50 protein-coding genes and 3 tRNA genes (2 of these 53 cut by a window edge) are annotated in these 57,671 nt (G+C 63.8%); 26 read left to right on the top strand and 27 right to left on the bottom strand.

Annotation, left to right across the window (positions count from 1 at the left end):
* A protein-coding gene (gene purM, locus O4H53_RS04910; protein WP_269361765.1) for a phosphoribosylformylglycinamidine cyclo-ligase crosses the window boundary here: on the bottom strand, positions 1–639 show its 5' portion. It extends 408 nt beyond the left edge of the window; 639 of the gene's 1,047 nt are visible here — the first part of the coding sequence; it begins with the start codon at positions 637–639; its stop codon lies beyond the left edge, outside the window.
* 115 nt (positions 640–754) lie between these two features.
* Between purM and O4H53_RS04905 the strand changes: the two genes are divergently transcribed.
* From O4H53_RS04905 to O4H53_RS04895, 3 genes are all read left to right on the top strand, one after another.
* Positions 755–831 (top strand) — tRNA-Ile (locus O4H53_RS04905).
* A gap of 160 nt (positions 832–991) precedes the next feature.
* Positions 992–1,675 (top strand): acyltransferase, encoded by a 684-nt coding sequence (locus O4H53_RS04900; RefSeq protein WP_269361764.1) that lies wholly within the window; start codon positions 992–994, stop codon positions 1,673–1,675.
* Positions 1,676–1,856: 181 nt separating this feature from the next.
* The gene (locus O4H53_RS04895; protein ID WP_269361763.1) at positions 1,857–2,249 is read left to right on the top strand and encodes a hypothetical protein; all 393 of its coding nucleotides are present in this window, start codon (positions 1,857–1,859) and stop codon (positions 2,247–2,249) included.
* A 22-nt stretch (positions 2,250–2,271) separates the two neighbouring features.
* Here the strand turns inward: O4H53_RS04895 and O4H53_RS04890 are convergent, their stop codons facing one another.
* From O4H53_RS04890 to O4H53_RS04875, 4 genes are all read right to left on the bottom strand, one after another.
* A complete protein-coding gene (locus O4H53_RS04890) occupies positions 2,272–2,727 on the bottom strand; it encodes a DUF4442 domain-containing protein (RefSeq protein WP_269361762.1) in 456 nt (151 codons plus the stop codon).
* A gap of 256 nt (positions 2,728–2,983) precedes the next feature.
* Positions 2,984–4,201, bottom strand: coding sequence for a hypothetical protein (locus O4H53_RS04885; protein WP_269361760.1), 1,218 nt, complete (start codon positions 4,199–4,201; stop codon positions 2,984–2,986).
* A 107-nt stretch (positions 4,202–4,308) separates the two neighbouring features.
* Positions 4,309–5,520, bottom strand: coding sequence for a hypothetical protein (locus tag O4H53_RS04880; RefSeq protein WP_269361758.1), 1,212 nt, complete (start codon positions 5,518–5,520; stop codon positions 4,309–4,311).
* A 163-nt stretch (positions 5,521–5,683) separates the two neighbouring features.
* Positions 5,684–6,580, bottom strand: a complete 897-nt coding sequence (locus O4H53_RS04875) for a hypothetical protein (protein ID WP_269361756.1) — start codon at positions 6,578–6,580, stop codon at positions 5,684–5,686.
* A gap of 7 nt (positions 6,581–6,587) precedes the next feature.
* Here O4H53_RS04875 and O4H53_RS04870 point away from each other — a divergent pair, with 7 nt between their 5' ends.
* Positions 6,588–6,920, top strand: coding sequence for a hypothetical protein (locus O4H53_RS04870; protein ID WP_269361754.1), 333 nt, complete (start codon positions 6,588–6,590; stop codon positions 6,918–6,920).
* A gap of 926 nt (positions 6,921–7,846) precedes the next feature.
* Here the strand turns inward: O4H53_RS04870 and O4H53_RS04865 are convergent.
* The 4 genes from O4H53_RS04865 to O4H53_RS04850 form a co-directional block, all read right to left on the bottom strand.
* Positions 7,847–9,100, bottom strand: coding sequence for a hypothetical protein (locus O4H53_RS04865; protein WP_269361752.1), 1,254 nt, complete (start codon positions 9,098–9,100; stop codon positions 7,847–7,849).
* Positions 9,101–9,466: 366 nt separating this feature from the next.
* The gene (locus O4H53_RS04860) at positions 9,467–10,678 is read right to left on the bottom strand and encodes a hypothetical protein (RefSeq protein WP_269361750.1); all 1,212 of its coding nucleotides are present in this window, start codon (positions 10,676–10,678) and stop codon (positions 9,467–9,469) included.
* A gap of 238 nt (positions 10,679–10,916) precedes the next feature.
* Positions 10,917–12,173, bottom strand: a complete 1,257-nt coding sequence (locus tag O4H53_RS04855) for a hypothetical protein (protein ID WP_269361749.1) — start codon at positions 12,171–12,173, stop codon at positions 10,917–10,919.
* Between the two features lie 216 nt (positions 12,174–12,389).
* Entirely contained in the window at positions 12,390–13,715 is a 1,326-nt protein-coding gene (locus tag O4H53_RS04850) for an ATP-binding protein (RefSeq protein ID WP_269361748.1), read from the bottom strand.
* Between the two features lie 57 nt (positions 13,716–13,772).
* Between O4H53_RS04850 and O4H53_RS04845 the strand changes: the two genes are divergently transcribed.
* Positions 13,773–14,684, top strand: coding sequence for an MBL fold metallo-hydrolase (locus O4H53_RS04845; RefSeq protein WP_269361747.1), 912 nt, complete (start codon positions 13,773–13,775; stop codon positions 14,682–14,684).
* Between the two features lie 80 nt (positions 14,685–14,764).
* Positions 14,765–14,839 (top strand) — tRNA-Asn (locus O4H53_RS04840).
* Positions 14,840–14,929: 90 nt separating this feature from the next.
* Here O4H53_RS04840 and O4H53_RS04835 read toward each other — a convergent pair.
* The 4 genes from O4H53_RS04835 to O4H53_RS04820 all read right to left on the bottom strand — a co-directional run bounded on the left by O4H53_RS04835 (position 14,930) and on the right by O4H53_RS04820 (position 17,662).
* Positions 14,930–15,514: an HNH endonuclease gene (locus O4H53_RS04835; RefSeq protein WP_067293170.1), complete on the bottom strand. Its 585-nt coding sequence runs from the start codon at positions 15,512–15,514 to the stop codon at positions 14,930–14,932.
* A gap of 125 nt (positions 15,515–15,639) precedes the next feature.
* Positions 15,640–16,305, bottom strand: coding sequence for an alpha/beta hydrolase (locus tag O4H53_RS04830; RefSeq protein ID WP_114275460.1), 666 nt, complete (start codon positions 16,303–16,305; stop codon positions 15,640–15,642).
* Positions 16,302–16,937 carry a DNA-3-methyladenine glycosylase family protein gene (locus tag O4H53_RS04825; RefSeq protein WP_269361745.1) on the bottom strand — a complete coding sequence of 212 codons (636 nt, stop codon included), beginning with the start codon at positions 16,935–16,937 and terminating at the stop codon, positions 16,302–16,304. The genes O4H53_RS04830 and O4H53_RS04825 overlap by 4 nt, the downstream gene beginning before the upstream one ends.
* Positions 16,934–17,662, bottom strand: a complete 729-nt coding sequence (locus O4H53_RS04820) for a precorrin-6A/cobalt-precorrin-6A reductase (RefSeq protein ID WP_269361743.1) — start codon at positions 17,660–17,662, stop codon at positions 16,934–16,936. Before O4H53_RS04820 ends, O4H53_RS04825 begins: the two co-directional genes overlap by 4 nt.
* Positions 17,663–18,162: 500 nt before the next feature.
* Here O4H53_RS04820 and O4H53_RS04815 point away from each other — a divergent pair, with 500 nt between their 5' ends.
* Positions 18,163–19,434 (top strand): MFS transporter, encoded by a 1,272-nt coding sequence (locus tag O4H53_RS04815; protein WP_269361741.1) that lies wholly within the window; start codon positions 18,163–18,165, stop codon positions 19,432–19,434.
* 25 nt (positions 19,435–19,459) lie between these two features.
* Here the strand turns inward: O4H53_RS04815 and O4H53_RS04810 are convergent, their stop codons facing one another.
* The 5 genes from O4H53_RS04810 to cysS all read right to left on the bottom strand — a co-directional run bounded on the left by O4H53_RS04810 (position 19,460) and on the right by cysS (position 25,066).
* Complete coding sequence (locus tag O4H53_RS04810) at positions 19,460–20,224, bottom strand: squalene/phytoene synthase family protein (RefSeq protein ID WP_269361739.1); 765 nt, start codon at positions 20,222–20,224, stop codon at positions 19,460–19,462.
* Positions 20,224–20,970 carry a class I SAM-dependent methyltransferase gene (locus O4H53_RS04805; RefSeq protein ID WP_269361737.1) on the bottom strand — a complete coding sequence of 249 codons (747 nt, stop codon included), beginning with the start codon at positions 20,968–20,970 and terminating at the stop codon, positions 20,224–20,226. Before O4H53_RS04805 ends, O4H53_RS04810 begins: the two co-directional genes overlap by 1 nt.
* On the bottom strand, positions 20,960–21,940 hold the full coding sequence (locus tag O4H53_RS04800; RefSeq protein ID WP_269361735.1) for an alpha/beta hydrolase: 981 nt from the start codon (positions 21,938–21,940) through the stop codon (positions 20,960–20,962). The genes O4H53_RS04805 and O4H53_RS04800 overlap by 11 nt, the downstream gene beginning before the upstream one ends.
* Before the next feature lie 5 nt (positions 21,941–21,945).
* Positions 21,946–23,559: a citramalate synthase gene (cimA, locus tag O4H53_RS04795; protein ID WP_269361733.1), complete on the bottom strand. Its 1,614-nt coding sequence runs from the start codon at positions 23,557–23,559 to the stop codon at positions 21,946–21,948.
* A gap of 121 nt (positions 23,560–23,680) precedes the next feature.
* The gene (gene cysS / locus O4H53_RS04790) at positions 23,681–25,066 is read right to left on the bottom strand and encodes a cysteine--tRNA ligase (protein ID WP_269361732.1); all 1,386 of its coding nucleotides are present in this window, start codon (positions 25,064–25,066) and stop codon (positions 23,681–23,683) included.
* 223 nt (positions 25,067–25,289) lie between these two features.
* Here cysS and O4H53_RS04785 point away from each other — a divergent pair, with 223 nt between their 5' ends.
* Positions 25,290–26,468 (top strand): pyridoxal phosphate-dependent aminotransferase, encoded by a 1,179-nt coding sequence (locus tag O4H53_RS04785; protein ID WP_269361730.1) that lies wholly within the window; start codon positions 25,290–25,292, stop codon positions 26,466–26,468.
* Between the two features lie 221 nt (positions 26,469–26,689).
* Here O4H53_RS04785 and O4H53_RS04780 read toward each other — a convergent pair whose 3' ends face one another.
* Positions 26,690–27,289, bottom strand: coding sequence for an outer membrane protein (locus O4H53_RS04780; protein ID WP_269361728.1), 600 nt, complete (start codon positions 27,287–27,289; stop codon positions 26,690–26,692).
* Between the two features lie 427 nt (positions 27,290–27,716).
* Between O4H53_RS04780 and O4H53_RS04775 the strand changes: the two genes are divergently transcribed.
* Positions 27,717–29,255 (top strand): trimethylamine methyltransferase family protein, encoded by a 1,539-nt coding sequence (locus tag O4H53_RS04775; protein WP_269361727.1) that lies wholly within the window; start codon positions 27,717–27,719, stop codon positions 29,253–29,255.
* A gap of 327 nt (positions 29,256–29,582) precedes the next feature.
* On the opposite strand, the gene O4H53_RS04770 is transcribed toward O4H53_RS04775, so the two are convergent.
* Positions 29,583–29,840: a hypothetical protein gene (locus O4H53_RS04770; protein WP_067287678.1), complete on the bottom strand. Its 258-nt coding sequence runs from the start codon at positions 29,838–29,840 to the stop codon at positions 29,583–29,585.
* Between the two features lie 340 nt (positions 29,841–30,180).
* On the opposite strand from O4H53_RS04770, the gene O4H53_RS04765 reads away from it, so the two are divergent.
* Entirely contained in the window at positions 30,181–30,636 is a 456-nt protein-coding gene (locus O4H53_RS04765) for an RNA polymerase sigma factor (RefSeq protein WP_269361725.1), read from the top strand.
* A gap of 683 nt (positions 30,637–31,319) precedes the next feature.
* Here the strand turns inward: O4H53_RS04765 and O4H53_RS04760 are convergent.
* From O4H53_RS04760 to pdxH, 5 genes are all read right to left on the bottom strand, one after another.
* Positions 31,320–34,970: a vitamin B12-dependent ribonucleotide reductase gene (locus O4H53_RS04760; protein ID WP_269361724.1), complete on the bottom strand. Its 3,651-nt coding sequence runs from the start codon at positions 34,968–34,970 to the stop codon at positions 31,320–31,322.
* Between the two features lie 933 nt (positions 34,971–35,903).
* Positions 35,904–35,980 (bottom strand) — tRNA-Pro (locus O4H53_RS04755).
* Positions 35,981–36,025: 45 nt separating this feature from the next.
* Entirely contained in the window at positions 36,026–36,466 is a 441-nt protein-coding gene (locus O4H53_RS04750; protein WP_269361723.1) for a DUF192 domain-containing protein, read from the bottom strand.
* A gap of 41 nt (positions 36,467–36,507) precedes the next feature.
* On the bottom strand, positions 36,508–37,077 hold the full coding sequence (locus O4H53_RS04745) for a cold-shock protein (RefSeq protein WP_443069511.1): 570 nt from the start codon (positions 37,075–37,077) through the stop codon (positions 36,508–36,510).
* Positions 37,078–37,156: 79 nt separating this feature from the next.
* The gene (gene pdxH / locus O4H53_RS04740) at positions 37,157–37,762 is read right to left on the bottom strand and encodes a pyridoxamine 5'-phosphate oxidase (protein WP_269362077.1); all 606 of its coding nucleotides are present in this window, start codon (positions 37,760–37,762) and stop codon (positions 37,157–37,159) included.
* 209 nt (positions 37,763–37,971) lie between these two features.
* Here pdxH and fabI point away from each other — a divergent pair, with 209 nt between their 5' ends.
* The 8 genes from fabI to O4H53_RS04700 all read left to right on the top strand — a co-directional run bounded on the left by fabI (position 37,972) and on the right by O4H53_RS04700 (position 46,567).
* A complete protein-coding gene (fabI, locus tag O4H53_RS04735) occupies positions 37,972–38,778 on the top strand; it encodes an enoyl-ACP reductase FabI (RefSeq protein WP_269361722.1) in 807 nt (268 codons plus the stop codon).
* Positions 38,779–38,788: 10 nt separating this feature from the next.
* Positions 38,789–39,394 (top strand): LysE family translocator, encoded by a 606-nt coding sequence (locus O4H53_RS04730; protein ID WP_269361721.1) that lies wholly within the window; start codon positions 38,789–38,791, stop codon positions 39,392–39,394.
* Positions 39,395–39,398: 4 nt separating this feature from the next.
* Positions 39,399–39,917: a xanthine phosphoribosyltransferase gene (gpt, locus tag O4H53_RS04725; RefSeq protein ID WP_114275477.1), complete on the top strand. Its 519-nt coding sequence runs from the start codon at positions 39,399–39,401 to the stop codon at positions 39,915–39,917.
* Positions 39,918–40,313: 396 nt separating this feature from the next.
* Complete coding sequence (locus tag O4H53_RS04720) at positions 40,314–41,492, top strand: aminotransferase (RefSeq protein ID WP_269361720.1); 1,179 nt, start codon at positions 40,314–40,316, stop codon at positions 41,490–41,492.
* A 110-nt stretch (positions 41,493–41,602) separates the two neighbouring features.
* Positions 41,603–43,444 carry a peptidyl-prolyl cis-trans isomerase gene (locus O4H53_RS04715; RefSeq protein WP_269361719.1) on the top strand — a complete coding sequence of 614 codons (1,842 nt, stop codon included), beginning with the start codon at positions 41,603–41,605 and terminating at the stop codon, positions 43,442–43,444.
* 12 nt (positions 43,445–43,456) lie between these two features.
* Positions 43,457–44,968, top strand: coding sequence for an anthranilate synthase component I (gene trpE, locus O4H53_RS04710; protein WP_269361718.1), 1,512 nt, complete (start codon positions 43,457–43,459; stop codon positions 44,966–44,968).
* A gap of 2 nt (positions 44,969–44,970) precedes the next feature.
* On the top strand, positions 44,971–46,011 hold the full coding sequence (locus O4H53_RS04705) for a succinylglutamate desuccinylase/aspartoacylase family protein (protein WP_269361717.1): 1,041 nt from the start codon (positions 44,971–44,973) through the stop codon (positions 46,009–46,011).
* A 55-nt stretch (positions 46,012–46,066) separates the two neighbouring features.
* Positions 46,067–46,567 carry an aggregation factor core gene (locus O4H53_RS04700; protein WP_269361716.1) on the top strand — a complete coding sequence of 167 codons (501 nt, stop codon included), beginning with the start codon at positions 46,067–46,069 and terminating at the stop codon, positions 46,565–46,567.
* 330 nt (positions 46,568–46,897) lie between these two features.
* Here the strand turns inward: O4H53_RS04700 and O4H53_RS04695 are convergent, their stop codons facing one another.
* On the bottom strand, positions 46,898–48,559 hold the full coding sequence (locus O4H53_RS04695; protein ID WP_269361715.1) for a divergent polysaccharide deacetylase family protein: 1,662 nt from the start codon (positions 48,557–48,559) through the stop codon (positions 46,898–46,900).
* 177 nt (positions 48,560–48,736) lie between these two features.
* On the opposite strand from O4H53_RS04695, the gene O4H53_RS04690 reads away from it, so the two are divergent.
* From O4H53_RS04690 to lexA, 7 genes are all read left to right on the top strand, one after another.
* Positions 48,737–49,318, top strand: coding sequence for an anthranilate synthase component II (locus tag O4H53_RS04690; protein WP_269361714.1), 582 nt, complete (start codon positions 48,737–48,739; stop codon positions 49,316–49,318).
* The gene (gene trpD / locus O4H53_RS04685; protein WP_269361713.1) at positions 49,315–50,331 is read left to right on the top strand and encodes an anthranilate phosphoribosyltransferase; all 1,017 of its coding nucleotides are present in this window, start codon (positions 49,315–49,317) and stop codon (positions 50,329–50,331) included. Before O4H53_RS04690 ends, trpD begins: the two co-directional genes overlap by 4 nt.
* A complete protein-coding gene (locus O4H53_RS04680; protein WP_269361712.1) occupies positions 50,331–50,996 on the top strand; it encodes a uracil-DNA glycosylase in 666 nt (221 codons plus the stop codon). The genes trpD and O4H53_RS04680 overlap by 1 nt, the downstream gene beginning before the upstream one ends.
* The gene (gene trpC / locus O4H53_RS04675) at positions 50,993–51,805 is read left to right on the top strand and encodes an indole-3-glycerol phosphate synthase TrpC (RefSeq protein ID WP_269361711.1); all 813 of its coding nucleotides are present in this window, start codon (positions 50,993–50,995) and stop codon (positions 51,803–51,805) included. The genes O4H53_RS04680 and trpC overlap by 4 nt, the downstream gene beginning before the upstream one ends.
* Positions 51,805–52,278: a cyclic pyranopterin monophosphate synthase MoaC gene (gene moaC, locus O4H53_RS04670; protein WP_269361710.1), complete on the top strand. Its 474-nt coding sequence runs from the start codon at positions 51,805–51,807 to the stop codon at positions 52,276–52,278. Before trpC ends, moaC begins: the two co-directional genes overlap by 1 nt.
* Complete coding sequence (locus O4H53_RS04665) at positions 52,275–53,447, top strand: molybdopterin molybdotransferase MoeA (RefSeq protein WP_269361709.1); 1,173 nt, start codon at positions 52,275–52,277, stop codon at positions 53,445–53,447. Before moaC ends, O4H53_RS04665 begins: the two co-directional genes overlap by 4 nt.
* A gap of 81 nt (positions 53,448–53,528) precedes the next feature.
* The gene (lexA, locus tag O4H53_RS04660; RefSeq protein ID WP_269361708.1) at positions 53,529–54,224 is read left to right on the top strand and encodes a transcriptional repressor LexA; all 696 of its coding nucleotides are present in this window, start codon (positions 53,529–53,531) and stop codon (positions 54,222–54,224) included.
* Here lexA and O4H53_RS04655 read toward each other — a convergent pair.
* Positions 54,188–56,269: a ComEC/Rec2 family competence protein gene (locus O4H53_RS04655; protein ID WP_269361707.1), complete on the bottom strand. Its 2,082-nt coding sequence runs from the start codon at positions 56,267–56,269 to the stop codon at positions 54,188–54,190. The two genes, lexA and O4H53_RS04655, sit on opposite strands and share 37 nt — an antisense overlap.
* A 113-nt stretch (positions 56,270–56,382) precedes the next feature.
* On the opposite strand from O4H53_RS04655, the gene gltX reads away from it, so the two are divergent.
* Positions 56,383–57,671, top strand: the 5' portion of a protein-coding gene (gene gltX / locus O4H53_RS04650) for a glutamate--tRNA ligase (RefSeq protein WP_269361706.1). 112 nt of this gene lie beyond the right edge of the window; the window shows 1,289 of its 1,401 coding nt (coding positions 1–1,289); the start codon lies at positions 56,383–56,385; its stop codon lies beyond the right edge, outside the window.

The raw sequence follows: 57,671 nt of genomic DNA, 5'->3' as shown, positions 1-57,671 counted from the left end.
GCAGGAATCATCCCAGCCCAGCCCGCTGAGCTCGACGATTCTGCGCACCAGGGAATAGCCGTTGGAATGGACCCCGTCGCTGGGCAGGCCAAGCAGCACATCGCCCTCACGGACCGCGCGGGGCAATTCGGTGCCCCGTTCCATCGCGCCCACGGCAAAGCCCGCGAGGTCGAAATCGCCCGCATGGTACATGCCGGGCATCTCTGCCGTCTCGCCCCCGATCAGCGCAGAGCCGGAGGCGGCACAGCCCGCGGCAATGCCTTCTATGATGCGCGTGGCCTGATCGAGCTCCAGCTTGCCGGTGGCGAAATAATCCAGGAAAAACAGCGGCTCGGCCCCCTGACAGACCAGATCGTTGACGCACATGGCAACAAGGTCGATGCCGATGCTGTCCACATTGCCGGTGTCGATGGCGATGCGCAGCTTGGTGCCCACGCCGTCTGTGGCGGCGACCAGCACCGGGTCGGTGAACCCCGCCCCCTTGAGGTCAAACAGCGCGCCGAAGCCGCCCAGCCCCGACAAGACGCCGGGCCGTGCGGTGCGTTTCGCCGCCGGTTTGATCCGTTCGACCAGCGTATTGCCGGCGTCGATGTCCACGCCCGCATCGGCGTAGGTGATCCCGTTTCTTGGTGATGACATGGCATGGCCCCCGGCGCAGTGATCCCGTTCGCGCCGGGGTTAGTGCATCGCCGCCTTTTGCGCAACGGTAAGCCTTGACGAAAGCGCGCCCCGCGCATACCCAAGCGCCCATGGCGGGCCTGTAGCTCAATTGGTTAGAGCAGAGCGCTCATAACGCTTTGGTTGCGGGTTCAAGTCCTGCCGGGCCTACCATTATGCCGCCAATTGCCCTTTTTGTAGCGAATTATGTACCGCGAGAAGGATGCCGAGACAGCACCGCTGCGGTAGGCGTGGTTAGTCTTTGAAGGACTGCGTTGATCAAGCCCGCTTCTTTCTATACCCACCGTTCATATTTTAACCTTAGGGCGAGAAAATGATTGAAACGTATGATGTTCGCGACTTCCTGGGAAAGGGAAAGGACCGGTTTCACATTGAGGGCGAGGTTCGCTGCTCCAGGGCTGCAAAGAGCAAGATCAGCATCAACCCGATGGGGGCCGCGCCCTCCAAAAGAAGTTTCCAGTTGGAGATTTCCGATGTGAACTTCGCGGGCGCGATCCTGTTTGGTATTGGTCCGGGGAAGCACAGATGCACTATTGAAACCGCTGGCAATTTAAGGGCGGTGGTAAATTTTTGGCGTAACTCGAACCTGTGGATAGGTGAACGAATCACCATCAATAATGCCCGGATTTTTCTGGACAATGCGGAAATGAAAGTCGGCAAGGACAACCTTTGGTCCGATGAAATTATCGTCCAGACAAGCGACCAGCATGGCATTCATGATCTTGATAGCGGCTTTATTTTGCGCGCGGGCCGCAGGGAAATGACATTCGAGGAGCACGTGTGGATTGGCAGGCGCGCCCTGATCATGCCGGACGTTCGGATAGGACGCGGTAGCATTGTGGGTGCTGGCAGCACAGTGACGCGTGATATTGACAGCTTTTGCGTCGCCGCAGGCAGCCCCGCCCGCATCGTCAGGAGCAACTCGACGTGGAGCAGGAGCCCGCATAACTTCTCGGAGTATGAGAAGGACTGGGTGGCAGAAAACAGGCCCAGTTAGCGACCGCGACGACCTCGCGTCCTGCCCGGCTTACCACAGCTGCCTTTTTCAGCTTATCGGATCGGGCGCATCCCGCAGCGCCGCCGATAAGGCGTTTTGCCCGGAACCGCGGCGACAGGTCAAAATTGTGCCACGTTCCGCTGTTATTGCCCACCGGGTAACGATTAGCAGACGGTTTTTGATGAAATTCGGACTTGTCGCAGGTTTTTGTGGGCTTGGCATTCTGGTTGCAATGGCAATCAGCGGTCTCGGCTTGTTCGCATCCGGGTCCGGCGATTTCATTTTCCCTGCCTCGGACGGCAAAGGCGCGTTGAGCTATCGCTGCGCTGACACGGCAACCACCAGGATATCGCAGGAAAACGCCCGTGCCGCCCATGCGCTCTTTGAGCCTGCTCTGCGGGAGACCGCCCGCATCCAGGCCAAGGCCCTGGTTGTTGCCATGACGTCAAACAGCGTTTCCGCAGAAGTCATTACCGAGTTGCAGGCCCTCATCGCCGAAGCCGACGCGCGGCGGAAAAAGCTACACCGAGAGATACAACAAAAATTCGGCTGCGTTTACCGGGGCAGTACCTGAAGGTTTTCAGGCTCAGGTGCCGCTAAGCCGACCGCGCCGCGCTCACATGCCAGTTCACGGTCATCTCCGCCACGCTGTCACCGCTCTCATCGCGAATATCCACCGTCACGTCAAAGGCTGCCTTGCCCTCGGACTTGATCCGTTCCAGCAGCTCTGCACCGGGGGCAGAGGTCTTTGCATGGGCGGTCAGCGTGCCATGCGCGACTTTGACAAAGGCGATCCGTGCGGTGGCGGCGACCGGGCGCATATCCAGAATCACCGGTGCCAGCGCCCCGGCCATGGCGGCGCCCGAGGCGGCCTCGCCCAGGGTGAACATCGCCCCTGCGTGCATCGACTTGATGTGGTTCGACACCTCATTGCGCTGGTCAAGCCGCGCGCTGGCCGTGCCGTCACCGAGTTCGATCAAGGCGACACCGGTGTGGGTGGCGAAAGGCACGGCGGTATCGAGATGTGATTTGATCATGTCATAGGGGGTCATGGCGGGCTCCGTTCCGTTTGGCGTCAGACTGGCCTGCGCCGCGCGCCGGATCAACTGTTCCGCCGGGTCAGCCAGATCACCGCGCAATCGCAATACCGGCAGCCCAAGCGCTCCGCGACCCCCACGTCACGGGGCCATGGGGCTGGTCAGCGTGCCCATGCGGGTTCCAGCTGATGGCATGACAGCGGCACCCCTGCCCCGCGCAATCTGCGGCGCGGGGTGTCGTCTCGCATGCTGACCCGTTCCATAAGCGGGGTCAGTGGCCCTCCAGTGCCTCGATGCGCCGCGCCAGGGAGGCGATCAGGGCTTCCTGCGCGCGGGCTTCGCGTTGCTGGCGGGCAATCGTGCTGTCCTGCTCTGCCGCGCGTTCCTCCTGCGCGAGGGTGTAGAGCGTCAGCTCCTCCACCTTCTTCAGCAGGGTCATCTGCATGGCAGTCATATCGACGCCATTGGCCCTGATCTCGGCCTCTGACGGCACCTCCGGCAGGTGGCTGTTGGCGTCGATGAAGGCGCGGACCTCGGCCAGGGGGCGCAGGGCGTAATCCTCGGCAAAGACATAATCGGGCACGTTCATGTCGGTGTTGTTGACCACCAGGGTGCCGGTCACCACCACCTCGTCCGGGCGGCCATTGCGGCCCAGGCGCAGCAGGTTGTTGTCGGCAAGATTGTCGATCTTGAGCGGTGTGTTACCCCCCGCGATGCCGATGTTCAGCCGACCGGAATCTTCCTGATTGCGGAACTCCCAGGTGGTCGGGATCTGTCCGTCCTGGCGCAGCAGGAAGGCCGCGTCGGCCCGATCTCCCCGGGCATCGAACAGAGCAAAGGCGTCGACGCCATCCGTATTGCTGACGATGTGCAGCTTTTCCTCTGGCGTGTTGGTGCCCAGCCCGACAAAGCCCCCATCGTCGACATATAGTGACGCCGGAGGGGCGCCGGTCTCCAACCCCAGCAGCGAAGAGCCGTTGGTGATGTCGGTTATCGCGAAGATCGACGGAAAGCCCTGCATCAGCCACGACTGAGGTGCCGGGGTGGTACTCTCCAGCCGGATGACGGAGGAGCCGGCGCCGACGATATGAAGCTGGTTCTGGGGCAACGTGGTGCCGATGCCGACATCTCCGTCGTCCTGGATATAAAGCGCATTGTTCGGCGCGCCAGCTTCGATCTGGAAGGGCGTGGTGAAGGTGTCGAGGCTGCGGAAATACAGCCGTTCGGGGAAATCGCCGCCGACTTCGATGATCCAGTCGGCCGTCGGAAAGCCGTTGACCGAAGTATCCTCGAACAGCAACGAGGGCTTGGTGTCCTTCATGATCAGGCTGTGAAGGGCGTATTGCTCTGTTCCGTTGCAGGCAACACCGACGCAAAGCCGGCCGTCGATATATTGATCGCCCGTTGCCAATTCGGTCTGCGCGCCTGCAGGCAGGGCCAGCAGGCAGAGAGCCATGACAGTGGCAGGCAGTTTGGTGTTAAAAATCATTTCTGAAAACTCCGATGGGCGTCCGGGCGGGCCGGAGGAATGTGCACAACTTCCTTTTATATTGCCAAGGGCGGTGGGCGGCGCGCAGGCCGCCCCGCCGCATGGGGTCACTTTACGGCTTCGAGCCTGTCGAGCCGCTGTGTCAGTGCCGCCAGCGCATCGCGGTAAGCGGAGATTTCGGCCTCCTGCGCGGTGATGCGGTCTTCCTGCGCGAGGGTGTAAAGCGTCAGTTCCTCGATCTTCTTGAGCTGGGCGAACTGCATTTTGGTCATGTCGACACCGTCCGCCCTGATCTGTGCTTCGGAAGGGACATCCGGCAGGTGGCTGTTGGCCGCGATAAAGGCGCGGACCTCGGCCAGGGGACGCAGGGCGTAATCCTCGGCAAAGACGTAATCCGGTACGTTCATCTGGGTATTGTTCACCACCAGCTTGCCAGTCACGATCACCTCATCCGGTTTGCCGTTGCGGCCCAGTTTGAGCAGGTTGTTATTGGCGGCATTATCGATCTTGAACGGGGTGTTGCCGCCCGCGATGCCGACATTCAACCGGCCGGAATCCTCCTGGTTGCGGAATTCCCAGGTCGTGGGGGTCACCCCGTTCTGCTTGAGGCGGAAGGCCGCGTCAGAGCCGCTGCCCGTCGCTTCGAACAAGGCGAAAGCGTCGCTGTTCGCTGCGCTGCTCCGGATGTGGAGAAGCTCGTCCGGGTCGCGGGTGCCGATCCCGACGGAACCGTCGGATTCGACAAAGAGCGCGCCCTCAGGCGCGTCGGCGCGCACCTCGAAAGGAATATGGAAGGTCTCCAGGTCGACAAGGTAGAAACCAAGTTGGTTCGCGCGCAGATCCCAAGCGTGTAAGGACCCACCGGTTTGTTCGAACCGGATCCCGGGTTCGGTGGTGTCGGTGATATGGACTTCCTGCACCGGTATGGCCGTCCCCAGCCCCAGTCTGCCGCTGGATGTCACCCGGAGCGCGTTGGAAGGGGCGTCGGCATCGACGCGGAAAGGGACCGTGCCATTGGTCGCGTCCACGACGGAGAAATAATCTTCGCCACCGTTGTAGCTATCGTTGATCGAGATTCTCCAGTCGTTGTCTGGCAGACCTGCGGCGGTTGAATCGTCGTCGAAATGCATGCGCACATTGTTGCCCTTCAGCCGCAACTCGTCACCGGCGTTGAGTTCCTCGTCAGCGCAGCCGGGACCGACGCAAAGGAAGTTCCTGATCGTTGGATCGTCGGTCGAAAGCAATTCGGCATTGGCAGCCACGGGTCCCAGCAGGTTCAGCGCAGCGGAAAAGAAGATGGAGGATTTGAAGGTTTTCAAGATAATGCTCCCGGCATGAATCGGGGGCACTCAAATAAGGTGTGTGAAAGATCGCAATAAAAACATCCGCCGCCCCCGCTGACGAATGCCGGCACGTTATTGCGAAGTGCGGCACCCTGTCAAACCTGCCTTTGTCCGGCGCGTCTGACAGGGCGGGCCGGGTTCAGTGGTCGGCGATCAATGTCGCGACCATGCCTTCCAATTGCGCGATGCGGTCGCGCTGTTCGGCGTTTGCCTTGCCCAGGTCGATGACATGCAGGGTCAGTTCCTCGATCTTTTCAAGCTGGGCCAGCTGCATCTGCGTCATGTCGAGCCCGGTTTCGGCCACCACCGCGGCGGAAGGCACGCCCGGCAGGTGGCCGTTGTCGGCGATAAAGGCGTCAATCTCGGCCAGGGTGGGCAGCTCATACCCCGGCTCAAAAACGTAATCCGGCACATTCATCTCGGTGTTGTTCACCACCAGCTTGCCGGTCACCACCACCTCGTCCGGGCGGTTGTTGCGGCCCAGCTTCAGCAGGTTGTTGTTGGCGAGATTGTCAATCTTCAGTGGCGTGTTGCCGTCCACGATGCCGATATTCAGACGCCCTGAGTCCTGCTGGTTGCGGAACTCCCATGTGGTGGGGACAACACCGTTCTGGCGCAGGCGGAACGAGGAATCCGAGCCCGCCCCATTGGCATCGAAAAGCGCAAAGGCATCTGTATCGACGGCATCGGTGCGGATGTGCAGCAATTCTTCAGGCGTCGTCGTGCCAAGGCCGATCTGACCCGTTGCATCAACTGTAAAACTGCCCGTGGGCGCACCGTTGGAAATCAGGAACGGCTGCACCGTAAATGAATCGTAGCTGATCGCAAAGGAATCTGGCGTGGCGGCCATCTCCCAGCTTTGCGGCGTGACCCCCTGAACGTCGAGTTTGACAGTGACAGCATCGGTTTCGGTGATGTGCAGATCGGCCTGCGGGATCGCGGTGCCCAGCCCCAGATCGCCCGTTGCCCCCAGCCGGAAAGCATTCTCCGGCGCCCCGGCCATGACACGGAAAGGCGTGGTATTGCTATTCGACACATCCACGATGCCGAAATATTCTTCCCCGCCACTCGAGCTGTTTTCGTCATTGGCCTTGAGACGCCAGTCGTTATTGGGAAGGCTGGAAGTGCTCGATCTGTCATCAAACAGAATGCTGATCGTCGGCGCTTCGAACCTGATCTCATCCCCGGTGAAGGTTTCCGACGACGAACAATTTGAGCCTATGCAAACCATCGAAGCGATGGATGGATTTGTGAGACTGAGATATTCAGCGCTGCCCGCGGCAGGAAACAAAAAAGCGGTCGAGGCGGCGGCTGCAACAGCATGGAGAGATTTGGCGCATTTATTGGTGCGAATAGACAAGTCGAAAAACTCCTGAAAATGGGGGGAAACCCCGAAAATTGCGATGGGTCGGAGCTTAGACCGCGCAATCTTCGAAAAGCAACAAAATGGACATTTTCAAGGCAAATCACACGCTTGACGTGAATCGCTCGCCCAAATAGAGCGTCCGACCTATAGCGCTTCGTGATTTAACTAAATCACTTGTTCGCTGCCGCTCCCTTCGGCCTCAGGCGAAAAGTGATGTGGGATGTTTCAGGCCTATCCCGAAACGATGTAGGCACAAGAGCCGCCGCCAGCCTTGGGTTTTCTTCAAAGAAAACGGACCGGAGTTTTCAAAAACTCCGACGCGCAGCAAGGCCCGGTCAGGAAAACGACAGCCGAAAGCGCCGGACTTAGGCACAAGCGCCACCGCCAGCCTTACGTTTTCTTCAAAGAAAACGGCCCGGAGTTTTCAAAAACTCCGGCACGCGGCGCGCCACAGTCAGGAAAACGACAGCCGAAAGTGCCGGACTTAGGCACAAGCGCCGCCGCCAGCCTTACGTTTTCTTCAAAGAAAACGGCCCGGAGTTTTCAAAAACTCCGGCGCGCGGCGCGCCACAATCAGGAAAACGACAGCCGAACGTGCCGGACTTAGGCACAAGCGCCGCCGCCAGCCTTGCGTTTTCTTCAAAGAAAACGGCCCGGAGTTTTCAAAAACTCCGACGCGCAGCAAGGCCCGGTCAGGAAAACGACAGCCGAAAGCGCCGGGCCTATAGCGCTTCGGGATATACCTGAATCACTTATACTCTGCCTTTCCCTTCGGCCCTAGGCGAAAAGTGATATGGGAGGTTTCAAGCCTATCCCGAAACGCTGTAAAACCTGAGACACGAATACCCTGCCGCGCCTGCGGCGCTCTCGGGACAATCGTGTCACAGTTTGTTTCAAGTTAAAGATCGGACGCTTGAGCGGGCCTGTCCTGTGATTTCACTCTGCCTGCGCGATCAGCAAGGCTTCGATCTGCGCCAGCCGGGCCTCAACCGCAGAGAGACGCGATACCTCGCCTTTGAGATCACTGATCGTTTGCTCCTGATCCAGCGTATACAGCGTCAGTTCCTCCACCTTTTTCAACAGCGCCATCTGCATCGCGGTCATGTCCACCCCGTCGGCCCTGATCTCGGCCTCTGACGGCACCTCCGGCAGGTGATTGTTGGCGTCGATGAAGGCGCGGACCTCGGCCAGGGGGCGCAGGGTGTAATCCTCGGCAAAAACGTAATCCGGTACGTTCATGTCGATGTTGTTCACCACCAGGGTGCCGGTCACCACCACCTCATCCGGTTTCCCGTTGCGGCCCAGGCGCAGCAGGTTGTTGTTGGCAGCATTGTCAATCTTGAGCGGTGTGTTGCCCCCCGCGATGCCGATGTTCAGCCGGCCGGAATCCTCCTGATTGCGGAATTCCCAGGTGGTGGGGGTCACCCCGTTCTGGCGCAGCCGGAAGGCGGAATCCGAGCCTGCGCCCTGTGCGTCGAACAGGGCGAATGAATCGGTGTCTGCCGCCGTGGTCACGATGTGCAGTTTTTCCTCCGGCGCTTCGGTGCCCAGCCCGACATTGCCGAGGGGAGAGACATAAATGCTGTCCTCGGGCGCGTCGCCCCGGATACGTAACGGGCGCTGGTTGGTGTTATCAATATGCCTTCTGGCAAATTCAAAGGCGCTCGACTCGATCGTCCAGTCGCTTGGCGTGAAGCCGCCCGATCCGTTGCTGGTCAGCCGGATGGAGGGGACGTTGTCAGCCGTGCTGACATGCAGGTTTGCCTGGGGAATACGTGTGCCGATGCCAATCCCCGCCTCCGGAATGGCCGCCGTCCCGACGTTCGACACGGCCAGCGTGTTGTCGGGCGCATCCCCCCAGACCCGGAACGGCGCGGAATTCGCATCGACATTGCGGAAGACAAGGAAATCCGAACCGCCTGAATTGATGTCGTTGGCCTTGATCTCCCAATCGGTGGTGGGAAAGCCTGTGCCACTGCTGGTGTCTTCCAGAAGGATGCTGATCGCGGCCTGCTTGATCTTCAGTTCGGTGCCGCCGAACACCTCGCCAGTTGCGCAACCGGCGCCGATGCAGGCGGAACCGTCCACCACCAGATCATCGAGGATCAATTCCTCGCCCCTGACCGCTCCGGCCAGAGAGATCGTCGAAACGGTCGCCAGCAAAGCTGCACTAAAATGAAAATTGGTCATGGTTCAATTGTCCCTCAGTTGGAAATTTCAGTCGCGCTATCGGCGTTTTGGCCCGGGGCGTGCCTTGAATAATCCTGTTGGCCCGGATGAGATGATTTTCGCTACACAAAATAATGCAGCCTTTGCTGGCGGTTGACGTCCGGCGGAGCGGGCTGGCAGGCGGTCCCGCGATACGCGGCGGCCTGCGACCTCGATTTCGCGCTTGGGGAAAGAGCTTGAACCTGACCTTCCCTGCACCTGCATGATCAATCCGACGCCCCCCTTTCGGGTCAGACCCCTCGCCCGTCCTGCGGGCGCCGGTTGCCGTGACGGAAAAAGGCCCGCCTCCTGTTGTGGCGGGCCTTTCCAGAAACGGGATCTGACGCTTTATTGATCCGCAAGCGACCGAACCACGGCCTCAAGCCGGGCAATGCGGTCCTGCTGCGCCGTCAGCGCGGTTTCCTGCGCTTCGATGGTCTTTTGCTGCGCGATGGAATGGAGGGTCAGCTCTTCGATCTTTTCAAGCTGTGCCATCTGCATTTCGGTCATGTTGAGCGCACCGTCGCTTGCGACCTTCCTGGCCGAAGGCACGCCGGGCAGATGGCCGTTCTGATTGATGAAGGCCTCGATCTCGTGCAGGCTGGGCAAGGCATAATCCGGCTCGAACACGTAATCGGGCACGTTCATGGTGGTGTTGTTCACCAGCAATTCGCCGGTCACGACAACCGCGCTGGAATTCGCATTCGTCCCCAGTTTGAGCAGATTGTTGTCCGCGCCATTGTTGATCTTCAGCGGGGTATTGCCCCCCACCAGTCCCACGTTCAGGTTCCCGGAGTCTTCCTGATTGCGGAATTCCCAGCTTGTCGCGACCGTGCCGGCCTGTTCGATCACAAAGGAGGAGTCGGCGGAAGCGGACTGGATCAGCACCTTTGCCTCTGTCGTACCGGTGCGTTTGACGTGCAGGGGGGCATCTGAGGTAAGTGTGCCGATCCCCACATCGTCATCTGTGTCAATGGTCAGTGAATTCGAGGCAGCGCCCGGGCGCACGCGGAATGGCAATGTCGACCCGTTTGTTGCGTCGCGCAGGAAAAAGCTGGTTTCATTGCCCGCCAGGTCCCAGGTCTGCGCCGTAAAACCGGATGACGTATCCTGTTGCAGCCGCAATGTCGGTGTGTCGCCCCGGACGGCATGGATCTCTGTGACCGGGTTCTGCGTTCCGATGCCGATGTCGCCATCACTTTCCACAACCAGCGCATCTGCCCTTGCACCGGCCTCGACCCGGAAGGGGAAGCGGTTGGCGGTCCGGTCAACGAAAGCCAGATAGTTGCCGCCGCCATTGGTTGAGTCGTTCGCCTGGATCGCCCAGTCGTTCGACGGAAAGCTGGCGGAGGTCGATGTGTCATCGAAATGGATCCGCAGATTGTTTTCCTGCAGGCGGATGGTGTCAGAGCCGAAGCTGGGGTTGGCAGGGCAATCAAAGCCGACGCAAAGGCTGCCGTCGACCACGAGATCCTGAGCGGTTGCGGGAATGGCCGTCAGTCCGGCAAGGCTGGTTGCCGCGAAAAAGGCCGCGCGCTGGGTGAATGTTGTGTTTTTCATGGTGTCCCCTGTCGTCATCGCATCAATAGGTTGTTTAAAAAACTCAGCAAAAATGGCTGAGATCACAGATTCGTCACTATCGCGACATTGTACCCGGTTTTGACATATTTTCAAAATTTCAGCATAATAATTTGATTTTAATAACTTATTTTTCGTCAAAAGAAATTTTTCCCGGTCAGAACTTTTGCCCCAGCCGAAGAAATCCGGCCCAATATATTCAACGCAAGGTTGTTTTGATTCAATCCTGAAGTGTTTCCAGCCGGGCGATCCTGTCTTCCAGTTCCGCCATCCGCGCCAGTTTGGCCTCCTGCTCCAGCGTGTACAGCGTCAGTTCCTCGACCTTTTTCAGCAGCGCCATCTGCATCGCGGTCATGTTCACGCCATCAGCCTTGATCTCGGCCTCTGACGGCACATCCGGCAGATGGGAATGCGCGTCGATGAAGGCCTGGACCTCCGCCAGCGGGCGCAGGGCGTAATCGTCACTGAACACGTAATCCGGCACATTCAGCTGCGTGTTGTTCACCACCAGCTTGCCGGTGACATGCACCTCGTCCAGGCGACCGTTGCGGCCCAGCAGCATCAGGTTGTTGTTGGCAGCATTGTCGATCTTGAACGGCGTGTTCCCCCCGGCCAGCCCGACATTCAACCGGCCTGAATCCTGCTGGTTGCGGAATTCCCAGGTGGTGGGGGTCACCCCGTTCTGCTTGAGGCGGAAGGCCGCGTCGGAGCCTGTTCCCACCGCTTCGAACAATGCAAAGGCGTCGGTGTCGGCAGCGTCCGAACGGATGTGCAGCAACTCCTGGGGCAAGCTGGTGCCGAGACCGACAAAACCGCTTTCGTCGATATGGAACGCAAAGCTGGGCGCATTGCGGTCGATCTGAAACGGTATCGTGGCGGCGGTGATGTCATTGATGGAGAATATGGTCTGGCCTTTGACCTCCCAGGTCTGGGCCGGCAACATGCCACCGCTGCCGATCTGCTGCAGCCGCAGTCCGGGGCCAAAAAGCCCGGCCGCGTGCAACATGGATTGAGGCAGCATGGTGCCAAAGCCGACCTGACCGGTATCGGCAACCCAAAGCGCATTGTCCGGCGCACCGCCCGCAACGGTAAAGGGCACGGTGCCCGCATCAATATCTTCGATGGAAAATCGGTCAATACCGCCCGCGCTGGTCAGCGCGCTGTCATTGACCATCAGGCGCCAGTCGCGGGACGGATACCCTGAAATCCAGGGCTGATCGTCAAAATAGATGGAGGTTTCCGTGGCCTTGAGTTTCATCACGCTCTCAGCCGAAAAACTTTCGGCAAAGAGGCATCGCCAGCCGACACAGAGATTGCCGTTCAGAACAGTATCGTCATCCACCCACAGATCGGGTCGCGACACATCGTAGTCAGAAATATTGACACCTTCGTAAAACACATCCTCTGCGCCCGCCGGATGCGCGGCAAGTGCGGATATCAGAAACAACGTATATTGCGACATGCGGTGAATGATCATGGGCAGGCTCCCGTTCACGGGCAGCACCCCGGGTCAGGGGCGGGCGCTAAATGGCTTTTGTAAAAATTCCGCCATCCCAGGAGGGCGGATGCATCTGTCTAACGATGCATCTATCTAACACCGTGAAATCGGGACCTGTCAAATTTCCATGCAAGGCCTGTTGCGCCCCATGGGTGCCAATGCCGCTTCGGCGGGCGCAAAGTCTCTGCCCGCCTGCTAGCGCGCGATCACGATATCCGCGCGCAATCCGCCCAGCCGCGTCGATTCGCCCAGCCGCAGCACGCCGCCATGGGCGCGGGCGATATCCGTGGCAATTGCCAGACCCAGCCCCACGCCGCTGCCCTTGTCCTGGTTGCGCGCGGGGTCAAGGCGGCTGAAGGGTTTGACCGCTTCCACCCGCTGCGCTTCGGGTATGCCGGGGCCGTCGTCCTCCACCCGGATGCGCAGGGTCTTGTCGCTGAGCATCACGGAAACCTCGGCGCGCGCGCCATAGCGCACCGCATTGGAGACAAGGTTGTCCACCGCGCGCCGGATCGCGATGCGCCGCAGCTTGACGGTGCCGGTGCCCTCCCCCTCGGGCGGCAGCAGGGTCACGTCGCGCCCTGCCCGCCTTGCGTCTTCCACCACCTCGGCCATCAGGGCATGGGGGTCCACCCGCTCCGGCTCGCCCTCTGCCGCGCCCTTGGCGAAGTTCAGGAATTCATCCAGCATCCGCTGCATGTCTTCCACATCCTGCAACAGAGCCGCGGCTTCCTCGTCCTCCAGCATCGACAGGCTCAACCGCATCCGGGTGAGCGGCGTGCGCAGATCGTGGCTGACCCCGGACAGCATCAGCGTGCGCTGTTCCATCTGCCGTTCAATCCGCGCGCGCATGTCGAGAAACGCATTGCCCGCCGCGCGGATCTCGACCGCTCCCGAGGGGCTGTAGGGTTCATGGCGCCCCCGGCCAAAGGCTTCTGACGCCCGGGCCAGCCGTTTGATCGGGCGCAGCTGATTGCGCAGGTAGATCGAGGCGATCAGGCTGAGGACCACACCGAAAAACACCGTGTAGACAAACAATTGATGCGGATTTGCCGCCGAGATGCGCCGCCGGTCGAAACGCAGCTTCAGCGGCCCCTTGCCGGTCTCAAGGTAGAGATCGACCAGCCCGCCATCGCTCAGATCGACGGCCCGGTATTCCGGCAGCCGCGCAGCCAGACGCCGCGCCAGCACCCGGCCCGAATAATCGTACCACAGATAGCTGTTGGTGCCCGGCATATCCGCCGCCCCAACCGGCGTCACCGCGATATCAAGCCGCCCAAGGCGCTGCCGGACCGCAGCGGGCACATCGGCCCGGTCCGGGATTTCCGCCACCACATCCAGCACCTGCGCCAGTTCGCGCAGGACCGTATCGGTCATCTGGGTGGTGACACCTTCGAAATGCCGCTGGGCAAAGATCACCACCACCACAAGCTGCAACAACACCACCGGCAACAGCAGGATCAGCGCAGCGCGCCCATAGATGCCACGCGGCACATAGCGTTTGAGCCAGACAAAGAACATGGCTAGACCTTAGCCAGCGCCCGACCGGCGCGAAAGCCGAAATGAAAGGTCCCGCCGATGCTGCCACCCGATGATTTCAATCCGCCCGTCGGCGTGGCGCAGGAGCTGGAGCCGGGGCTGCGGCGCATTGTGGCCCCCAACCCCTCGCCGATGACCTATCGCGGCACCAATACCTATCTTCTGGGCGGGCGCGACATCGCGGTGATCGACCCCGGCCCCGCCAGCCCGGCGCATCTGGAGGCGATCCTGGCCGCCCTCACCCCCGGTCAGCGGATCAGCCATATTCTGGTGACCCACAGCCACCTGGACCATTCCCCCCTCGCCCGGCCTCTGGCCGAACGAACCGGCGCGCCGGTGCTGGCTTTTGGCGGACCCTTGGCGGGCCGCTCCGCGATCATGGAGCGGCTGGCCCAAAGCGGCCCGATGGGCGGCGGCGAAGGGATCGACCACGATTTCGCGCCCGACATCACCCTGGCGGATGGCGAACACATCTCCGGCGCGGGTTGGAGGCTGGAGGTGCTGCACACGCCGGGACACCTGGGCAATCATGTCAGCCTCGGCTGGGGTGATGCCTGTTTCACCGCCGATCACGTGATGGGCTGGGCCTCGTCGCTGGTATCGCCCCCCGATGGCGACCTGACCGATTTCATGGCCTCCTGCGCGCGGCTGCAGGCGCGGGACTGGCGGGTGTTCTACCCCGGTCACGGTGCCGCCGTGGAGAGCCCGAATGCGCGGCTGGACTGGCTGGTCAGCCACCGGCTGTCCCGCGAGACGGCCATCGTGCAGGCCCTGAGGGACGGCCCCGCCGATGCCGCAACCCTCGCCGCGCGCATCTATGCCGACACCCCCGCCGCCCTGCTGCCCGCCGCCACCCGCAACGTGCTGGCGCATCTTGTTGATCTCACTCAGAAATCAATGGTGGCACCGCAGGATGATCTGCAGGCCGACGCCCGTTTTCGCCTGCTCTGACCGGGGAGAGGAAAAATCACATTTTTGCGCCTTTCCCCTCTGGACGCGGAAAAATGCCACTGCTATATGCCCGGGACCGTTCCGGCGTAGCTCAGCGGTAGAGCAGTTGACTGTTAATCAATTGGTCGTAGGTTCGATCCCTACCGCCGGAGCCATAAAAAGCCCTTAAGTCTCAAAGACTTGAGGGCTTTTTTGGTTTTTGGGCAGGCATGATTTTACCCTCGGGACATAATTTGGTGCCCCCTTCAGGCCTCCAGTTCCGCATCCCAGTAGAGGAAATCCATCCAGCTTTCATGCAAATGACCGGGGGGGAATTTGCGGCCCATGTTGCGCAGTTCTTCTGCGCCGGGCTGGCGCGGGGGTTTGCGCAGGGACAGGCCGGTCTGGTGCAGGGCCTTTGCCCCCTTGCGCAGGTTGCAGGGCGAACAGGCCGCCACCACGTTCTGCCAGGACGTCACCCCGCCGCTGGCGCGCGGCACCACATGGTCGAATGTCAGATCGCCCCGCGCCCCGCAGTACTGGCAGCGGAATTCATCCCTCAGAAATAAATTAAAGCGCGTGAAGGCCACGCGCTTTTGAGGTTTTACATAGTCTTTCAGAACGACAACCGAGGGTATCCTGATCTCGGTCGAGGGGCTTCGGACCACTTCATCGTATTCGGCAACGATATCGACCCGGTCCAGCCACTTCGCCTTGATCGCCTCCTGCCAGGGCCAAAGCGACAGCGGATAGTAACTGAGCGGTCGGTAATCGGCATTCAAAACCAGCGCGGGCCTGTGTTTCAGCCCCGCCGGCTGCCTGGTAAATTCGGTCCTGAAATCGCCGTCCATGTCCGGTATCGTCCCCTGCCCGTTTAATCTGACTATATCTCGTGGTTTAGCTCTGGCAAGCCCAAGCGTGGCACAAGATGTCGCGGACAGGAGTAGACCGGAAAGGTGACAGTTTTATAACCGTTTCAAAGCCCGAGCTTGTCGCGCATGAAGGCCAGCGCCACGCTTAACCCGTCAGGCGCAATGCCATGGCCGGTGCCCTTCATCACATGGGCATAAACGTCCTGCCAGCCCGCCTCCTGCAGCGCCTCGGCGGCCTGCGGCAGGGATTGCGGCGGCACCACATCATCGGCATCGCCATGCACCAGCAGCACCGGCGGGCGCACCACGACCTCGTCCTTCAGCGCCTCGGGCGACAGCAGCCGCCCCGAGAAGGCCACGATCCCGGCCACTTCATCCTCGCGGCGCGGCGCCACATGCAGGGCCATCATGGTCCCCTGGGAAAAGCCGAAGAGCACCACCTGCTCGGGCAGCACGTCCTCATCCACCATCAGCGCGTCGAGGAAGGCGTTCAGATCGGCCACCGCCTGCATCATCCCGCGCTCTGATTCTTCCTCGGAGGAGCCGTCGATCCAGGGGATCGGGAACCATTGGTAGCCATTGGGCATCCCCGCCACCATTTCCGGCGCGTCGGGGGCGACAAAAAGCGTGTCCGGCAGATGTTCGCCCAGCGGGTCCGCCAGCCCCAGCAGATCGGCCCCATTCGCCCCATAGCCATGCAGGAAGACAACAATCGACCGCGTGTCCCCCGATTTCGGCGCGCGGCGCTCTGCGTTCAATACCCGTGTCATCCCAACCCTTCCCTGTTCTTCAGCACCCGGTAGTAGGCAAATAGCGCGCGGGCCGCAACCGACCGCCAGGGCGACCAATTCTGCGCCATCGCGGCCAATTGATCTGCGGTCGGGCGGTGTGGCAGGTCAAACACCACCCGGGCGGCTTCCTGCAGGGCCAGATCGCCGGGGGCAAAGCCATCGGCCCGGCCCATCGCGAACATCACATATATTTGCGCCGTCCAGGGACCGATGCCTTTTTGGGCGATCAGCGCCGCTTCGGCCCCGGCATTTGTCATTTTCCCCAGCGCGTCAAAGTCTATGTCAGCATGTGCCAGGGCGCTGACATAGCGGGCTTTCGGGCGGCTCAGCCCCGCGGCGGTCAGGGCGGGTTCATCCACGGCCCTGATGGCGGCGGCATCGCTCAGCCCCGCCGCTGCAAGCCGCGCACGGATCGCATTGGCCGATGCCACGCTGACCTGCTGGCTGACGATGATCTCCATCAATGCGGCAAACCCCGGTGGTTTCAGCCGCAGGGGCAAGGGCCCGGTGGCCGCCAGCACCGGGGCAAAGCGCGGCTCGTGCGTGGCCAGCCAGGCGGCACCGGCCTGCAGGTCCTCGGCGTTGCGGATGATGCCGCCCGTGTCGCTCACAGGGCCGCGGCCCAGTCCAGCACCGCATCGACATCCGCCAGCACTTCCGCCCCCTCAGGCAGGGTGGGCCGGGCGATCAGGATCACCGGCAGGCCCAGGGCCTTTGCCGCATCCAGCTTGGGGCGGCTGGGCCGGCCGCCCAGATTGCGGCAGATCAGCAGATCGACGCCCAGATCGCGGAACAGCGCCCTCTCCTGCGCCGCATCAAAGGGCGGGTCGCCAAAGATCAGGTCGACGAAATCAAAGGGTGGCACCCTGTCATGATGCGTTGTCTGGCGCAGCAGCAGCCGCGCCCCGGGAAATCCCGCATAATCCGGCAGGCTGGCCCAGCCGGTGGCCGAAAACACCCGCATCCCCGGACTGATCAGCGGCTGGGCGGCGGCCACATCCGCGACCTCCTGCCAATTGGCCGCCTCCAGCCCCCAGCCGGGGCGCGTCAGCCCGACAAAGGGCAGACCGGCGCGCGCGGCGGCCGCATGTCCGGCGCGGCTCATCTGCCCGTCAAATCCGTGGCTTGCGTCGATCACGGCATCAAAACCGGCCATTTCCCCGGCCAATCGCCCCACATCGTCAAAACCGGTCAACCGGCAGGGCACCGGCATCGGATCGGGGCCGCGCGGCGGCTCTGACACCAGCGCCTTCACCTCGACGCCTCGCGCCTGCAGGGCCACGGCGATGCGTCGGGCCTCTGCACTGCCCGCAAGAAGGAGGATTCTGCACGTCATCCGCCGACATTAGCCAGAGACCCTGCCGTGGCAAGGGGATCGCGGCGAAGCCGTTCCGCCAAAGCCGCCCAAAGCCAGGAACCAAACCGCACCTTCAGTGCGGGACACGCGAGGGTTCGCTTGCGGACTTTGCTGCCGTGTCCAACGAAACGTCGAGCCGCGCGTTGACGGGCCGTGGTACGGCGATGCGACCTTGGTGACTGGCACTTTATGGCAGCCAAGCACTTCCAAGCTATCCGTGGAACCCGACAGCAGCCAAATCGCCGTGCCAGGGGACGGCCCGGCGATGCGCGGCGGCCTGCGGCCTTGATTCCGCGCGGGGGCTTAGTGGAAGGGTTCCATCCGGACCTTCACTGCGCCAGGCACAAATGACAGCTGTTCTTTTCCCCATGCGTTTTGGATCAGTTACCTGTCGCAAAAGTCGGTTTTGCCTGACATCTGACACTTGCCCCCCCGGTAGCGCAGGAGTACCCCTGACCCCAAGCAACGGACGAGAACCCATGATTGATGACAGCCGCGCCAAGCGCAACGTAACCATCCTTGTCCTGGCGCAGGCCCTCTTGGGCGCTCAGATGCCGATGCTCTTCGTGGTGGGCGGGCTTGCCGGGCAATCACTTGCCAGCAACATCTGCTTTGCCACGCTGCCGATCTCGATGATCGTGCTGGGCTCGATGCTTTCGGCCACGCCGGTCTCTGCCATCATGCAACGCTACGGGCGGCGCGCGGGGTTCTTCCTCGGCACGACGGGCGGTACGCTGGGGGCCATGGTGGGGGCCTACGGACTTTACGTCGCCTCCTTCCCGATCTTCCTTATCGGTTCGCTGCTGACCGGCATCTACATGTCGGCGCAAGGCTTCTACCGCTTTGCCGCCGCCGATACCGCCTCGGACGCTTTCCGGCCCAAGGCGATTTCATATGTGATGGCGGGGGGGCTCGTCTCTGCCGTGATCGGGCCGCAGATCGTGAAATGGACCGCGGGTGCCTATGTGATCCCCTTCCTCGGCACCTATGTTGCCGCCATCGGGGTCAATGTTCTGGGCAGCCTGCTGTTTCTCTTCATCGACATCCCGAAACCACCCGTACCGACCCAGGATGCGCCGCGCGGGCGCAACCGGATGGAGCTGATCCGCACGCCGCGCATCGCGGTGGCGGTGATCTGTGCCACCGTCTCCTATGCGCTGATGAACCTGGTGATGACCTCCACGCCGCTGGCCGTTGTCGGCTGCGGGCTGAGCGGGGATCTGCTGGGGGCAAGTGCCACCGCCGGCATGTCCGAGACCGAGCGGCTGAAATCCTTCCTCGACCTCGCGTCGAATGTGGTCACCGGCCATGTGCTGGCGATGTTCGCGCCCTCCTTCTTTACCGGCCATCTGATCGCCCGCTTCGGGGTGGAGCGGATCATGGGCCTGGGCATCCTGATCCTGGGGGCCGCCGGCGTTGTTGCCCTGCAGGGCGTGGCGCTGGAGAATTTCTATATCGCGCTGATCCTGCTGGGGCTGGGCTGGAACTTTGGCTTCATCGGGGCCACCACGATGCTGGCCGGTGCCCATGCGCCGCATGAGCGGGGCCGGATGCAGGGGCTGAACGACCTGATCGTCTTTGGCGGCGTGACCATGGCCTCGCTGGCCTCGGGCGGGCTGATGAACTGCTCCGGCGGCTCTGCGGTCGAAGGCTGGGCGGCGGTGAACTGGGCGATGATCCCCTTCCTGGTGCTGGCGGGCGGGTCGCTGATGTGGCTGGTGTTCAGTCGCAAGGCACGGCAGGCCGCCTGAGCATCTGGGCCTGCCGGCGCCCCGTCTACCAGCGCCCGGTCAGGGCGCGCCAGGCAAGGCCGGGATCAGCCGTGGGCAACCGGCCCCCGGCCACTGCCGACGGGTCCCTGATGGCAGCGTTCAACACCGCATCCGCCTGGCCCACATGCAGCAATGCCGCACGGGCGGGTTTCGGCACGGCGCCGCGCCTGATGCGCGCGCCTGCCAGCCGCTGTTGCGCGCCAAGGGCGAGCGCCCGCACACCTTCGGCGGTCCCGTCCAGCAGGGGCACCCGGCCCGCCGCCTCCAGCTCCGGAATGGCCAGCAGCCAGGCGGCAACCGCCGCGCCATATGCGGCATCGCGGATCACGGCCTCATCCGCCGCCCCAAGCCTGCGGGCCGCAACCCATGTGAGGTTGCCCGAGGTCTGGTCCAGATAGCGCGCAAAATGATCCGCATCCTCGAATGCGTCGCGATAGACGTCCCAGCGCCGCGCGGCCACCAGCTCGTCCAGCAGGCGCGCATCCTCGGCGTCCAACACATCTGCCAGCGGCGTTGCAACCTCGTGGCGGCGCACCGCGCCCCCTTCGGCGATCTCCTCGCAGACATCGCGCCACCATTGCAGCCGCATCTCCGCGATCATGGTCTCCTGCGTCACCCAGGGGGCGCGCGCCACTTCGATGTTGAAGGCATAAAGCGGGAACAAGACCCGCCGCGCGGGCACCGGGGCTGCCATCGCCGCGCGAAAACGCGCAGGGTCGCCCCGCTCCACCAATGCGGCGCAGGCGGTCAGATCAGCGTCGAACCCCATCAGCGGCCCGCCGACCCGGCCCTGGGCAAGGGCCGCACGAGGCTGAGCAGATAGCCGAAGTCTTCCCGGTGCGCGCGCCAGCAGGCGGCTTCCTCTTGCGCGGCGTCCAGCACCGCGGCAAGCGCTGCGTCCGCACCCGGGCGCAGGCTGGCAATGCGTGCATCGAGCGGGGTGTAATAGCTTTCCCAGGCCGCATCCGACAGCCTGCGGGTCGCGATGGTCTCATAACCTGCCGCCGCGACCCGTGCCGCGATCCCTTCCGCATCGGTCATCGCGGGATATTGCTGCCAGTGTGTCGCGGCACGCGGTGACGGGCTGCCGGTGAACCAGCAGACCTCCGAAAAGGCGATCATGCCGCCGGGGCGCAGCGCCCGGCGCCAGGCGGTCAGCGCCTCTGTCACCCCCATGAAATAGACCGCGCCGGCGCACCAGATGAAATCATATTCGTTGTGGATCGCGGCCATATCCGCGCGCAGCAGCGTCACGCGCGGATCATCCTGCCAGCGCGCGCGGGCCGCGTCCACGAAATGCGCGGTCTTGTCCAGCGCGGTCACATGGCCCTGTGGCGCGGCCTCCAGCAGCGCCGGGATGTCGCCCCCCGGGCCACAGGCCACATCCGCCACCCGCGCCACCGGCGCGAGTTCCGCCAGCGCCGTGGCCCAGGCCACATCTGCCGCCTCCCCCGGTCCTTCGCGGGGCAGGTCGCGGTGCAATTGGTAAAAGGCGGTCATGTCGTCAGAACGCATCTAGGAAACCTTCTATGGCCTGGGCGGTTTCAGGGGCATCGACAATCGCCAGATGGCCGATGTCGGGGACCAGCACATACCGGCCCTTGTCGGTCACCGGTTGCATCGTGGGCTGGTAGCGGGCGGCGTCAAAGGCTTCATCCGCCCTGCCCGCCACCAGCAGGAAGGGCGGCAGGGCTGCCACATCGGCAAGATAGTCGCCGCGCGGGGCATAGGACGTGTTCAACCGGTAGGAATAGGCCGTCGTCGCCGTATCGCCCAGCGAACCGTCGAGCACCGCCTGCGGCATGTTGAACTGGATCACCGTGAGGTGGTTCAGCGCCCTGATGCGTGCCGCGTTCAGCATGCTCAGCCCGATCAGACGCCGGGTCAGCGGTTGCGCCCAGCCGCCGGAACTGGGCCGTGTGGTCGGGGCATTGTGTTTCAGGAAGGGGGCGAGCAGCACCGCCCCATCCAGCATCCCGCCATGCGGGCCACCGGCAAAGCGCACCACCAGCCCGCCGCCCGAGGAATGACCGCCCAGAATGACCTTCTGCCCCGGTTTGCGGCGCGCCTTGATGAGGTCGGCGAGGTCGTCTTCCAACTGGCCGATATAGGCCAGATCGCCGCGCACACCCGGCTTTGCCCCGTGACCGCGCAGGTCCGGCACCAGCACATCGGCCCGCACCGACAGACGCCGGGCAAGGTGGTCGCACTGCAACCCGTGCCAGCCGGACCCATGGACCAGCACCAACAAGGGCGCGTCACCGCGCCCGCTGCCATAGGCGCGGAGCTGCATCGCGAACCCGTCGCGCAGGGCAAGGCTTTCCTGTGGCTGCGCAGGCGCACCCGCCGCCGAGAGCGGGCCGCTGAAATCCAGCCCCCCCTTGCCACTCGGACGGGCGGCCCGCTGGGACGCGATCAGGATCAGGGCAATCGCCCCGGTGACCGCAAGCGAGATTGCCAGAAATTTGACAAGGCTGAAAACCATGCCCCTCAGCCCTTCAGATCACGGATCAGCTTCCACCGGATCGCATCCAGCAACGCCTCGAAGGAGGCGTCAATTATGTTGGGGCTGACCCCCACGGTGGACCAGCGCCGCCCCTGCCCGTCCTCGCTGTCGATGATGACGCGGGTCACCGCCTCGACCCCGCCCTGGGTGATGCGCACCTTGAAATCCACCAGCCGCATGTCGTCGAGCATCGCCGAATATTGGCCAAGGTCCTTGACCAGCGCCTTGGACAGCGCGTTGACCGGGCCGCGGTCGCCGTCCTCGTCCATGGATTCGCTTACCGACATGCGCTTTTCGTCGTCGACCTTCACCACCACGACCGCCTCGGAAAGGCTGACCATCCGGTTGTACTTGTTCTTGCGGCGTTCGACCGTGACGCGGTAACGCTTGACCTCGAAAAGGTCGGGCATCTGGCCCAGAGCCTCACGCGCCAGCAGTTCGAAACTGGCCTGCGCCGTGTCATAGGCATAGCCGATCGCCTCGCGCGCTTTCACCTCTTCGAGGATCCGCGCCAGGGCCGGATCGCCCTTGGCCACGTTCAGCCCCGCTTCGGTCAGGCGGCGGCGCAGATTGGACTGGCCGGCCTGGTTGGACATCGGGATGATGCGGCTGTTGCCCACGGTCGCAGGCTCGATATGCTCGTAGGTGCTGGGGTCTTTCAGGATCGCGCTGGCGTGCAGCCCCGCCTTGTGGGCAAAGGCCGAAGCCCCCACGAAAGCCGCCTGTTTCTGCGGCACCCGGTTCAGGATCTCGTCCAGCATCCGGCTGGTCCGGGTCAGCGATTTCAGCGCCTTGTGGCTGATGCCGGTCTCGTAGCGGCTGGCATAGGGTTCCTTGAGCAGCAGGATCGGGATCAGCGCCGTCAGGTTGGCATTGCCGCAGCGTTCGCCCAGCCCGTTCAGCGTGCCCTGGATCTGGCGCGCGCCCGCGTCCACCGCAGCCAGGGTGCAGGCCACGGCATTGTCGGTGTCATCATGGGTGTGGATGCCCAGCCGGTCGCCGGGAATGCCCGCTGCGATGACCTCACCGGTGATCCGCCCCACTTCGGCAGGCAGCGTGCCGCCATTGGTATCACAAAGCACGATCCAGCGCGCCCCGGCCTCCAGCACGATCCGCAGGCAGGACAGGGCATATTCCGGGTTGGCCTTGTAGCCATCAAAGAAATGTTCCGCGTCAAACAGCGCCTCGCGGCCCGATGCCGTCAGATGCGCAATGCTGTCGCGCAACAGGCTCAGGTTCTCCTCCAGCGAGATGCCAAGCGCGCGGGTGACGTGGAATTCATGGGTCTTGCCCACCAGACAGACCGATTCCGTGCCCGCGTTCATGACCGCCGCCAGCACATCGTCATTCTGGGCCGAGATGCCAAGGCGCTTGGTCATGCCAAAGGCGGTCAGCTTGGCCCTGGTCTTTGGTGCCGCATCGAAAAAGGCGTTGTCGGTGGGGTTTGCCCCCGGCCAGCCGCCCTCGATGTAATCCACCCCCAGCGCGTCCAGCGCAGCGGCGATCTGGTGCTTTTCCTCGGTGGAGAACTGCACATCCTGGGTCTGCTGCCCGTCGCGCAGGGTGGTGTCGTATAGGTACAGGCGGGTTTTCGTCATCACATTGCCCCCCCGATTTCTCTTTTAGGTCGTGCGCACAGCACGACCTGTCCCCGGCCGCCCCCCCGGGCGGGGACAAGCCCCACCCGCGGCCGGGCAAAGGTCTGCGATGCGGCAACCATCACAACACACCTTCCAGGCCGGTGCCGTCAAAACCCGGCGGCGCTTTCAGCTTCACGCCGTCCTTGCTCATCTGCACTTCGATCCCCAGCGCGGTCAGCGCCGTCTTGATCCGGTCCACCTCGGCGAAATCCTTGGTCTCCATCGCGGTCACCCGCGCGTCGCTCAGGAAGGCTTCGACATCGGTCAGGTCATAGGCCTGTTCCACCGCCCAATCGGGGATCTTGTCGCCCAGGAGCCCCAGCAGCACCAGCGCGCCGCGCAGACCCGCGACATCATTCTCGCCCGACAGCCTGTGGCACAGGGTCAGCACCCCGTGAGAGTTCAGATCATCCGCAAGCAGGTCGACCGCTTCGGCCGGGGGTACCGTCGTCTCGTCCCCCGCGACCTGGGTGTACCACTTGCGCAGCACGCGTTCGGCCTCTTCGCGCTTCTTGTCGGTCCAGTCCATCGGCTTGCGGTAATGGGTCGACAGGAAGACAAAGCGGATCACCTCGCCCGGCACGCCCTGATCCAACAGGTCCCGCACGGTAAAGAAATTGCCAAGCGATTTTGACATCTTGCGCCCCTCGACCTGCAACATCTCGTTGTGCATCCAGACATTGGCAAAGCCGTGGCCCGCGCATTTCGACTGGGCAATCTCGTTCTCATGATGCGGAAAGGTCAGGTCATTGCCGCCGCCGTGAATGTCGAAGGTATCGCCCAGCAGCGCCTCGGCCATGGCGGAGCATTCGATGTGCCAGCCGGGCCGGCCTCGGCCCCAGGGGCTGTCCCAGCCGGGTGTCTGCGCGTCGGAGGGTTTCCACAGGACAAAATCCATCGGATCCTCCTTGTAGGGTGCCACCTCGACCCGGGCACCGGCGATCATGTCGTCCACCGACCGCCCCGAAAGCGCGCCATAGGCGTCGTATGACCGCACCCGGAACAGCACATGCCCCTCGGCGGCATAGGCGTGATCCTTGCTGACAAGGTCCTGGATCATCGCGATCATCTCTTCGATATAGGCGGTGGCGCGCGGCATGGCGCGGTCGTGTTCCGCCCCTTTCAGCGAGGGCTCCAACGCCCCGACTGCCGCCATGTCCTGCAGGAACCAGCGGGTTGTTTCCGCCGTGATCTCGCCAATCGAACGGCCGCTTTCGGCGGCGCGCGCGTTGATCTTGTCATCCACATCGGTGAAGTTGCGCACATAGCTGACGTGATCCGGCCCATAGACATGCCGCAGCAGCCGGTAGAGCACGTCGAACACGATCACGGGCCGCGCGTTGCCGATATGGGCCCGGTCGTAGACTGTCGGTCCGCAGACATACATCCGCACGTCATCCGCCGAAATCGGCACGAAATCCTCGCGCTTGCGGGTCCTGGTGTTGTGAAGTCTGATTGTCGTCATCGGTCGTCCTCGGCCATGTCTGGCGCGGGATGCCACATCTGGTTCAGAATGAAAACGACATGAGCACGCCCGCGAGAAATCTCAGCAGGTAATAATGATGCGTGTTTTGCATGTCATCGTGGTCATGGGGATGAGGTACGCCCATGATTGCCGCAGGTCAAGGCTGATTGACAAACCGCGCCGCCTCTGCGCCCCTGCGCGCGTCACAACAAGGAGCGCCGCCATGCAAGCATCACACCGCATCAGCCACATACTGGGAGGAGGCTCCGACGGATGGGGCGTTTTCACCAAGGCACGCCGCATGATCGCCCAGGGCACGAAAGTCACCGAGCTGACCATCGGGGAACATGACATCCGCACCGCCGCGCCGATCCTGCAGGACATGCACCGCTCGGCGATCGAGGGGCATACCGGATATGCCGCGGTGCCCGGCACCGACGCGCTGCGTGACCGGGTTGCGGCGCGGGTCACAAGACGCACCGGCGTGCCGACCACACGCGACAACGTGCTGATCACACCGGGCGGTCAGGCCGGGTTGTTCGCAACCCATATCGCCTGCTGCGATGCGGGTGATACCGCGCTTTTCATCGACCCCTATTATGCCACCTACCCCGGCACGATCCGTGGCGCGGGTGCCGAGCCGCTGGCCATTGCCGCGCGCCCAGACGCGGGGTTCCAGCCCCGGGCGGCGGATATCGCGGCGGTGGCGAAAGGCGCGAGATCGCTGCTGGTCAATTCGCCCAACAACCCCACCGGCGTGGTCTACAGCCGCGAAACGCTGGAGGGGATCGCGCAGGTCTGCACCGATCACAACCTCTGGCTGATCTCGGACGAAGTCTATGACACCCAGGTCTGGAAGGGCGAACACATCAGCCCCCGCGCCCTGCCCGGCATGGCGGATCGCACGCTGGTGATCGGTTCCATGTCGAAATCCCATGCCATGACAGGTTCGCGCTGTGGCTGGATCGTGGGCCCGGCCGGGATGATCGAGCATCTGACCAACCTGGCCACCCATACCACCTATGGCGTGCCGGGGTTCATTCAGGATGCGGCCGTGTTTGCGCTGGATCAGGGGCCGGCCTTTGAAGCGGAGGTCGGGGAACCCTTCCGCCGCCGCCGCGCACTGGCGCATGACATCCTGGCCGGGCAGAATGCCGTCACCCTGGTGCCCTCGGACGGGGCCATGTACCTGATGCTGGACATCCGCAGCACCGGGCTGAGCGGTGAGGCCTTTGCCGATGCGCTGCTCGACGCGCATCATATCGCGGTGATGCCGGGGGAAAGTTTTGGCCGCGCCGCCGCGGGCCACCTGCGGGTGGCGATGACCGTCGATGACAGCCGTTTCGCCGAAGCCCTGTCCACACTCTGCGGCTTTGCCCAGGAGCGCGCCGAAGCGGCATAAGGCGGCACGGCGAAGGATCAGGTGCCGCGGCCCTTGGGGCAGCAGTGAAAGGGTTCCCCACGGGGAACCCGATACATTGTTGATAAACATATATATTTGGTTGGCCCTGCGAACAGATACCGGGCCTGATACCGGGGGGTCCGGCAACGGGGCCTGACGCTTCTGAAATGCAAAAGGCCGGGGCAAAACCCCGGCCTTTCTCTGGCGCGATGGCCAGGCGCTCAGAAGCGGAGGGAGCCGCGCACGGTGAAGGTCGTCGCATCCGCATCCGCGCCGGCAACACCGCCGATATCGTCGAACTTGTGATGCAGCACTTCCGCACCGACGGTGTAGCGGTCGGTGATCTTGTAGGTCGCGCCGATCCCGGCAAAGGGGCCGGTTTCATCGCCGAGCGAAGTATCGGCACGGGCCGCACCGGCGGTGGCGTAGATCAAGGTATTGCCAAGGTCGTAACCGCCCTTGAACTTCAGCCGGGCCACGGAATCGACATTGGCCGCACCGTTGTTCAGGTCGATGTCGGTCTTGTCATAGTCCAGTTCGCCACCGATGACATAATTGCCCAGGTCATAGTCGTAACCGGCGTGAAAACCGTAGGTGCCATTGTCGCCGTCCAGCGCGCCCGGGCCGTCGACATCGCCGTAGCCCAGTTGCAGACCGGTGTAGAAGCCGGTCCAGTCACCGGAAACCGGGACCGGCGCAGGTGCGGGCGCATAGACCGGGTCTTCCACCACGGGGTCTGCCAGGTTGCCGGCATAGGCGGCACCGCCCATGGCTGTGCTCGCGGCAAGTGTGATCGCGCTGATCTTGATAAACTTGTTCATGTTCTGCTCCTTGGCATTGTCTTTTGTTCATCCCGCGTGATGCGCGGTTGTTGGATGAACCCGGAACATAGGTATCGGTTTCGCAATGTCTGCTCACACGCACGTGATGGGCTGGAAGTTGCGCAATTCGCCATTTCGGTTCGGCTGGTTTCAGCTTGGAGCAAAAATCGCCCGGAACCTTTTGCTGCATGGGCAAAATCATGCCGCGCCTGCACGGGTCGCAAACAGGCCGCGCGGTCGTAAACGGAACAGACGGCCAAGGACGCGCTTTGCACGATGGGGCAAGGGAGAGGCCATGAACGCTGATCTGTGCATCATTTCACGCATCATCCGCACGATCGGGGCGGAACGTGGTCGTGCAGCCCGCGGCGCGCCGCGGCGGCGCTGACCCCCGCCTGCCCTGCACCTCTTCCACCGGAACATCACCATGACAGATCTTTCACCGACACGCACAGGGGGCCGCGCCGCGCGCCGTGCCGCCCGTGCCGCTCCGCTTGCACAACACCTGCGCCCGATCCGCCCCGGCCTGGAGGGCGGTCTTTACCGCCCGCTGAGCGATCAGGGCATGGCGGACATCCACAATGCCGCCCTGACCGCGCTTGAGGAAATCGGCCTGGCCGATGCTCCGGCCAGCGGCATTGCCTATCTGACCGGCGCAGGCGCGATCCTGGGCGACGACGGGCGCATCCGGTTCCCCCGCGCGCTGGTCGAGGATACCATCGCCCGCGCCAACCGCAGCGTCACCCTGTTCAGCCGCGACCGCCAGCACGACCTGGAACTCTCGGGCAACCGGGTGCATTACGGCACCGCCGGGGCGGCGGTGCATATGGTCGATGCCCTGGGCCGCAACTACCGCGAATGCGGGGTGCAGGACCTGCATGACGCGGCCCGCATCTGCGATGCGCTGGACAATATCCACTTTCTGCAGCGCCCCATGGTCTGCCGCGACATCACCGACAACCGCGAGATGGACCTGAACACGATCTATGCCTGCTGCGCGGGGACCGGCAAACATGTCGGCACCTCCTTTACCGATCCCGCCTATGTGGCGGAGGCGCTGGAGATGCTGCACATCATCGCAGGCGGCGAGGACAAATGGCGCGAACGGCCCTTCGTGTCGAACTCCAACTGCTTTGTCGTGCCGCCGATGAAATTCGCCACCGAAAGCTGCATGGTGATGGAGGCCTGTATCGCAGGCGGCATGCCGGTGCTGCTGCTGTCGGCGGGCATGGCCGGGGCCACGGCCCCCTCGACCGTGGCGGGCGCCATCGTGCAGGCGGTGGCCGAATGCCTGGCCGGGCTGGTCTATGTCAATGCGGTCAGGCCGGGACATCCGGCGATCTTTGGCACCTGGCCCTTCGGGCTGGACCTGCGGTCGGGCGCGATGACGGGGGGATCGGGCGAACAGGCGCTGCTGACCGCCGGCTGCGCGCAGATGCACAAGTTCTACGGCCTGCCCGGCGGTGCCGCCGCCGGGATCGCGGACAGCAAGCTGCCGGACATGCAGGCGGGCTGGGAGCAGATGTGCTCCAACGTGATGGCGGGGCTGTCTGGCTGCAACATGATCTATGAGGCGGCGGGCATGCATGCCTCCCTGCTGGGGTTCTGCCATGAAAGCCTGATCCTGGGCGACGACCTGATCGGTCAGGCCCTGCGCTGCGTGCGCGGGATCGAGGTCACGGAAGAGACCCTGGCGGTGGAAGAGATGCGCGCGGTCTGCCTTGGCGGGCCCGGTCATTACCTGGGCACCGTACAGACCCTGGGCCGCATGGAAACGGATCATGTCTATCCGAAGCTGGGCGACCGGACCTCGCCCAAGGAATGGGCGGAAAAGGACAAGCCGGATCTGATCGTGAAAGCAACAGCGCGCAAGGAGGAGATCCTGGCCCGGCGTGCCCCTGCGCGGTTCGATGCGGCCACCGATGCCATTCTGCGGCGCCGTTTCAGAATCCACCTGCCGGGCTGAATCCGGCTGCCGGGCTGACGCGCGCCCGGACAAACAAAAAGGCCCGGTGCCTTGGCACCGGACCTCATCGGGGCATGGGGGGCCTGTTGTCGCTGCCGTGCCTCCCCCCGATGCCCCGAACCCGAAACGGGGCTGTTATAGCGCTTCGGGATATACCTGAATCACTTGTTCGCTGCCTCTCCCTGCGGTCGAACGCGAAAAGTGATGTTGGATGTTTCAAGTTAATCCCGAAACGCTGTAGCATTTCCAGTTTATGTTGTATCGCCGTTGTCCCGAGAGCGCGCAGCGCGGCAGGGTATCGGCGATACAAGTTCAAGGCGGGGCGCTTTAGCCTTCGTCGGAGGTGGGCATCACGCCTGCTTCCTGAGCCGATTGCACTTCGGCATCGTCCAGTGCGCCGTCGGCGTTCAGGTCCATCGCCGAATATTGCTCTGCGGTCACGTCAGGATAGACCGCCTGCACCTCGGTCACGCTGAGCAACCCGTCGCCGTTGGCATCCAGGTCTGCGACCCCGGCACCCATCGCATAGGCGGGCAGGCAGAGGGCTGTCAGGGCGGCGAGGGTTACTTTGGATACATGTGTCATGTGATACTTCCTTTTCGTGGTTTGGTCGAAGGTCTTGCTGCCTTCAGGGTGTTAGACGCATCCGGAGCGGTTTGCGTTCATCCCCCCGGAGCGGCGCGCGAAGGCCTGCCGACCTGGCCCCCGGCCATGGGCAAAGCGCCGCCCAAAAAGCCCCGGAAGCCGGTTTCGGCGGAAATTCCCCAACTGGTTGCGTTCCGGTGAAATCGGCATGCTGCACAAAAACAAGCGAGGCAGCACCATGACAGACCCCCTGACAGCCCACCTGACCGCCCCCGTCCCGGGCCCCGGGCCGGCACCCGAGCCGGCCGCCTCCCCTGCCCCATGCGCCTTTGACGCCCTGATGCCCCGGCTGCGCGCCCGCGCCCGCAAACTGACCCGCAGCGCGGAGGAAGCCGAGGACCTGGCCCAGGAGGTGGCGCTGAAACTGTGGCAGTTGCTGGCGGGGGATGCAGAGATCGCGGCCCCCGACCGCTATGCGATGATCATGCTGCACAACCTCGCGCGGCACCGCTGGCGCGGGACACGCCAGACCGAAGAGCTGACCGAGGAAATGGCGGTGACAGCACCCGTGGCCCCGGCCCGGCTGGCCTGCGCAGAGCTGCGCGCGGCCATCGCATTGCTGCCCCGCGACCAGCGCGCCTGCATGGAACTGGTGCTGGCCGGTGACACCAGCCCGCAGGCGCTGGCGGCGCATCTGGGTGTGCCCGAAGGCACGGTGATGTCACGCCTGGCGCGGGCGCGGGCCAGCCTGCGGCGGCAGATGGCGCTGGAGGGATCGGTGTCGGAACTGCTGTGAGCGCGGACCGGGGGCCAGCCCCCGGACCCCCGGTGGTATTTTTGGAACAATGAAGCCGGGGGTGGTGCAGGAGGTTCCGCGCGGTCCGGGTATGGCAAACCAGGTGCAGAGGCCGGAGTCAGCCCGCATCCTCCTGAACAGAAAAAAGGGAGCACCGAAGTGCCCCCTTGAGTTTCGCCGTTCCGTTTGCATTTCCTTCAAATGCAAACTCCCCTGACAGAGGCCTTTTCCTTAAAAGGCCGGAGTCAGCCTGCATCCTCCCGAACAGAAAAAAGGGAGCACCGAAGTGCCCCCCGTAGTTTCGCCGTTCCGATTGCGTTTATCCTTCAAACGCAATCTCCCCTGACTCCGGCCTTTTCCTAGAAAAAGGCCGGAGTCAGCCCTCATCCTCCTGAGCAGAAAAAAAGGAGAGCCGAAGCTCTCCTCTAGTTTCGCCGTTCAAGCTCAATATGTTAACCGCTCGGTGTTTGTTTGCCTGCGGCCTGAACGTCGTCCAGAGCACGCGCACGCGCTCCGTGTCCCGCGCCCCGGCGATGCCGGGGCTGCGGCGTGGGTGGCAGCGTATCGCAAAGCGATGCGCGAGAACCCACCCCGTCTCAAATGGGCCTGCCCGGGCCCCTTGTCTCGTCGGGGCGGGCCCCAAGGCCCTGCCCCTGCACGCCCCGTCAGGGCGCGGTCCGATATCAGCTACACCCCGACGTCCCACCGCAAGTGTTGCACTTCATGCAAGTGCCGTTGCGCACCAGCGTGTAGTTGCCGCATTCGCCGCAGGCCTCGCCTTCGTAGCCCTGCATCTTGGCCTTGGTCCGGGCATCCATGCTGACCGCCCCGGTGGCCACCGACGTGCTTGCCGCCATGGCGACGGCGGCATTGCCGTTGACCTGCGGTGCAGCTGCGGCGACGGCGGCTGCCATCTCGCGCTGGCCGCCCTGAAGCACCACCAGTTCCTGCGGCAGACGGTTGCGCAGATAGCCGGTCGAGCTGATCTGGCGCAGCACTTCGAGGCTCTTGGTCGCAGCGGTTTCCGACAGTTCGGAGACATTGGCCACGCCTTCTTCCTCTTCGCCCCGGCCCAGATCGTCAAATGTGGCGCCTTCGGGCTTCACATGGGCCAGATCGGTCCGGTCCAGGTAGCTGACCGCCAGTTCGCGGAAGATATAGTCGAGGATCGAGGTCGCGTTCTTGATGCTGTCATTGCCCTGCACCATGCCCGCCGGTTCGAATTTGGTGAAGGTGAAGGCATCAACGAACTCCTCCAGCGGCACGCCGTACTGAAGCCCGACAGAAACCGCGATGGCGAAATTGTTCATCATCGCCCGGAAGCCCGCGCCTTCCTTGTGCATGTCGATGAAGATCTCGCCCAGCTTGCCGTCGCCGTATTCGCCGGTGCGCAGATAGACCTTGTGGCCGCCCACGATGGCCTTCTGGGTATAGCCCTTGCGGCGCTGGGGCATCTTCTCGCGGTGCGATTTGATGATTTCCTTGACGATCACCTTCTCGACGATCTTTTCGGCCAGCACGGCGGCTTTCTCCTGCAGGGAACCGCTTTCCAGCACCTCTGCCGCATCGTCGTCATCCTCGATCAGTGCGGCCGCCAGCGGCTGGCTGAGCTTGGAGCCGTCGCGGTAGAGCGCATTGGCCTTGATGCCGAGGCTCCAGGACAGCTCATAGGCTTGCTGGCAATCCTCGATGCTTGCGTCATTGGGCATGTTGATCGTCTTGGAGATCGCGCCGGAGATGAAGCTTTGCGCCGCGGCCATCATGTAGATGTGGCTGTTGACGCTGAGATACCGCTTGCCCTTCTTGCCGCAGGGGTTGGCACAATCGAAGATGCCGTAATGCTCTTCTTTCAGGTGCGGCGCCCCTTCCAGCGTCATGGTGCCACAGACGTGGTCATTGGCCGCGTCGATGTCCGCGCGGGTAAAGCCCAGGGATTTCAGCAGGTCGAAAGTCGGGTCGTTCAGCTTGTCCGCCGGGATGCCCAGCACGTTCTTGCAGAAATCCGCGCCCAGCGTCCATTGGTTGAACACAAATCGGATGTCGAAGGCCGAGGCCAGCGCCTTGTCCACCTTGGCCAGTTCGTTGGGGCCGAAACCATGGCCCGCCAGCGAGGTGTGGTTGATGCCGGGGGCATTGCCGATGGTGCCGTGGCCCACGGCGTAGGACACGATCTCTTCGATCTGGGCGGAGCCGTAGCCGAGCTTTTCCAGTGCGGCGGGCACAGATTGGTTGATGATCTTGAAATAGCCGCCGCCGGCCAGCTTCTTGAACTTCACCAGGGCAAAGTCAGGCTCGATCCCGGTGGTGTCGCAATCCATCACCAGACCGATGGTGCCGGTAGGTGCGATGACCGAGACCTGCGCGTTGCGATACCCATGTGCCTCGCCCAGTGTCAGCGCCTCGTCCCAGGTGGACATGGCCACGTCGATCAGGCCGGGCTGCGGGCAGTTGGCGTGATCCAGCGGCACCGGCTTGACGCTCAGCTTCTCATAGCCGGTGTCGTTGCCATAGGCCGCGTTGCGGTGGTTGCGGATGACGCGCAGCATGTGCTTGCCGTTCTTGGCATAGCCCGGGAAGGCCCCCAGCTCGCCCGCCATTTCGGCGGAAGTGGCATAGGACACGCCGGTCAGGATCGCGGTCAGCGCACCGCAAAGCGCGCGGCCCTCGTCGCTGTCATAGGAATAGCCCATGTTCATCAGCAATCCGCCGATGTTCGCATAGCCCAGACCCAGGGTGCGGAAGTCATAGGACCGCTGCGCGATTTCCCGGGAGGGGAATTGCGCCATCATCACGGAGATTTCCAGCGTCACGGTCCACAGGCGCGCGGCATGCATGTAGTCTTCGACGTTGAACACGCCGTCCTGCAGGAAGGTCAGCAGGTTCATCGACGCCAGGTTGCAGGCGGTGTCATCGAGGAACATGTATTCCGAACAGGGGTTGGAGCCGCGGATCGCGCCGTCTTCGGGGCATGTGTGCCAGTCGTTCACCGTGTCGTGGTACTGGATGCCCGGATCGGCACAGGCCCATGCGGCATGGCCCACCTGGGCCCAGAGATCACGGGCGCGGATGGTCTTGGCCACCTTGCCGGTTGTGCGGTCGGTCAGTTCCCAGTCCGCGTCCTTTTCGACGGCGGTCAGGAAGGCATTGGTGACGCGGATCGAGTTGTTGGAGTTCTGGCCGGAGACCGAGTTGTAGGCCTCGGAGTCCCAATCAGTGTCATAGGTCGGGAATTCGATGCTGGTGTGGCCCTGCTTGGCGTAATCCAGCACGCGTTTGACGTAGGTCTCGGGGATGGCAACCTTTTTCGCTTCGCGTATCGCCTGTTTCAGCGCGTCATTCCTGGCCGGGTCATAGGCATCTTCAACTGTCCCGTCCCATTCCTTGATCGCCTTGAACAGAAGGTTCAGCTTCTGCTCGTGCATCTTGGAGCCTGCGACGATGGAGGCGACCTTCTGCTCTTCCAGCACCTTCCAGTTGATGAATTCCTCGATATCGGGGTGGTCCGCATCGACGATCACCATCTTGGCGGCGCGGCGTGTGGTGCCGCCGGATTTGATGGCACCGGCGGCGCGGTCACCGATTTTCAGGAAACCCATCAGGCCGGAGGATTTGCCGCCGCCCGACAGTTTTTCCCCTGCCGCACGCAGCGAGGAGAAGTTGGTGCCGGTGCCGGAGCCGTATTTGAACAGCCGCGCCTCGCGGACCCAGAGGTCCATGATGCCGCCATCGCCCACCAGGTCATCGGCGACGGACTGGATGAAGCAGGCATGCGGCTGGGGGTGTTCGTAGGAGGATTTGGAACGGGTCAGTTTGCCGGTCTTGTAGTCGACATAGTAATGGCCCTGCGCAGGACCGTCGATGCCGTAGGCCCAATGCAGGCCGGTGTTGAACCACTGCGGGCTGTTGGGGGCCGCGCGCTGGCTGGCCAGCATATGGCGCATCTCGTCAAAATAGGCGCGGGCATCTTCCTCGGTGGTGAAATAGCCACCTTTCCAGCCCCAATAGGCCCAGGCCCCGGCGAGACGGTCGAAGACCTGCTTGGAAGAGGTCTCTCCGCCCATCTCGGCACCTTCGGCGGGCACGGAGCGCCACAGGAACTCGGGCACGCCCTTTTCCTTCACCTTTTTCAATTCGGAGGGCACGCCCGCCTTGCGGAAATATTTCTGCGCGATCACGTCGCTTGCGACCTGGCTCCAGCCGGAGGGCACTTCGACATTGTCGAGCTTGAACACGACGGAGCCGTCGGGATTGCGGATTTCGGAAACTGTGCTGACAAAATCCAGGTCCGCATATGCGTCCTGGCCCGCGGTCGTAAACTGACGTTCAATTTTCATTTTTTACTGCCTCATATCCAGCATTAACAATCTACGGAAACCCGCCTGTCATTGCAGGCTGTCCCCACCCCGTTCATTGCCGACAAAAGGCACAGAAAGACCGATCACGGAGGGAGCCTGCCCCGTGTTCCTGCAGCATTTAACGAAGTTTTCGTCCTGGTGCCTGTCTTCTGCCCTGATGCGCCCTGCGAGCGTTAACCACTACATATTGTGGCGTCATCGTCGGCCTACACAAATTGACGCATCATGGGGGTTCGGGTCAACGGATTTTTTGAAAAATCTTCCAATCTTTAAGGTTGACCGGTGCCGCTCTTTTTGAGCGGCCCGCCGGGCTCCGATTCATACCGATCATATCCCCAGCCCCCCTGAACCGGGGAGGTTGCATCGCCGGTGCTATTCTCCAAACGTTACGGCACATTTAGGGGTATCGGCTCACCCTTTGCATGAAGTTATCCACAGATCCTCTGTGAACAAGATGTCCTGAAGGTGGCGATCCGGTTTCGCCGGAAAAATCTGCAACGATTCATAAAAATGTCACGTTGGCCGGTTTCTCGGGCCAAGAATCATCGGCAAATGCCCACCGCATCTGGATGAGGTCGGGGTGCCGCCCACCACATGTAGGGGTGTCGCGTCGTCAGGGGTCTTGTACGATGCGAGCACGGCCCGAGGTACAGCTAGGCGGAGGTTTCTGCCGTTGATCATTGGCAACCAAAGCCCGGAACAAGCCGAAGGCGCTGGCCCGGCTTGCGCTTTGCGTCACTCCGGGCTCCAAGCCAACCTTTAAGATTTCATGAGGTGGCGCATTCACGCCGCGGGTGCAGATAACGTGTTTGCAATCTGGCGGCGGGCAAACCGAGCCTGGGCGCAACGGCACCCAAAGGGCATTTTGTGACCCGAAAGGGCAAATGTCCTGACCATCAACATAAATGAAAGTGGTCGGAGCGAGAGGATTCGAACCTCCGACCCCCTGTACCCAAAACAGGTGCGCTACCAGGCTGCGCCACGCTCCGACCTGGCCTCTTTAGTCGCTGGCATCGTGAATGAAAAGACCTAGATTAAGGTGTCTCGCAAGGCCATGCCGGCCCGAAGCGCGCAAAGGCGGGATGGCGCAGCTCGGTGCCTTCCACGATCCCCAGCCGTTGTGCCAGCCCGCCGTTGATCTCCAGCACCGCCAGGACGTTCTCGCCGCCGAAAATCGCGGTTTCATCCAGCGGTACGGCATTGTGGTGAATGTGGCGCACGACACCGGTGGCGTCGATGAACAGCATATCGAGGGGAATCAGCGTGTTGCGCATCCAGAAACTTGAACGACGCGGCGCGGGATAGACAAACAGCATCCCCGAAGAGACCGGCATCGAGGTGCGGCCCATCAGCCCGCGCATCTGTTCCTGCGGTTCATCCGCAATCTCGACGGTGAAGCGGACCTGGCCCCAGTCACCACGCAGCAGGACCGTATCGGCGCGGCAGCCGGAGGCAGCCTGGGCCGCAAGGGGCATCAGCGCGACAAGGACAAGGGCAAGGGCCGCAGCACGGATCCCTATTCGTCTTCGCGTTCCGTCAAGACCGTTTCCCATGCCTGTACCTCTGCGGCCATACGGCCGCGCTTGCCTTCGATCACCCGCATCGCCAGTGCTTCGCCCGGCTGCAAATCGGACAGGCCGGACTGGCGCAGCACTTCGATATGCAGAAACACATCCTGCGGCTTGCCAAAGACATTGGCAAACCCGAATCCCTTGGATTTATCGAACCACTTTACCCGCGCAGGTTCCAGAGGTGCCGCCGCCACGGCGCTGCGGTCCAGCCCCACGATATCCGGCAATGCGCTGGTCTGGACGTTGCCGGGCGGCTGGATCGACAGCACGGCGGTGGCCTGCACCCCGCGTTCGGTCCGCTGCGCGATCACCTCCACCCGCGCGCCATCGGTGACAGAGCTCTGGCCGAAGTTGCGCAGGACATTCACATGCAGCAGAATGTCCGGGCCCCCCTCGTCCGCCACAACAAAGCCGAACCCCTTGATCGGGTCGAACCATTTCACGACGCCCGATACCGGCGTCCCCTCGGGCGCATCTGTTTCGGGCTCGGTCGGTATGTCGCGGTCGTCCTGCACAATCGTCCTTTATCTTTTGCTTCCGTGCCCTTGGGCCGGAAAATTCAAGTTCTTATCACACGAGACAGCTTATTGATACTCAGGGGTTCAGGCGGGTCACATCCCAGGGGGAGGACGGATCGCCCCGCCGCCATTGGAACCGGTTGTGAAGCCGGAATTCGCCGTCAGCCCAGAACTCGATCTCCAGCGGCGTGATTCGATATCCGCCCCAGAACGGAGGCCGCGCCGGATCGGTTCCCTTTGCCGCCGTCACCTTTGCCACTTCGGCAACCAGCGCCGCGCGGCTTTTCAGGGGGCGCGACTGCGCCGAGGCCCAGGCCCCCAGCCGGCTGCCCAGCGAACGGCTCTTGTAATAGGCATCGGCCTGCGGCCCGTCCTCGCGGGTGATCAGCCCGCGCACCCGGATCTGGCGGCGCAGCGATTTCCAATGCATGACAAAGGCCGCCTTGCCCGCGCCATCCAGCTCCCGCGCCTTGGCGCTCTCGTAATTGGTATAGAAGACAAAGGCATCCGCCTCGATCTCTTTCAAAAGCACCATGCGCGCATTCGGCAGACCATCGTCGTCCACCGTCGCCAGGGCGATCGCGTTCGGATCGTTGGGTTCTTTGCTTTCCGCCTCGCCCAGCCACTGCCGGGCAATTTCGAACGGATCCTGCCCCGCAAAAATACCGGTGCGTTTTTCCATGTAGTATCCCAATTTCATAATCGTGCGCCGCAAATCGCACCGATCACTATAGCGCTATATCAAATGACATAACGCAACAAGCCACAGGACCGATTTTTATACAACCAATCCGGTAGTTGGCGCTAACATGCCAAAGGCAGGCATCTTGATGGCATGGCCGCAATGTCCTAGAGGTAACCGGTAATGTAACAGGCAGAGGTTCGGTGCCCATGGAAAACACTTTGATGCAAGGCAAGCGTGGGCTGATCATGGGCCTTGCGAACGACAAGTCCATCGCCTGGGGCATTGCCCGTACCCTGAGCGAGGCGGGGGCGGAACTGGCGTTCTCCTATCAGGGCGATGCGCTGAAAAAGCGGGTCGATCCGCTGGCCGCACAATTGGGCAGCGACATCGTCCTGCCCTGCGACGTCGGTGACGAAGCCAGCCTGGACGCGCTGTTCGACGGGTTGAAAGAGCGCTGGGGCGGTCTTGATTTCGTCGTTCATGCCATTGGCTTCTCTGACAAAAACGAACTGCGCGGCCGCTATGTCGATACCAGCCGCCGCAATTTCGCGATGTCGATGGATATTTCCGTCTATTCCTTTACCGCCGTCATGCAGCGCGCGGAAAAGATGATGTCACCCGGCAGCAGCGCGCTGACCCTCACCTATTACGGCGCGGAAAAGGTCATGCCGCATTATAACGTCATGGGCGTGGCCAAGGCGGCGCTGGAAGCCTCGGTGCAATATCTGGCCGAGGATCTGGGCAAGGACGGCATCCGCGTCAATGCGATCTCGGCGGGACCGATCAAGACGCTGGCAGCCTCCGGCATCGGCGATTTCCGCTACATCATGAAGTGGAACGAATACAACTCTCCGTTGCGCCGCAACGTCACCATCGACGACGTCGGCAAGGCGGCGCTTTACCTGCTCAGCGATCTGGGATCCGGCACCACCGGCGAGAACCTGCATGTGGATGCGGGCTACCATGTCGTCGGCATGAAAGCCGTGGACGCACCTGACATGGCCAAGGAATAAGCCTGAACCGATGTCCCTGGAAAGCCTCATCGCCTTCAACCTGCTCCTCCTCGCGGCCCTGGCCAGCCCCGGTGCCGCGATGATCTTTGTCATCCGGACCACCGTCAGCGCGGGCCGCGTCGCGGGGCTGCTCAGTGGCGTGGGGCTGGCACTGGCGGCAGGCTGCTGGACGGCCTCGGCCTTTCTGGGGCTCGACCGGCTGCTGGCGCTTGCCCCCTGGGCCTATGTCACGCTGAAGGTGGCGGGCGCGCTCTATCTGATCTGGATCGCGGTACAGACCTGGCGGCACGCCCGCCAGCTCCCCGGCGATGCCCTGCCCCGGCCGGCCGGCCGCAACCTCATGGCCGGTGCGCTGGTGAACCTCGGCAACCCCAAATCAATGCTCTTTGCCGCCGCCCTGATCCTCGTGGTCTTTCCCAAGGGCATGAGCGCGGGCGAAATCGCCTTTGTCGTGTTCAACCATGTGACGCTGGAAATCCTGTTCTACAGTCTCTTTGCCACCCTGCTCAGCACCCCGGTTGCGCGGCAGGGCTATCTGCGTCTGAAACCGGTCTTCGACCGCATCGCCGCCCTGCTGCTGGGGGCCTTCGGCACCCGGTTGCTGATCGAAAGGTAACCCCATGTCCGACAAACGCGACGCCAACCGCCTGCCCCATGAAAAAGGCTTTCACATTTCCTGGGACCAGATCCACCGTGACAGCCGCGCCCTGGCCTGGCGGCTGGACGGCGAAGGCCCCGATGACGGCGCCTGGCGCGCGGTGGTCGCCATCACCCGTGGCGGCATGGCCCCGGCGATGATCGCGGCGCGCGAGCTGGACATCCGCACGGTCGATACGATCTCGGTCAAATCCTACGACCACCAGGACCAGTCCGAGGCGCAGGTGCTGAAATCGCCCGATGCGACGCTGATGGGCGACGGCACCGGCATCCTGATCATCGACGACCTGGTGGACAGCGGCAAGACGCTGGAAGTGGTTCGCAAGATGTACCCCAAGGCGCATTTCGCCACCGTCTATGCCAAGCCCAAGGGCCGCCCCCAGGTCGATACCTTCATCACCGAAGTCAGCCAGGACACATGGATCTTCTTTCCCTGGGACATGGCGCTGCAATATGTCGAACCCTACCGGGGCAAGGACTGAACCCTTCCCCTCTTTTTGGCCATAGGCTCTGGACCCATTAATTCTATATGCTCAGTTTGACAGATTTTTTCGCAGACCAGGAACATCTGCGCAGGAATAGTGGTTCTATTTCAAGCAGATGTGACGCAGGCTGCGGGAAAATCCGTCAAACCCGTCACGCCAAAGGCGTGCCAACATGAGTCGGCGCTCCTACGGAGCGACGGGCGGCGATTTCACTTCATTTCAATGTCTTGGGTCGCTTGCAAATAGAACCACTATTGGCTGCACGCCCCAAACCATTGAAATTTCGTGAAATCGCCGCTGAGCATATAGAATTAATGGGTCCAGAGCCTAAATATTCCCGGGGAGTGTGAGGGGCCGGCCCCTCACGTCCGCCGCTGCAAGAGGATGCCCCCGATGCCATTGCCCCGCACCGCCACCACCTTTGCCCCACCGGTGATGGAAGCCCGCCGCTGGCTGCAGGGCGTCGACTTTGCCCCCGGCCGCCCGCTGATCAATGTCAGCCAGGCCGCCCCGGTGGAGCCGCCGCCACAGGCGCTGCGCCAGGCGATGGCCGATGCCGCCCTGACCAATGACACGGCGCATCTTTACGGCCCGGTGCTGGGCCTGCCGGAACTGCGCGCGGAACTGGCGGCGCAGACCGGGCAGCATTATGGCGGGCCGGTCACGCCCTTGCAGGTCTGCATTACTTCCGGCTGCAACCAGGCCTTTGCCGCCGCCATTGCCACGCTCTGTGCCGAAGGGGATGAGGTTATCCTGCCAACCCCCTGGTATTTCAATCACAAGATGTGGCTCGACATGTCCGGTGTTGCGGCGGTCCCGTTGGCCACCGGCCCGGACCTGCTGCCGGATCCGGACCATGCCGCCGCCCTGATCACGCCGCGCACCCGCGCCATTGCGCTGGTCACCCCCAACAATCCCGGCGGCGTCGAATACCCCGCCGATCTGGTGCAGGCCTTTTTCGATCTTGCCCGCCGCCATGGCATCGCGCTGATCCTGGACGAGACCTACCGCGATTTCGACAGCCGCAGCGGCCCGCCCCATGCGCTGTTCCAGGACCCGGACTGGGCCGAAACGCTGATCCACCTCTATTCCTTTTCCAAGGCCTACCGCCTGACCGGGCACCGTGTCGGTGCCATGGTCACCTCGGAGCGGCGCCTTGCGGAGGTTGAAAAGTTTCTCGACACCGTGGCCATCTGCCCCGCGCAACTGGGCCAGCATGGCGCGCTCTGGGGCATGCGGAACCTCGCGCAATGGCTCGCCGGTGAGCGTGACGAGATCCTCGCCCGCCGCGCTGCGATCACGGCCAACATGCCCCGTCTGGCACCGCAGGGCTGGAAACTGCTGGGGCTGGGCGGCTATTTCGCCTATATGCAGCATCCCTTTGCGCAATCTGCCGCCACGCTGGCCCCGGAACTGGTGCGCAGCGCGGGCATCCTCTGCCTGCCCGGCACCATGTTCTGCCCCGAGGGCGACGCCACCGGAGAGCGGCAGCTGCGCATCGCCTTTGCCAATCTCGACGCCGCCGGGATCGGCGTGTTGTTCGACCGGCTGGCAGAACTGAGGCCCGGTTAGGCCCGGGGTTCAATGATCCTGATCCAAAGCGCTGCAAAACATGCATAGTTGCTTGCCCCGCGCGGGCCGGACGCATAGACAGTTGCGAAAGTAAAAAAGGGTGATGGCACATGGCCAAAGGGTCGAGCATTTCAAAAACCGCGGTCTGGATTCTGATGGGTCTGCTGATCCTCGGTCTGGGCGGCTTTGGCGCGGTCAACCTGTCGGGCAACCTGCGCTCCATCGGTACGGTGGGTGACAAATCCATCCCGGTGGATGCATATGCGCGCCAGCTGCAGAACGAAATCCGCGCCATCGAACAGCAGACCGGCGAAAGCCTGCCCTTTGCCCGTGCCCAGGAAATCGGCCTGGACCGCGCAGTGCTGCAACGGCTGGTGCGCAACCGGGCACTGGACCATGAAACGGCGCAGCTGGGCCTGTCCATCGGCGACGAAGCCCTGCGCGAGGACATTCTGAACATCCCCGCCTTTCAGGGTGTCGATGGCAAGTTCGACCGCGACGCCTACCGCTTTGCCCTGCAACAGGGTGGCCTGTCGGAGGGTGAATTCGAAACCTCCCTGCGCGAGGAAGCGGCACGCACCCTTTTGCAACGCGCGGTCACCGGCGGCGTGGTGATGCCCGCCACCTATGCCGATACGCTGATGACCTATATCGCCCAGGAACGCAGCTTTACCTGGAGCGTGCTGGACGAAAGCGATCTGGCGACCCCGCTGGCAGAGCCCGGCGAAGAGGAACTGCGCGCCTATTACGACGAAAATCAGCAGGCCTTCATGCTGCCCCTGACCAAGAAGATCACCTATGCCTGGCTTTCCCCCGATGCCATGCTGGACGAGGTGGAGGTGCCCGAGGACGAGCTGCGCCGCGCCTATGACGACCGCGCCGCCGAATACCAGCAGCCCGAGCGGCGCCTGGTGGAACGCCTGGTCTTTGCCGATCAGGAAAGCGCCGACCGGGCCGCCGCCGCGCTTGAGGTCGATGGCACCACCTTCAACGCGCTGGTGGAGGAACGCGGCCTTGAACTGTCGGATGTGGATATGGGCGATGTCGGCAGGCTGGACCTGGACGCCGCGGGCGAGGCTGTCTTTGCCGCCGAAGTGGGCGATATCGTGGGCCCCCTGCCCAGCCCGCTTGGGCCCGCCCTGTTCCGGGTGAACGGCGTGCTGCCCGCCCAGAACACCACCTTCGAGGAAGCCCGCCCGGCCCTGCAGGCCGAGCTTGCCTCCGCCCGCGCCGTGCGCGCGGTAGAGGCCCGTGCGCAGGAGTTGGACGACCAGCTTGCCGGCGGCGTGACCCTCGAACAGATGGCTGAGGAAACCCATATGACCCTCGGCACCCTCGACTGGACCCCCGAAAGCAGCGAGGGCATCGCCGCCTACACGGCGTTCCGTGACGTGGCTGCCGATGTCACCGCCGAGGATTTTCCGCGCATCACGCAACTGGAAGACGGCGGCGTCTTTGCCCTGCGGCTGGATGAGCGGCTGGAAGAACGCCCCGAACCTTTCGAGCAGGCCCGCGATGACGTCCGCGCCGCCTGGACCGCCGAACAGACCGTTGCGCAGCTGACCGAACAGGCCGAGGCATTGGTCCAGACACTGGGCGGCACCGCCTCCTTCGAGGAAGCGGGGCTTGACGCCACGATCGAGGAAAACCAGACCCGCCGCGCCTTTATCGAAGGCACGCCCGAAGGCTTCATGGAAACGGTCTTCAGCCTGGAACCGGGCACCGTGACAGTGCTGCCGGGGGATGGCAATGTGGTGATCCTGCGCCTCGACGCGATTGAGCAGGCCGGCGAGACCGACGAATCCGCCGCCCTGCGCGCCCGCCTCACCGAACAGCTGGACCAGAACCTGTCGCAGGACCTCTATTCCGTCTTTGCCGATGACGTGGTGCGCCGCGCCGGGCCGAAGGTGGACCAGCGCGCGCTGCAGGCCGTCCATGTCAACTTTCCCTGATCGGCAGCACCCATGACCCTGACACCGGCATATGAAGATTTCGCCGCAGGCTACGGCGCGGGCGAAAACCAGATCGTCTTTACCCGGCTGGCCGCCGACCTGGACACACCTGTCTCGCTGATGCTGAAACTGACCGGGGCGAGCGAAAACGCCTTTGTGCTGGAATCGGTCACCGGCGGCGAGGTGCGCGGACGCTATTCCATCATCGGGATGAAACCTGACCTGATCTGGCGCTGCCGGGGCGAAAGCTCGGCGGTGAACCGCGCCGCCCGCTATGACGCGGATGCTTTCGAAGAGATGCCCGGCAATCCGCTGGACGTGCTGCGCAGCGTCATCGCAGAAAGCCGGATCAACCTGCCCGAAGATCTGCCGCAGGCAGCGGCGGGGCTGTTCGGCTACCTGGGCTATGACATGATCCGCCTGGTCGAACATCTGCCTAACGTGAACCCCGATCCGCTGGGCCTGCCCGATGCGGTCATGGTCCGCCCCTCGGTCATTGCCGTGCTCGACGGGGTCAAGGGCGAGGTCACCGTCGTCTCCCCCGCCTGGGTCTCTGACGGGCAATCGGCGCGTGCCGCCTATGCACAGGCCGCCGAACGGGTGATGGATGCGGTGCGCGATCTGGAACGCGCGATGCCTGCCACCTCCCGCGATCTGGGCGACGCCCATGAGACCCCGGAGCCGGTCAGCAACTTCACCCGCGACGGGTACAAGGCCGCGGTGGAAAAGGCGCGCGACTATATCGCGGCGGGCGACATCTTTCAGGTGGTGCCCAGCCAACGCTGGGCGCAGGGCTTTACCCAGGATCCCTTTACCCTCTACCGCAGCCTGCGGCGCACCAACCCCTCGCCCTTCATGTTCTATTTCAACTTCGGCGGCTTCCATGTGGTGGGTGCCAGCCCCGAGATCCTGGTCCGGGTCTTTGGCAATCAGATCACCATCCGCCCGGTGGCAGGCACCCGGCCCAGGGGCGCCACGCCGGAAGAGGACCGCGCGCTGGAAGCGGACCTTCTGCTGGATCAAAAGGAGCTGGCAGAGCATCTGATGCTGCTGGATCTGGGCCGCAACGACGTGGGCCGCGTCGCCAGAATCGGCACCGTGCGCCCGACCGAGGAATTCATCGTCGAACGCTACAGCCATGTCATGCACATCGTCTCCAACGTGGTGGGCGAGCTGAAGGAAGGCTGCGATGCGCTTGATGCCTTCTTTGCCGGCATGCCCGCGGGCACCGTGTCGGGGGCGCCCAAGGTGCGCGCGATGGAGATCATCGACGAGCTGGAACCCGAGAAACGCGGCCTTTACGGCGGCGGTGTCGGCTATTTCAGCGCGGGCGGCGACATGGACATGTGCATCGCCCTGCGCACCGCCGTGATCAAGGACGAGACGCTCTATATCCAGGCGGGCGGCGGCGTGGTCTATGACAGCGATGCGGAGGCCGAATATATGGAGACCGTGCATAAATCCAACGCCATCCGGCGGGCTGCCGCGGATGCCGCGCGCTTTGGTGGTCAGGGGAACCGCTGAAGGTGCCCAGCCGCGCGCCTTTCGAGATCGCGGGGCAATCTGTCGCCCCCGGCACCAGCCTCGGCATTGACCTGCCGGTCTCCACCCTGCCCGATCACACGCCGGTGCATCTGTCGGTCGAGGTGCATCACGGCAAGCGCCCCGGCCCCACCATGTTCGTCAGCGCCGCCGTGCATGGCGACGAGGTGATCGGCGTCGAGATCGTGCGCCGCCTGCTGCGCGCACCACAGCTCAAATCCCTGCGCGGCACCTTGCTGGTGATTCCGGTGGTCAATTCCTTCGGCTTTCTCAGCCGCTCGCGCTACCTGCCCGACCGGCGCGACCTGAACCGTTGTTTTCCGGGCCATCCCTCCGGGTCGCTGGGGGCGCGGCTGGCGCATATCTTTCTGCAGGAAGTCGTCCTGCGCTGCGATTTCGGGATCGACCTGCATTCCGCCGCGATCCACCGTACCAACCTGCCGCAGGTGCGGGTTTCGCCCTCCGACAAGGTCACCCAGAAAATGGCGGTGGATTTCGGCGCGCCGGTGGTGCTGACATCGGGGCTGCGCGACGGGTCCCTGCGCGCGGTGGCTGGCAAACAGGGCGTGCCGATCCTGCTCTATGAAGCGGGCGAAGGGCTGCGGTTCGACGAAATGGCCGTGCGCGCGGGGCTTGCGGGCATCCTGCGGGTGATGCGCGGCCATGACATGCTGCCCGCCAAGGGCATCGCAAAGGCGCGTGTCGCGCCCTATCTGTGCACCTCCTCCCACTGGCTGCGCGCCCCTGCGGGCGGGCTGCTGCGCACCTTCCGCGGCGAGGGCGAGACCGTCGAAAAAGGCGATGTGCTGGCCACGGTCTCCGACCCTTTCGGCGCGGTGGAGACCGATCTGATCGCCCCCGAAGCCGGCATCCTGATCGGCCGCGCGATCCTGCCGGTGGTGAACGAGGGCGATGCGGTCTTTCACCTGGCCAAGCTCAGCCCCCGCGCGGCAGAGGCCACGGTGGATGACCTGGCCTCGCAGCTGGAAAGCGACCCGCTGTTCGACGAGGATGAAATCATCTGATTGCTCTGCCGCGCAGCCGCGCTACCTGTTCCTGCGACCCCGAAGGAGCCACCAGATGATCCGAACCGCCACCTGTCTCTTGATGCTTTGCGCCGGCAGCGCCCAGGCCGACCTGAGCCTGCGCTTTGTCGAAGGCGCGCCCGGCGACCGTTTCGTGCTGACCAACACCGGCAGCTGCCCCCTGGCCGAAGCCACGCTGACGCTGGACATCGGTGCCGCCCCCGCCGGGCTGCTGTTTGACGCAACGCCGGGCGGTGCCGGGGTGGACAGCTATCACCCTTTCGAGGTGATCGAGGGCCGTGGCGCGCTCTTGGGGCTGCCGGAGCTGGCGGATGGCGACACGGTGCTGAGCCTGAACCTTGCGGGGCTTGAGGCGGGCGGCATCGTCAGCTTTTCGCTGGATGTGGATGATACCGGCACAGGCCGCCCCGAAACCATCGCTGACAGCGAGATCGCGGGCACGATGGTCACGCTGGTGATGGGCGAGACAACGCTGGAGGTGGCCTTTTCCGATCAGGCCAGCGCCGTCATTCCGATTGCGCCCTGCATCAGCTAGGGACGCCGGACTTTTCAAAAAGTCCGGAGCGATTTTTTCAAAAAAATCGTCTCAGGTCTCAGGCCAGATCACCTGTGAAACCCGCCGAGGTCGGGACCAGCGACCTCACGCCACTTGTCCCTGCATCAGCCAGACGCTCCGGACTTTTCAAAAAGTCCGGAGCGATTTTTTCAAGAAAATCGTCTCAGGTCTCAGGCCAGATCACCTGTGAAACCCGCCGAGGTCGGGACCAGCGCCCTCACGCCACTTGTCCCTGCATCAGCCAGACGCGCCGGACTTTTCAAAAAGTCCGAACCGATTTTTTCAAAAAAATCGTCTCAGGTATCAGGCTTATTCGCGCGTCAGAACCGCCGAGACCGGGACCAGCGCCACGCTGTTGGCCCGGTCCTGCAAGCCCCAGAGCAGCAGCGCCGAGATCGTATCGGGCCGCAGCCGGCCCAGCATGATCACGGCCCCTTCCTGCCCCGCCTTGAACGCCGCCTGATCCAGGAACCGGCGGATCACCGTGGCGCTCTGCCCGTTGCTGTCGAAATCGCGAAAGATCGGATCGGCAGGCACGCCTTCCTTGCGGGCAAGTTTGGGCATCGTGTTCAGCCCCTTGTCCTGGGTGATCAGCCCATGCCCGGTATCGGCCAGGATCGCGGTGATCTGGTCTGACAAGTCGCGGCTGCCCTGAAAGCCGCCATCGGGGGCCTCCAGCACCGCGACGACCTGATCCAGATCCGGCAGCACCACATTGAACGTGGTTTCCGCGTCGCTGGGCTGCGCGCCTTCGGGCAGGGACACCATCGCCACCACTTCAAAGCCTGCCTCGCGGTAAAGCGCCATGCGCTCCGCCGCATCGGGCTTGCTGGCATCCACCGCGAAACTCAGGGGATAGGGAAAGCTGCGCAGCGCGGCCAGGCCCTGCGCCCCGGAGGTCAGGCCGGAGCCGTCGTCGATCAGTACGATCCCCATCAGCGGTTTGCCTTCGGTTGGCGGATAGGGCTGCGCAAAGGCTTCAATCGGCGGCACCTTGCTGTCCTCCGGCGTGGCATCGCCATCCACGGCCCCGGCAGAGGCCTCGGCACTCTCCGGGGCGGGCGTGGCAGAGCCGGGGCGGTTTACGGTCACACCGCTCTCGCGGTCGGTCAGCGTCACGGCGGGCGTACCGATTGCGGGCCGTGTCGCGCGGTCTGCCGATGGCGTTTCTTCCGCTGCTGTCTCGGGCGTATCCGCGGCCGGGGGTGTCCCGGCGTCGGGAAGGGTCTCGGCGTCGGGAAGTGTCTCGGCCACCACTGGCGGCGTTTCCGGCTCGGCCTGCGGCGCGATCTCTGCGGTTTCGGGTTCCGGGGCCAGTGGCATCGGTTCGGCCCCGGTGGTCTGGACCGGTGTTTCGCTCTCCGGCGCGACCGGCGTGGCATCGGCGGCTATGTCGTCAGCACCGGGCGTCTCCCCCCCCTCCTGCGCCACCTCGGGTGTCGCGGGCTGCTCCGGTGCATCGGGCACGGCAGGTGCGGCCCCGGTGGTCTCGAACGGTCCGCTTTCCGCCTGCGGTTCGGGCGGCTGCGCAGGTTCGGTGCTGATCGACAGGGTGTCAGGGTCCTGCGGGGCCATCGGGGCCAGGGCCTGCGGATTCGGCAACACCGGGCTTTCGCCCTCGGTTGCAACACCGCTGCTGTCCGCCCCGCCCTCCGGCGCGTTCAGCCCTTCGACGCCGCCCGTCTCTGGCGCGGCCGCAGGGCTTGTCGCCGTTTCGTCCAGCGTGGCCAGCGTATCGGGGTCAGGCGGCACCCCCTGGGGCGCGGCAGGCGCGGTTGCGGGGGCGCGATCGGTGAGGCTGGCCTTGTCGGTGCCCGTGCCATCCGGGCTGGCCGGCGCCTGGGTTCCGCCGGGGGCCGCATCGGTGACCTCGGGCGGCATCGGCGGTTCCAGCAGAACCGAGGCGATGCCGGCCACGCTTACGCTCACCACGCCGCCCAGAACGGCCCCTTTGAAAAAACCCCGTGCCATTGTCGCACTCTCCTGCTCTTTTCAGCGGCATGCGAACGCCGCTTTGCCTGCCCTGTTCTTATGCACGGACCGCTCTTGACGCCAGCGGACAACCCTGAACATGTAGGGCGTAACTATACCCCCGTCAGGGGCCTCAAAACCAGTGCCAATCCGGTCATAAGGACAAAGAATTCAGACGTGTTGCTCCTGATAGATAACTACGACAGCTTTACCTACAACCTCGTCCATTATCTGGGCGAATTGGGGGCGGATGTGGTCGTGCACCGCAATGACAAGATCAGCGTGGAGGCGGCGCTGGCGCTGCAGCCCTCGGGCATCCTGCTGTCCCCCGGCCCCTGTGATCCGGACCGGGCGGGCATCTGCCTGGAACTGACCCGCGCCGCCGCCGAGACGGGCCTGCCCCTGCTGGGCGTCTGCCTGGGGCATCAGACACTGGGCCAGGCCTTTGGCGGCCAGGTGGTGCGCGCGGGCGACATCGTGCATGGCAAGCTGGGGCTGATGCACCATGAGGGCCAGGGCATCTTTGCCGGTCTGCCCAGCCCCTTCCCCGCCACGCGCTATCATTCCCTGGTGGTGGACCGCGACAGCCTGCCCGACTGCCTGCAGGTGACTGCGGCACTTGAGGACGGCACCATCATGGGCCTGCAACACCGCGAGCTGCCGCTGCACGGGGTCCAGTTCCACCCGGAATCGATCCGCTCGGAACATGGGCACAAGATGCTGCAGAACTTCCTCGACGTGATGAAGGTCCCGGCATGAGCGACACCCTCAAACCGCTGATCCACGCTGCCGCCAACGGCCCGCTGACCCGTGCGCAGGCGGCAGAAGCCTTTGAAATCCTCTTTGACGGCGAAGCCACCCCCAGCCAGATCGGCGGCTTCCTGATGGCGCTGCGCACCCGGGGCGAGACGGTGGATGAATATGCCGCCGCCGCCAGCGTGATGCGCGCCAAATGCCATGCGGTGAAAGCCCCCGAGGGCGCGATGGACATCGTCGGCACCGGCGGCGACGGCAAGGGCACGCTGAACATCTCGACCGCCACCGCCTTTGTCGTGGCAGGTGCCGGGGTGATCGTGGCCAAACACGGCAACCGCAACCTCAGCTCCAAATCCGGGGCGGCGGATGCGCTGACCCAGATGGGCCTCAATGTGATGGTAGGCCCCAAGGTGGTGGAGCGTGAACTCGCCGAGGTCGGGATCGGCTTCATGATGGCCCCCATGCACCACCCGGCGATTGCCCATGTGATGCCGACACGCTCGGAGCTGGGCACCAGGACGATCTTCAACATCCTTGGCCCCCTGACCAACCCCGCCGGCGTCAAACGCCAGCTGACCGGTGCCTTCTCGCGCGATCTGATCCGCCCGATGGCCGAAACCCTGCGCGCGCTTGGCAGCGACAAGGCCTGGCTGGTCCATGGCTCTGACGGCACCGACGAGCTGACCATCACCGGCGTGAGCTGGGTCAGCGGGCTGGACAGGGGCACCATCCGTGATTTCGAGATCCACCCCGAAGACGCGGGCCTGCCCGTCCACCCCTTCGAGGCGATTGTCGGCGGCACGCCCGCGGAAAATGCCCAGGCCTTCCATGCCGTGCTGGCGGGTGCCGCATCCGCCTATCGTGATGCGGTTGTGTTGAATGCGGCGGCGGCCCTTGTGGTGGCCGATGCCGCGCCGGACCTGAAAACAGGTGTTGAAATGGCCCGCAGCAGCCTTGATTCCGGCGCTGCCCGCGAAAAGCTGCGCCGCGTGGCCGAAGTATCTCAGGAAAAGTGATGAAATCCCCCCTTGCACGGCTTGGCGACTGGGCTGAGCTCCCCTTTTTTACCACCACCTATCCGGCGATCGAGACCGCGCTGCGGGCCGAGAAGCGCAATGTCTTCCCCCCCGCCGACCAGATTTTCGCGGCGCTGGAACATGTCGCCACCGGTGATGTGCGCGTGGTCATCCTGGGCCAGGACCCCTATCCAACCGTGAACCACGCCCACGGCTATGCCTTTTCCGCCGAGGAAGACACCCGGCCGCTGCCGCGCTCTCTGGCCAATATCTTCAAGGAGATGCGCAGCGACATCGGCGCCGCACCGGAGAGTGCCGACCTGCGGTTCTGGTCCGATCAGGGGGTGCTGCTGCTCAACACCATCCTGACCGTGCCGGAGGGACAGCCGAAGGGCCATGAGACGCTGGGCTGGCAGGCCCTGTGCGATCAGGTGCTGGCACGGCTGGCCGACAGCCCGCGTGCCTATCTGCTCTGGGGCAGCAGCGCGCAAAAGGCCGCGGCAGGCGTGGACCCGACCACCAATCTCAAGATCGAAAGCCACCACCCGGTCGGCATGTATGGCAACATGGGCTTTTTCGGCTCCCGCCCGTTTTCCCGCACCAATGCGTGGTTGCGCCAGCAAGGCCTGCCCGCCATAAACTGGGCCAACCCGGAGACCACATGACACAGACCATCCTGGACAAGATCAAGGCCTACAAGCTGGAAGAAATCGCCGCGGACAAGGCGGCCAAACCGCTTGAGGCGGTCACCGCAGAGGCGCGCGCGGCAAGCCCCGTGCGCCCCTTTGCCGAAAGCCTGCATCAGGCCTCGCGGGAGGGCTATGGCCTGATCGCCGAAATCAAGAAGGCGAGCCCCTCCAAAGGGTTGATCCGGGATGATTTCAACCCGGCCAACCACGCCGCCGCCTATGCCGCGGGCGGGGCGACCTGCCTGTCGGTGCTGACCGATACGCCCAGTTTCCAGGGCGCCAAGTCATTCCTGACAGAGGCCCGCGCCGCCTGCGACCTGCCGGTGCTGCGCAAGGATTTCCTTTATGACACCTACCAGGTGGCAGAGGCCCGCGCGCTGGGGGCCGATTGCATCCTGATCATCATGGCCTCGGTCTCTGACGCACAGGCGGCGGAACTGGAAGCGGCCGCGATGGAATTTGACATGGACGCGCTGATCGAGGTGCACAATGACGCGGAACTGGAGCGCGCCGCCAAGCTGAAAAGCCGGATGATCGGGATAAACAACCGTAATCTCAATACCTTCGAGACCTCTCTTGATGTGACCCGCCGCCTGTCCAAACATGTGCCGCCGGACCGCATGATCGTCTGCGAATCCGGTCTGCACACACCGCAGGACCTGGCCGATATGGCCATGTTCGGCGCGCGGTCCTTCCTGATCGGTGAAAGCCTGATGCGCCAGCCGGATGTGGAACAGGCAACGCGAGACCTGCTGTCCAATCCGCTGACCGCCGGGGGCATGTGATGGCGCTGACGCATTTTGACGGCAAGGGCGATGCCCATATGGTCGATGTCTCTGACAAGGCAGTGACATCGCGCATCGCCATTGCCGAGAACCACATCAAGATGCGCCCCGAAACTCTTGATATCATTACCGAAGGACGCGCCAAGAAGGGTGATGTTCTGGGCGTGGCGCGGCTGGCCGGGATCATGGCGGCCAAACAGACCGCCAGCCTGATCCCGCTGTGCCATCCCCTGCCGATCACCAAGGTCAGCGTGGAGCTGACCCCCGACGCCGCGCTGCCCGGCATCCGCATCGAGGCCACGGTCAAGACCACCGGCCAGACCGGGGTGGAGATGGAGGCGCTGACAGCGGCCTCGGTCGCGGCGCTGACGGTCTATGACATGGCCAAGGCCGTGGACAAGGGCATGGAAATCGGCGGCCTGCGCGTGGTTCTCAAGGATGGTGGCAAATCGGGCCGCTACACCGCCCCATGATCTCCGTCGAAGAGGCGCTTGCCCGGCTGCTGGCCCTTGTCGCGCCGCTTGAGGCCGAAGAGGTGCCGCTGCGCGCCGCCGCCGGCCGGGTGCTGGCCCGCGATGTGACTGCCAGCCGCACCCAGCCGCCCTTTGCCGCCTCTTCGATGGATGGCTATGCCCTGCGCCGGGACGAGGTGGAGCCGGGCGCGATGTTCAAGGTCATCGGAGAATCCGCCGCCGGCCACCGCTTTGACGGCGCGGTCAAACCCGGTCAGGCGGTGCGCATCTTTACCGGCGCGCCGGTGCCGGAAGGTGCTGATTTCATTGTCATTCAGGAAGATATCACCCGGCGCGGCGATCTGATCACCCTGGGCCATGACATCGGCGAAAAGGACAATATCCGCCCCGCAGGCGGCGACTTTGCCGCCGGTGACAAGGTCCCGGCCCCACTGCTGCTGCGGCCCACGGATATTGCGCTGCTGGCGGCAATGAACATCCCCCGCGTTCCGGTCACCCGCAAACCACGGCTGGCGATCCTTGCCACCGGTGATGAGCTGGTCCAGCCCGGCGAAGAGCCCGGCCCCGACCAGATCGTCGCCTCCAACAGCCACGGGCTGACCGCGATGTTCGAGGAAATGGGCGCCGAGGTGCAGCTGCTGCCCATCGCCCGCGACACCGCCGCTTCGCTGAAACAGGCGTTCACGCTGGCCCGGGGCGCGGATCTGATCGTCACCATCGGCGGGGCCTCTGTCGGTGATCATGATCTGGTCGCGCCGGTGGCGGCCGAACTCGGCATGGAACAGGCCTTTTACAAGGTGGCGATGCGCCCCGGAAAACCGCTGATGGCCGGGCGCATCGGTACATCGGCGATGATCGGCCTGCCGGGCAATCCGGTTTCGGCCATGGTCTGCGGCAGCGTTTTCGTGGCCCCGATGCTGCGCCGGATGCTGGGCCTGGGCGATGCGCCCGCCCCGATGCGCGATGCGGTGCTGGGTGTCGACCTGCCCGCCAACGGCCCGCGCGCCCATTACATGCGCGCGCAGATGCGCGACGGCGCGGTCCACCCCGACACGCGGCAGGATTCCTCGCTCTTGTCGGTGCTGGCCCATGCCGATGCCCTGCTGGTCCGCCCGGTCGAAGACCCGGCGCGGAAGGCTGGCGATGCTGTCCGTGTCATCCCGCTCTGAGGCAGAGCGCCCTTTCAGCGTTGACACAAAACAGGAACATCCCTAGAACAAAAAGAAACAACTGACCAAAAGGGACGGGCCGTGCTTACCAAAAAACAACTCGATCTGTTGGCATTCATCCAGAAACGTGTGCAGCGCGACGGCGTACCGCCCAGCTTTGACGAAATGAAGATCGCGCTTGATCTGCGGTCGAAATCCGGCATTCACCGCCTGATCACGGCGCTTGAGGAACGCGGTTTCATCCGCCGTCTGGCGCACCGCGCCCGCGCGCTTGAGATTGTGAAACTGCCCGAAAGCCTGGGCGGCGCGCCCAGCGGCTTTACCCCCCGCGTGATCGAGGGGGACCGCCCCGACAGCCCGCCGCCGGCCCAGGCCATGGCGGTCCAGGCCACGGCGCTGGATCTGCCGGTGATGGGGCAGATCGCCGCCGGTGTCCCGATCGAGGCGATCAATCACGAAACCCACCGCGTTTCCGTGCCCGGCGGCATGGTTTCGGGCAAGGGCGAACATTACGCGCTTGAAGTCAAAGGCGATTCGATGATCGAGGCCGGGATCAACGACGGCGATGTCGTGGTGATCCGCGAGACCTCCACCGCCGACAACGGCGATATCGTCGTGGCGCTGGTCGATGACCTTGAGGCGACGCTGAAACGCTTCAAACGCAGCGGCACCTCCATCGCGCTGGAGGCCGCGAACCCGGCCTATGAGGCGCGGGTGCTGGCCGCCGACCGGGTCAAGGTTCAGGGCCGTCTGGTCGGGCTGATCCGCACATATTGATCCGGCGCGGCCTCCGGCTTTGCCGGGGGCCAATGGGTCCATAACCTGTCACCGGTCCGTTCGCGGGCCGTTGTCAGGGTCCAGCCCTGCTTGCCCGGTGTCAGCGCCAGCGCGCCTGTGTGTTTCAGCAGCAGCGGGTCAAAGACATCGCAGGGCGCCTGCGCCAGATCGGCCGCAGGGACAGAGACGACGACAATCTGCCCCGGCGCACATCCCTCGAATGCCGCCAGACGCCGCTTGCCGCTCAGGTGGATGACCTTGCCCCCCTCCGGCCAGCGCAGGGCGGCCTCCAGCTGTCCGCCACCGTCGCCATCATTCTCCAGCCAGTTGCGCGCGACAAATCCGGCGGTGCGCTCCCGGCTCAGCGCCCGGCCCTGCGGGGTCATCACCCCAACCAATGCGCCGGTGTCAGAGATCAGAACAGCGGGCCGCTGCGCCCCCTGCCAAAGGACAAGGGCCAGTGCCATCACGGGCATGCCCGCAAGGCGCAAACGGCCCTGCCAGAGGATCAGCAGCAGGAACCCCAGTGCCAGCAGCGGGATCACCCAGGCCCCCGGCCCCACCACATAGCCGCGCGCGCCCTCCAGCCCGGCGATCCAATGGGCCACGCCGAGAATCCAGCGCAGGCCCAGCCCCATCACCCAAAGCCCCAGCGCCTCTGCACCGAAGGGGGCCAGCACCAGCGCCGCCACGGCGGCGGGGATGATCAGCACCCCCATCAGCGGCACCGACACCAGGTTGGCGATCAGCCCGTAATGGGCAATGGTGTTGAAATGCGCCGCCGCAATCGGCGCAGTGGCCAGCCCCGCCACGGCGGAGGAGACAAAGACCGCAAAGGCGGGTTTCAGCCAGGGCGGCAACCAGCCCATATCGACCGCCCTGAGCCAGCCAAAGACCGCAACCAGCGCCGTTGTCGCGGCAAAAGACATCTGGAACCCCGGCCCCATCAGCGCCTCTGGCCGAAGGATCAGCACCAGCGTTGCCGCAATCGCCACCGCCCGCAGGGACAGCGCCCGCCGCCCGATCATCAGCGCCCCCAGCGCCACAGCCACCATGATAAAGGCCCGCTCCGTCGCCACGTTGCCGCCCGACAGCGCGAGGTAACCTGCCGCCGCGACCAGCGCACCACCGGCCGCGATCCCCTTTGCCGGCCAGCGCAGGGCCGTAATCGGATGCGCGGCCAGCAGCAACCTGAGCGCGCCCAGCACCACCGCGCTGAGCAGCCCCATGTGCAGCCCCGAGATTGCCAGCAGATGCGCCAGGTTGCTGGCGCGCAAGGCCTCCAGCGCCTCGCGGCTGATGGCGCTGCGGTCGCCGGTGGTGATGGCGGCGGCAAAGCCGCCAATGTCACCGGGCAGAACCTGCCGGATGCGGGCAGAGGCCGCCATGCGGATGCGAAACACCGCCAGCCCCGCATGGCCATCCCGCGCCTCTGCCACCCCCAGCAGCGGCACGCGGGTATAGCCGACGGCGCCCAGCCGCGCAAACCAGGCGTGGCGCTGGAAATCGAATCCGCCCGGCTCCACCGGACCGGCGGGGGGCGACAGATGGGCCGTGGTCATCACCCGCAGCCCCGGTTCGGGCGTGATCCCCGCACCGCCATGCAGCGACAGCCGCACCCGGTCAGGGGTTCGCGCAGGTGACACCCGCGCCAGCCGCACCTGATCCAGCGTCAGGCGCAGCGCATCGGACTGGCTCCGGTCCATCGCGACAATCCGCCCCTCAACCGGCCCGTAATAGCGCCAGCCCAGCACCGGCCCCGCGACGCGATGCGCCCGGCCCGCCGCCAGCAATACCCCGATCAGGCAAAGCGCCGTGCCAAAGGCAAGGGGCGCCACCGGCTCCGGCAGGAAGCGGGCCAGCACCAGCATCAGCAGCGCCGTCGCGGCAAGCCCTGCAAGCACCGGCAGGTCAGGCTCCGTGGCCAGTGAAAAATAGCTGCCGACGCCCGCCGCCAGGCAGACCGGCACCCAGCAGATCAGGCCGCCGCGCTGTGCCAGCAGCACCTTGCCTGCAGAATTGGAAATGCGCCCGCATAGGCCCATGCTTGCCCCCGCGCACCGCACTGGATAGACAGGCAGCACCCTAGAGGCCCCGTGATGAACAAGAGATTAACACGAGGCTGAGCACGTCAGAATTTGTTAGGAAAACATCCCCCATGTCCGCCGAAGTCGTCACCCGTTTCGCCCCGTCTCCCACCGGTTTCCTGCACATCGGCGGCGCGCGGACCGCGCTGTTCAACTGGCTTTATGCGCGCGGCAAGGGCGGCAGGTTCCTGCTGCGGATCGAAGATACCGACCGCGCCCGTTCGACCCCGGAGGCGACAGATGCGATTCTGCAGGGTCTGGCCTGGCTGGGCCTGGACCATGATGGCGAGATCGTCAGCCAGTTCGAAAATGCGCCGCGCCATGCGGAAGTGGCCAATGCCCTGCTGGAGGCCGGCAAGGCCTACAAGTGCTTTGCCACGCAGGAAGAAATCAACGCCTTCCGCGAGGCCGCCAAGGCCGAGGGCCGCAGCACGCTTTACCAGTCCCCCTGGCGCGATGCGGACCCCGCCAGCCACCCCGATGCCCCTTATGTCATCCGCATCAAGGCCCCGCAGGAGGGCCAGACGGTGATCCGTGACCAGGTGCAGGGCGATGTGACCATTTCCAACGCACAGCTTGATGACATGGTGCTGTTACGTTCCGATGGCACACCGGTCTACATGCTGGCGGTTGTCGTGGATGATCATGACATGGGCGTGACCCATGTGATCCGGGGGGATGACCACCTGAACAATGCCGCGCGCCAGATGATGATCTATCAGGCGATGGGCTGGGATGTGCCGGTCTGGGCGCATATCCCGCTGATCCACGGGTCGGACGGCAAGAAACTGTCGAAACGCCACGGCGCTTTGGGCGCACAGGAATATCAGGCGATGGGCTATCCCGCCGCAGGCATGCGCAATTATCTGGCCCGGCTGGGCTGGAGCCATGGCGACGATGAATTCTTTACCGATGCCCAGGCGCGCGACTGGTTCGACCTGGACGGGATCCGCAAGAGCCCCGCACAGTTCGACCTGAAAAAGCTGGAAAACATCTGCGGGCAGCATATCGCGGTCTCGGATGATGCCGCGCTGCGGCAAGAATGTCAGGGCTACCTGGCGGCAGCCGGTCTGCCCCCGCTTGATCCCGATCAGGCGCAGGGTTTGGAGCGGGCCATGTATTGCCTCAAGGAACGGGCAAAGACATTGCCTGAACTCATTGAAAAGGCACATTTTGTTCTGACGCACCGTCCTGTGGAGCCGGACGAGAAGGCGCAAAAGGCGCTGGATGCGGAGACCCGTGGCTTACTGGCGGAATTGACGCCGCACCTGCAAGATGCTAGCTGGACCAAGGAAACGCTGGAAGAGGTAATGAACAGCTTTGCGGCTGCGCATGATACCAAATTCGGCAAACTCGCAGG

This window comes from Sulfitobacter sp. G21635-S1, from assembly GCF_027213915.1.
Lineage (GTDB): Bacteria > Pseudomonadota > Alphaproteobacteria > Rhodobacterales > Rhodobacteraceae > Sulfitobacter.
The sequence above is the reverse complement of the archived record's forward strand: the minus strand, read 5'-3'. Positions and strand labels throughout refer to the sequence as shown.

Coding starts and splice junctions, on each gene's coding strand:
- O4H53_RS04900 (WP_269361764.1), top strand. CDS start 992: ATGATTGAAACGTATGATGTTCGCGACTTCCTGGGAAAGGGAAAGGAC.
- O4H53_RS04895 (WP_269361763.1), top strand. CDS start 1,857: ATGAAATTCGGACTTGTCGCAGGTTTTTGTGGGCTTGGCATTCTGGTT.
- O4H53_RS04890 (WP_269361762.1), bottom strand. CDS start 2,727: ATGACCCCCTATGACATGATCAAATCACATCTCGATACCGCCGTGCCT.
- O4H53_RS04885 (WP_269361760.1), bottom strand. CDS start 4,201: ATGATTTTTAACACCAAACTGCCTGCCACTGTCATGGCTCTCTGCCTG.
- O4H53_RS04870 (WP_269361754.1), top strand. CDS start 6,588: ATGCCGAAATATTCTTCCCCGCCACTCGAGCTGTTTTCGTCATTGGCC.
- O4H53_RS04865 (WP_269361752.1), bottom strand. CDS start 9,100: ATGACCAATTTTCATTTTAGTGCAGCTTTGCTGGCGACCGTTTCGACG.
- O4H53_RS04860 (WP_269361750.1), bottom strand. CDS start 10,678: ATGAAAAACACAACATTCACCCAGCGCGCGGCCTTTTTCGCGGCAACC.
- O4H53_RS04855 (WP_269361749.1), bottom strand. CDS start 12,173: ATGATCATTCACCGCATGTCGCAATATACGTTGTTTCTGATATCCGCA.
- O4H53_RS04850 (WP_269361748.1), bottom strand. CDS start 13,715: ATGTTCTTTGTCTGGCTCAAACGCTATGTGCCGCGTGGCATCTATGGG.
- O4H53_RS04845 (WP_269361747.1), top strand. CDS start 13,773: ATGCTGCCACCCGATGATTTCAATCCGCCCGTCGGCGTGGCGCAGGAG.
- O4H53_RS04835 (WP_067293170.1), bottom strand. CDS start 15,514: ATGGACGGCGATTTCAGGACCGAATTTACCAGGCAGCCGGCGGGGCTG.
- O4H53_RS04830 (WP_114275460.1), bottom strand. CDS start 16,305: ATGACACGGGTATTGAACGCAGAGCGCCGCGCGCCGAAATCGGGGGAC.
- O4H53_RS04820 (WP_269361743.1), bottom strand. CDS start 17,662: ATGACGTGCAGAATCCTCCTTCTTGCGGGCAGTGCAGAGGCCCGACGC.
- O4H53_RS04815 (WP_269361741.1), top strand. CDS start 18,163: ATGATTGATGACAGCCGCGCCAAGCGCAACGTAACCATCCTTGTCCTG.
- O4H53_RS04810 (WP_269361739.1), bottom strand. CDS start 20,224: ATGGGGTTCGACGCTGATCTGACCGCCTGCGCCGCATTGGTGGAGCGG.
- O4H53_RS04805 (WP_269361737.1), bottom strand. CDS start 20,970: ATGCGTTCTGACGACATGACCGCCTTTTACCAATTGCACCGCGACCTG.
- O4H53_RS04800 (WP_269361735.1), bottom strand. CDS start 21,940: ATGGTTTTCAGCCTTGTCAAATTTCTGGCAATCTCGCTTGCGGTCACC.
- cimA (WP_269361733.1), bottom strand. CDS start 23,559: ATGACGAAAACCCGCCTGTACCTATACGACACCACCCTGCGCGACGGG.
- cysS (WP_269361732.1), bottom strand. CDS start 25,066: ATGACGACAATCAGACTTCACAACACCAGGACCCGCAAGCGCGAGGAT.
- O4H53_RS04785 (WP_269361730.1), top strand. CDS start 25,290: ATGCAAGCATCACACCGCATCAGCCACATACTGGGAGGAGGCTCCGAC.
- O4H53_RS04780 (WP_269361728.1), bottom strand. CDS start 27,289: ATGAACAAGTTTATCAAGATCAGCGCGATCACACTTGCCGCGAGCACA.
- O4H53_RS04775 (WP_269361727.1), top strand. CDS start 27,717: ATGACAGATCTTTCACCGACACGCACAGGGGGCCGCGCCGCGCGCCGT.
- O4H53_RS04770 (WP_067287678.1), bottom strand. CDS start 29,840: ATGACACATGTATCCAAAGTAACCCTCGCCGCCCTGACAGCCCTCTGC.
- O4H53_RS04765 (WP_269361725.1), top strand. CDS start 30,181: ATGCCCCGGCTGCGCGCCCGCGCCCGCAAACTGACCCGCAGCGCGGAG.
- O4H53_RS04760 (WP_269361724.1), bottom strand. CDS start 34,970: ATGAAAATTGAACGTCAGTTTACGACCGCGGGCCAGGACGCATATGCG.
- O4H53_RS04750 (WP_269361723.1), bottom strand. CDS start 36,466: ATGCCCCTTGCGGCCCAGGCTGCCTCCGGCTGCCGCGCCGATACGGTC.
- pdxH (WP_269362077.1), bottom strand. CDS start 37,762: ATGGAAAAACGCACCGGTATTTTTGCGGGGCAGGATCCGTTCGAAATT.
- fabI (WP_269361722.1), top strand. CDS start 37,972: ATGGAAAACACTTTGATGCAAGGCAAGCGTGGGCTGATCATGGGCCTT.
- O4H53_RS04730 (WP_269361721.1), top strand. CDS start 38,789: ATGTCCCTGGAAAGCCTCATCGCCTTCAACCTGCTCCTCCTCGCGGCC.
- gpt (WP_114275477.1), top strand. CDS start 39,399: ATGTCCGACAAACGCGACGCCAACCGCCTGCCCCATGAAAAAGGCTTT.
- O4H53_RS04720 (WP_269361720.1), top strand. CDS start 40,314: ATGCCATTGCCCCGCACCGCCACCACCTTTGCCCCACCGGTGATGGAA.
- O4H53_RS04715 (WP_269361719.1), top strand. CDS start 41,603: ATGGCCAAAGGGTCGAGCATTTCAAAAACCGCGGTCTGGATTCTGATG.
- trpE (WP_269361718.1), top strand. CDS start 43,457: ATGACCCTGACACCGGCATATGAAGATTTCGCCGCAGGCTACGGCGCG.
- O4H53_RS04700 (WP_269361716.1), top strand. CDS start 46,067: ATGATCCGAACCGCCACCTGTCTCTTGATGCTTTGCGCCGGCAGCGCC.
- O4H53_RS04695 (WP_269361715.1), bottom strand. CDS start 48,559: ATGGCACGGGGTTTTTTCAAAGGGGCCGTTCTGGGCGGCGTGGTGAGC.
- trpD (WP_269361713.1), top strand. CDS start 49,315: ATGAGCGACACCCTCAAACCGCTGATCCACGCTGCCGCCAACGGCCCG.
- O4H53_RS04680 (WP_269361712.1), top strand. CDS start 50,331: ATGAAATCCCCCCTTGCACGGCTTGGCGACTGGGCTGAGCTCCCCTTT.
- trpC (WP_269361711.1), top strand. CDS start 50,993: ATGACACAGACCATCCTGGACAAGATCAAGGCCTACAAGCTGGAAGAA.
- moaC (WP_269361710.1), top strand. CDS start 51,805: ATGGCGCTGACGCATTTTGACGGCAAGGGCGATGCCCATATGGTCGAT.
- O4H53_RS04665 (WP_269361709.1), top strand. CDS start 52,275: ATGATCTCCGTCGAAGAGGCGCTTGCCCGGCTGCTGGCCCTTGTCGCG.
- O4H53_RS04655 (WP_269361707.1), bottom strand. CDS start 56,269: ATGGGCCTATGCGGGCGCATTTCCAATTCTGCAGGCAAGGTGCTGCTG.